Origin of the sequence: Chryseobacterium sp. CH21 (genome assembly GCF_004119445.1) — a bacterium.
GTDB lineage: Bacteria > Bacteroidota > Bacteroidia > Flavobacteriales > Weeksellaceae > Chryseobacterium.
Genome location: NZ_QICI01000073.1, coordinates 1 through 57671 on the forward strand (window position 1 = coordinate 1; position 57671 = coordinate 57671).

The 57671-nt window shown below is 35.3% G+C and carries 51 protein-coding genes and 3 pseudogenes (1 of these 54 running past the window's edge); 11 read left to right on the forward strand and 43 right to left on the reverse strand.

Annotated features, from left to right (window positions below):
• Positions 1-248 precede the first annotated feature (248 nt).
• The 9 genes from BOQ62_RS16160 to BOQ62_RS16200 all read right to left on the reverse strand — a co-directional run bounded on the left by BOQ62_RS16160 (position 249) and on the right by BOQ62_RS16200 (position 10261).
• Positions 249-1631 carry a tetratricopeptide repeat protein gene (locus tag BOQ62_RS16160; protein WP_129041086.1) on the reverse strand — a complete coding sequence of 461 codons (1383 nt, stop codon included), beginning with the start codon at positions 1629-1631 and terminating at the stop codon, positions 249-251.
• A gap of 207 nt (positions 1632-1838) precedes the next feature.
• Positions 1839-2807 (reverse strand): zinc-binding alcohol dehydrogenase family protein, encoded by a 969-nt coding sequence (locus BOQ62_RS16165; RefSeq protein WP_129041088.1) that lies wholly within the window; start codon positions 2805-2807, stop codon positions 1839-1841.
• Between the two features lie 339 nt (positions 2808-3146).
• Positions 3147-3725, reverse strand: a complete 579-nt coding sequence (locus tag BOQ62_RS16170) for a Crp/Fnr family transcriptional regulator (RefSeq protein WP_129041090.1) — start codon at positions 3723-3725, stop codon at positions 3147-3149.
• 47 nt (positions 3726-3772) lie between these two features.
• Positions 3773-5155: a phosphoglucosamine mutase gene (glmM, locus tag BOQ62_RS16175; protein ID WP_129041092.1), complete on the reverse strand. Its 1383-nt coding sequence runs from the start codon at positions 5153-5155 to the stop codon at positions 3773-3775.
• A 64-nt stretch (positions 5156-5219) separates the two neighbouring features.
• The gene (locus BOQ62_RS16180) at positions 5220-6236 is read right to left on the reverse strand and encodes a DUF4421 family protein (RefSeq protein ID WP_129041094.1); all 1017 of its coding nucleotides are present in this window, start codon (positions 6234-6236) and stop codon (positions 5220-5222) included.
• Positions 6237-6454: 218 nt separating this feature from the next.
• Positions 6455-8488: a ferrous iron transport protein B gene (gene feoB, locus BOQ62_RS16185; protein WP_129041096.1), complete on the reverse strand. Its 2034-nt coding sequence runs from the start codon at positions 8486-8488 to the stop codon at positions 6455-6457.
• Positions 8488-8742 carry a ferrous iron transport protein A gene (locus tag BOQ62_RS16190; protein ID WP_123277129.1) on the reverse strand — a complete coding sequence of 85 codons (255 nt, stop codon included), beginning with the start codon at positions 8740-8742 and terminating at the stop codon, positions 8488-8490. Before BOQ62_RS16190 ends, feoB begins: the two co-directional genes overlap by 1 nt.
• A gap of 124 nt (positions 8743-8866) precedes the next feature.
• Positions 8867-9133 (reverse strand): hypothetical protein, encoded by a 267-nt coding sequence (locus BOQ62_RS16195; protein WP_129041098.1) that lies wholly within the window; start codon positions 9131-9133, stop codon positions 8867-8869.
• A gap of 267 nt (positions 9134-9400) precedes the next feature.
• On the reverse strand, positions 9401-10261 hold the full coding sequence (locus BOQ62_RS16200; RefSeq protein WP_228414227.1) for a GLPGLI family protein: 861 nt from the start codon (positions 10259-10261) through the stop codon (positions 9401-9403).
• A gap of 181 nt (positions 10262-10442) precedes the next feature.
• Here BOQ62_RS16200 and BOQ62_RS16205 point away from each other — a divergent pair, with 181 nt between their 5' ends.
• A complete protein-coding gene (locus BOQ62_RS16205) occupies positions 10443-10940 on the forward strand; it encodes a DinB family protein (RefSeq protein WP_129041100.1) in 498 nt (165 codons plus the stop codon).
• Positions 10941-10997: 57 nt separating this feature from the next.
• Here the strand turns inward: BOQ62_RS16205 and BOQ62_RS16210 are convergent, their stop codons facing one another.
• Complete coding sequence (locus BOQ62_RS16210; protein WP_129041102.1) at positions 10998-13775, reverse strand: TonB-dependent receptor; 2778 nt, start codon at positions 13773-13775, stop codon at positions 10998-11000.
• A gap of 448 nt (positions 13776-14223) precedes the next feature.
• Here BOQ62_RS16210 and BOQ62_RS16215 point away from each other — a divergent pair, with 448 nt between their 5' ends.
• Positions 14224-15105, forward strand: coding sequence for a cupin-like domain-containing protein (locus BOQ62_RS16215; protein WP_121486756.1), 882 nt, complete (start codon positions 14224-14226; stop codon positions 15103-15105).
• A gap of 59 nt (positions 15106-15164) precedes the next feature.
• Here BOQ62_RS16215 and BOQ62_RS16220 read toward each other — a convergent pair whose 3' ends face one another.
• From BOQ62_RS16220 to BOQ62_RS16295, 15 genes and pseudogenes are all read right to left on the reverse strand, one after another.
• A complete protein-coding gene (locus tag BOQ62_RS16220) occupies positions 15165-16889 on the reverse strand; it encodes a hypothetical protein (protein ID WP_129041104.1) in 1725 nt (574 codons plus the stop codon).
• Positions 16890-17019: 130 nt separating this feature from the next.
• Complete coding sequence (locus BOQ62_RS16225; protein WP_129041105.1) at positions 17020-17748, reverse strand: metallophosphoesterase family protein; 729 nt, start codon at positions 17746-17748, stop codon at positions 17020-17022.
• 1 nt (position 17749) lies between these two features.
• Positions 17750-18292, reverse strand: coding sequence for an RNA 2'-phosphotransferase (locus tag BOQ62_RS16230; protein WP_129041107.1), 543 nt, complete (start codon positions 18290-18292; stop codon positions 17750-17752).
• A gap of 10 nt (positions 18293-18302) precedes the next feature.
• Positions 18303-19244, reverse strand: coding sequence for an ADP-ribosylglycohydrolase family protein (locus BOQ62_RS16235; protein ID WP_129041109.1), 942 nt, complete (start codon positions 19242-19244; stop codon positions 18303-18305).
• Positions 19244-19930: an SIR2 family NAD-dependent protein deacylase gene (locus BOQ62_RS16240; protein WP_129041111.1), complete on the reverse strand. Its 687-nt coding sequence runs from the start codon at positions 19928-19930 to the stop codon at positions 19244-19246. The genes BOQ62_RS16235 and BOQ62_RS16240 overlap by 1 nt, the downstream gene beginning before the upstream one ends.
• Positions 19931-19934: 4 nt before the next feature.
• Positions 19935-20441 carry an O-acetyl-ADP-ribose deacetylase gene (locus BOQ62_RS16245; protein WP_129041113.1) on the reverse strand — a complete coding sequence of 169 codons (507 nt, stop codon included), beginning with the start codon at positions 20439-20441 and terminating at the stop codon, positions 19935-19937.
• Positions 20438-21073, reverse strand: coding sequence for a DUF4291 domain-containing protein (locus tag BOQ62_RS16250; RefSeq protein WP_129041115.1), 636 nt, complete (start codon positions 21071-21073; stop codon positions 20438-20440). Before BOQ62_RS16250 ends, BOQ62_RS16245 begins: the two co-directional genes overlap by 4 nt.
• Positions 21070-22302 (reverse strand): TIGR02452 family protein, encoded by a 1233-nt coding sequence (locus BOQ62_RS16255; protein WP_228414229.1) that lies wholly within the window; start codon positions 22300-22302, stop codon positions 21070-21072. Before BOQ62_RS16255 ends, BOQ62_RS16250 begins: the two co-directional genes overlap by 4 nt.
• An 11-nt stretch (positions 22303-22313) precedes the next feature.
• Positions 22314-22790, reverse strand: a complete 477-nt coding sequence (locus tag BOQ62_RS16265; protein WP_129041117.1) for a macro domain-containing protein — start codon at positions 22788-22790, stop codon at positions 22314-22316.
• A gap of 93 nt (positions 22791-22883) precedes the next feature.
• The gene (locus tag BOQ62_RS16270) at positions 22884-23954 is read right to left on the reverse strand and encodes an adenylosuccinate synthetase (RefSeq protein ID WP_129041119.1); all 1071 of its coding nucleotides are present in this window, start codon (positions 23952-23954) and stop codon (positions 22884-22886) included.
• A 63-nt stretch (positions 23955-24017) separates the two neighbouring features.
• The gene (locus tag BOQ62_RS16275; protein WP_129041122.1) at positions 24018-24872 is read right to left on the reverse strand and encodes a hypothetical protein; all 855 of its coding nucleotides are present in this window, start codon (positions 24870-24872) and stop codon (positions 24018-24020) included.
• Positions 24873-24874: 2 nt separating this feature from the next.
• On the reverse strand, positions 24875-25210 hold the full coding sequence (locus tag BOQ62_RS16280; protein ID WP_034693999.1) for a hypothetical protein: 336 nt from the start codon (positions 25208-25210) through the stop codon (positions 24875-24877).
• A 77-nt stretch (positions 25211-25287) separates the two neighbouring features.
• Positions 25288-25836: a 2OG-Fe(II) oxygenase gene (locus BOQ62_RS16285; protein WP_129041124.1), complete on the reverse strand. Its 549-nt coding sequence runs from the start codon at positions 25834-25836 to the stop codon at positions 25288-25290.
• Between the two features lie 28 nt (positions 25837-25864).
• Positions 25865-26407 carry an NADAR family protein gene (locus BOQ62_RS16290; protein ID WP_129041126.1) on the reverse strand — a complete coding sequence of 181 codons (543 nt, stop codon included), beginning with the start codon at positions 26405-26407 and terminating at the stop codon, positions 25865-25867.
• Between the two features lie 220 nt (positions 26408-26627).
• Positions 26628-27325 (reverse strand): annotated as a pseudogene (locus BOQ62_RS16295) (NrtR DNA-binding winged helix domain-containing protein).
• 119 nt (positions 27326-27444) lie between these two features.
• Between BOQ62_RS16295 and BOQ62_RS16300 the strand changes: the two are divergent.
• Complete coding sequence (locus tag BOQ62_RS16300; RefSeq protein ID WP_129041127.1) at positions 27445-28089, forward strand: DUF1579 domain-containing protein; 645 nt, start codon at positions 27445-27447, stop codon at positions 28087-28089.
• Positions 28090-28139: 50 nt separating this feature from the next.
• Here the strand turns inward: BOQ62_RS16300 and lepA are convergent, their stop codons facing one another.
• The 5 genes from lepA to BOQ62_RS16325 all read right to left on the reverse strand — a co-directional run bounded on the left by lepA (position 28140) and on the right by BOQ62_RS16325 (position 32828).
• A complete protein-coding gene (gene lepA / locus BOQ62_RS16305; RefSeq protein ID WP_129041129.1) occupies positions 28140-29936 on the reverse strand; it encodes a translation elongation factor 4 in 1797 nt (598 codons plus the stop codon).
• Between the two features lie 125 nt (positions 29937-30061).
• Positions 30062-31117 carry a hypothetical protein gene (locus BOQ62_RS16310; protein WP_129041131.1) on the reverse strand — a complete coding sequence of 352 codons (1056 nt, stop codon included), beginning with the start codon at positions 31115-31117 and terminating at the stop codon, positions 30062-30064.
• Between the two features lie 80 nt (positions 31118-31197).
• Positions 31198-31710: a hypothetical protein gene (locus tag BOQ62_RS16315; RefSeq protein ID WP_129041133.1), complete on the reverse strand. Its 513-nt coding sequence runs from the start codon at positions 31708-31710 to the stop codon at positions 31198-31200.
• A gap of 5 nt (positions 31711-31715) precedes the next feature.
• Positions 31716-32198, reverse strand: a complete 483-nt coding sequence (locus tag BOQ62_RS16320; protein WP_228414231.1) for a hypothetical protein — start codon at positions 32196-32198, stop codon at positions 31716-31718.
• Between the two features lie 78 nt (positions 32199-32276).
• The gene (locus BOQ62_RS16325; RefSeq protein WP_105702317.1) at positions 32277-32828 is read right to left on the reverse strand and encodes an RNA polymerase sigma factor; all 552 of its coding nucleotides are present in this window, start codon (positions 32826-32828) and stop codon (positions 32277-32279) included.
• A gap of 180 nt (positions 32829-33008) precedes the next feature.
• Here BOQ62_RS16325 and BOQ62_RS16330 point away from each other — a divergent pair, with 180 nt between their 5' ends.
• From BOQ62_RS16330 to BOQ62_RS23455, 6 genes and pseudogenes are all read left to right on the forward strand, one after another.
• A complete protein-coding gene (locus BOQ62_RS16330; RefSeq protein WP_129041137.1) occupies positions 33009-33758 on the forward strand; it encodes a Rossmann-like and DUF2520 domain-containing protein in 750 nt (249 codons plus the stop codon).
• Positions 33748-34266 carry a KdsC family phosphatase gene (locus BOQ62_RS16335; RefSeq protein WP_089693341.1) on the forward strand — a complete coding sequence of 173 codons (519 nt, stop codon included), beginning with the start codon at positions 33748-33750 and terminating at the stop codon, positions 34264-34266. Before BOQ62_RS16330 ends, BOQ62_RS16335 begins: the two co-directional genes overlap by 11 nt.
• An 8-nt stretch (positions 34267-34274) precedes the next feature.
• Positions 34275-34838, forward strand: a complete 564-nt coding sequence (locus tag BOQ62_RS16340) for a Maf family protein (RefSeq protein WP_129041139.1) — start codon at positions 34275-34277, stop codon at positions 34836-34838.
• 149 nt (positions 34839-34987) lie between these two features.
• Positions 34988-35923 (forward strand): tetratricopeptide repeat protein, encoded by a 936-nt coding sequence (locus BOQ62_RS23450; protein ID WP_228414233.1) that lies wholly within the window; start codon positions 34988-34990, stop codon positions 35921-35923.
• A gap of 74 nt (positions 35924-35997) precedes the next feature.
• A pseudogene (locus BOQ62_RS24310) lies at positions 35998-36054 on the forward strand (hypothetical protein); the annotation flags it as partial.
• 3 nt (positions 36055-36057) lie between these two features.
• Positions 36058-37575 (forward strand): hypothetical protein, encoded by a 1518-nt coding sequence (locus BOQ62_RS23455; protein ID WP_228414235.1) that lies wholly within the window; start codon positions 36058-36060, stop codon positions 37573-37575.
• A gap of 17 nt (positions 37576-37592) precedes the next feature.
• On the opposite strand, the gene tsaB is transcribed toward BOQ62_RS23455, so the two are convergent.
• The 7 genes from tsaB to rpiB form a co-directional block, all read right to left on the reverse strand.
• Positions 37593-38273: a tRNA (adenosine(37)-N6)-threonylcarbamoyltransferase complex dimerization subunit type 1 TsaB gene (gene tsaB, locus BOQ62_RS16350; protein ID WP_129041141.1), complete on the reverse strand. Its 681-nt coding sequence runs from the start codon at positions 38271-38273 to the stop codon at positions 37593-37595.
• Between the two features lie 82 nt (positions 38274-38355).
• A complete protein-coding gene (locus BOQ62_RS16355; RefSeq protein ID WP_129041143.1) occupies positions 38356-39105 on the reverse strand; it encodes an SDR family NAD(P)-dependent oxidoreductase in 750 nt (249 codons plus the stop codon).
• Between the two features lie 11 nt (positions 39106-39116).
• Positions 39117-39488, reverse strand: a complete 372-nt coding sequence (locus BOQ62_RS16360) for a YraN family protein (protein ID WP_129041145.1) — start codon at positions 39486-39488, stop codon at positions 39117-39119.
• Positions 39489-39531: 43 nt separating this feature from the next.
• Positions 39532-40461 carry an LD-carboxypeptidase gene (locus BOQ62_RS16365; RefSeq protein WP_129041147.1) on the reverse strand — a complete coding sequence of 310 codons (930 nt, stop codon included), beginning with the start codon at positions 40459-40461 and terminating at the stop codon, positions 39532-39534.
• Entirely contained in the window at positions 40458-41144 is a 687-nt protein-coding gene (locus tag BOQ62_RS16370) for a LysE family translocator (RefSeq protein WP_129041149.1), read from the reverse strand. Before BOQ62_RS16370 ends, BOQ62_RS16365 begins: the two co-directional genes overlap by 4 nt.
• A gap of 226 nt (positions 41145-41370) precedes the next feature.
• Entirely contained in the window at positions 41371-43524 is a 2154-nt protein-coding gene (rnr, locus tag BOQ62_RS16375) for a ribonuclease R (RefSeq protein ID WP_129041151.1), read from the reverse strand.
• 337 nt (positions 43525-43861) lie between these two features.
• Positions 43862-44296 carry a ribose 5-phosphate isomerase B gene (rpiB, locus tag BOQ62_RS16380; RefSeq protein WP_129041153.1) on the reverse strand — a complete coding sequence of 145 codons (435 nt, stop codon included), beginning with the start codon at positions 44294-44296 and terminating at the stop codon, positions 43862-43864.
• Positions 44297-44939: 643 nt separating this feature from the next.
• Between rpiB and BOQ62_RS16385 the strand changes: the two genes are divergently transcribed.
• Positions 44940-46130 (forward strand): phosphoglycerate kinase, encoded by a 1191-nt coding sequence (locus tag BOQ62_RS16385; RefSeq protein WP_105704434.1) that lies wholly within the window; start codon positions 44940-44942, stop codon positions 46128-46130.
• A 1509-nt stretch (positions 46131-47639) separates the two neighbouring features.
• On the opposite strand, the pseudogene BOQ62_RS16390 reads toward BOQ62_RS16385, so the two are convergent.
• From BOQ62_RS16390 to BOQ62_RS16415, 6 genes and pseudogenes are all read right to left on the reverse strand, one after another.
• Positions 47640-48460: pseudogene (locus BOQ62_RS16390) on the reverse strand (class I SAM-dependent methyltransferase).
• Between the two features lie 115 nt (positions 48461-48575).
• Entirely contained in the window at positions 48576-50438 is a 1863-nt protein-coding gene (gene mnmG, locus BOQ62_RS16395; RefSeq protein WP_129041155.1) for a tRNA uridine-5-carboxymethylaminomethyl(34) synthesis enzyme MnmG, read from the reverse strand.
• Between the two features lie 146 nt (positions 50439-50584).
• Complete coding sequence (ybeY, locus tag BOQ62_RS16400) at positions 50585-51004, reverse strand: rRNA maturation RNase YbeY (RefSeq protein WP_129041157.1); 420 nt, start codon at positions 51002-51004, stop codon at positions 50585-50587.
• 4 nt (positions 51005-51008) lie between these two features.
• Entirely contained in the window at positions 51009-53168 is a 2160-nt protein-coding gene (locus BOQ62_RS16405; protein WP_129041158.1) for a patatin-like phospholipase family protein, read from the reverse strand.
• A gap of 2 nt (positions 53169-53170) precedes the next feature.
• Positions 53171-55618 (reverse strand): bifunctional UDP-N-acetylmuramoyl-tripeptide:D-alanyl-D-alanine ligase/alanine racemase, encoded by a 2448-nt coding sequence (locus BOQ62_RS16410; protein ID WP_129041161.1) that lies wholly within the window; start codon positions 55616-55618, stop codon positions 53171-53173.
• 184 nt (positions 55619-55802) lie between these two features.
• Complete coding sequence (locus BOQ62_RS16415) at positions 55803-56390, reverse strand: thymidine kinase (RefSeq protein WP_034694049.1); 588 nt, start codon at positions 56388-56390, stop codon at positions 55803-55805.
• Positions 56391-56451: 61 nt separating this feature from the next.
• Between BOQ62_RS16415 and BOQ62_RS16420 the strand changes: the two genes are divergently transcribed.
• On the forward strand, positions 56452-57671 hold the 5' portion of the coding sequence (locus tag BOQ62_RS16420; protein ID WP_129041163.1) for a hypothetical protein. 265 nt of this gene lie beyond the right edge of the window; only the first 1220 of its 1485 coding nucleotides appear in the window; its start codon is at positions 56452-56454; its stop codon lies beyond the right edge, outside the window.

The window sequence follows — 57671 nt, forward strand, 5'->3', positions numbered from 1 at the left end:
CTTAAAAGTGCTTCGGGAATAAATTCTAAAACATCTTTAAGTGATATTTTGTGATCTTTAAAAACTGACATAAACAATTGATTATCAGCAATAAAGATACAAAAAATGAAATAATAAAACAAATTAAATGGCTGATAATCAATTAATTAAAATAATAATATTGAATATCTAAAAACAAAAAGTCGGAAGAAAAAATCTTCCGACCATGACTAGCATTTCAGCAGGTTTTTTTATTATTTAAGATGATTCTAGTTCTTTTTCTTCACTTTACTGGCTTTTACTTTTTTTACCTCATCTTTAATGAAAGGATATTTTTTCTGCATATCCTTAGCTAAAGACGGATCAAGTTCTAATGCCTTCTGAAGTGATTCCATTCCTTTATCCTGATCTTTCAGGTTGTAAAAACAATTGCTCAACTGATAAAAAAGCTCAGCTCTGTGATGTTTTTTCAGGGCACTGTTCAAAACAGTGACCGCATCTTCATACTCTCCTACTAACATTAAAACTTCTGAATAAGCATACCAGTTGTAGAACCTCGAAGGCTCTGCATCCACAAGCTTTTTAAGACAAGAAAGGCTTTCTTCAAACTTCCCTGAATCTATGAATAAAAACGCCAGTCTTTTCTGGTAATCAAGATTGTTTTCATTCAGCTGGGTAGCTTCTTTGGCATAATGCAATGCTTCAGACATTCCGCCCATTTCTTCGTAAAGATAAGACTGCTCCATCATCGCAAGATAAAACTGAGGGTCTTCTCTCAATGATTTCTGGAATGCATTTAAAGCTAAAATAGGCTGTTTCAATGCCTTATTGCATAATCCTATCTTATAAAAAGTAAATGCTTTTGTATATTCCAGCTCCAGCATTTCCTCATAAGTCTCGATCGCCTTCTGGTATTGTCCCAAAGCTTCATAACAAGCCGATTTATTAGCATATACTCCCACAGAGTTTGAGTTGATGGCTAACAGATAATCGTACCCTCTTATGGCTTCATCATAATTTTTTCTGTTGAAATAGAATTGTCCGTATTCAAACCAAGCGGTTTCAGAATAAGGGAATTCGTCTAAATATTCATTAAGAAAGGCAATAGCCTCCTCACTCTTATTCAGGTCACTGAAACACACCATTGCGTTTTCCAGCGAATATTCATCCGTAGGATCTTCTTTCAGTGCTTTTCTGTAATGTTTAAGAGCGTTAAAAGGATCTCCGAGATTCACATATTCATCCGCAATAAAGTTGTGGAGAAAGTTTTCTTCTTCCTCTAATGTCAAAGCTTTTTTGCAGATTTCAATGGATTTTCTGGGATTTCCTAAGTTCGAATAATACTTGGCGTAGCAAACCAAAAAGTCTGTATGCTCCATAGAAGCGCCTTTCAGTTCGTCAATAAGTTCTTTCGCCGTATTATACTCTTCCCATTCCAGAAGGATTTCAAGTCTTTTGATCTTAATATCCAACGAATTGGGATGAAGCTTCAGACCATAATTGACCGCCATATCAGCGTAATTAAAGTCACCCAGCTCCAAATAATAAACGATGATGTCTTCTAACTCTTCGGTATCGAAGTAGAATTCGTCATTGTTTTCCATCATTTCTTCGAACTTTTTTACAAGTTCATTTCCAAAATACTCTTCCAATAGTGTCCTCTTTGTCGGCCCAACGCTTGAATTTACTTACAAACCTCGGCAAACGTTTAGTTAATAATACATCTGAAACTGATATTCAAATATTTATGCAAAGTTGCAACTTTTTTTTGAATTTTCCATTTCATTAATTTCTATTATAAAAATAGTAAAAAAAGAAAACCGATAAAAGGATTGTGGATAAAAAAACGGAAATTGGGGTTAAATTCTTATCACAAGACGTTTTCCGCTTTGTATCTCACCATTCCATGCGGCTTCGATATTTTTTATATCAACATCCTGAGTTTCCATTGTAATTTTTCCTTCAACGGCTGCCTGAAACATTTTGGGAATGATTTCTGAAAATAGAAGGGCAGATTCTTCTTTCGTCCAGCTCCCCAATCCTGATCCTGAAATCTGAATATCCGTACCTCTGAGAATCTGTGAAGACAGCTGAATAGTATCTCCGCTCATTCCTCCTACGTTTACCAGTTTGGTTTTATGAGAAAAGGTTCCGTCACCTTTGAAGGCAGACAAGATCATTTCTACAGAATGTCCCCAGATATAATCCAAAACGATATCTATAGGACTTTCTTTATGAATTTCTTTTATTTTTTGCTTAAAATCATGATCGCCCATCTTTAGAGAAACAGCCTCATCAGCACCCAACTCAAGCAAAGACTGCAGTGACTCTTCGTTTCTTCCTGTAACAATGATCTTTTGAGCTCCATATAATCTGGCAATCTGAACGGCAATTCGACCTGTAATTCCTGTTGCTCCGTTAATCAGAACTGTATTCCCTTTTTGTATTCCTGCTTTAAATTTTAATGCCATTGCAGATCCCATAACGGCATTGGGTAATGCGGCAGCCAGAGAGAAATCCAATTTTTCCGGAATCGGAATGGTCATTTTCTTATCTGCTGCAGCTTTTTCGGATATGGTTCCTTTTTTGCTGAAAAAATAGACTTTATTTCCATTTTCCAGATATCCTGCTCCATCTGTTCCAATAATGGTTGGCTGATGTTCCTGATTTTCTGTAGAGTAATGGTTTCCTCCTGCTCTGGCTCTGTCCAGATTTTTAATAGAGGCTGCTTTTACTGCAACCAAAACTTCATTTTCCTGTACTTCAGGGTCTGGAAAATCCATGTATTGAGGAATACTTCCTTTTTCAAATACTATTGCTGCTTTCATTCTTTTAATTTTTATACAAAATTATGAGGGATGAATGTTGTGAAGCGATAACATTTGTTATCAGTTTTGGAAAGGAAGCCGGAAGAAGGAGGTTGGGAGTTTACAAAGCCAATAATAGAGTTAAAACGCAGAGGTCGCCAGGTGACATGATATTGTGATTATTATTTGTTCGCAAGGGCACTTCGTTCAGCAAAGAACAATCAACATTGCTGAGTGGAACGCCTTTGCGATCGTATTCAACAATATATATTATTTTTTGCGAACGTTGTGTTTAAGATGAGCTAGAATTTAGGCAGTATGTTTTTAAACTTCCTGCTTCTGACTTCCATTTCCAACCTCTTAAAGTCTTTCTTTCAATATTTTGCTTTTGATTCTGCTGAGATGTACTGTTGTAATTCCGAGATAGGAAGCTATATAATGTTGGGGAACTCTTTTGATGATCTCCGGTTTTTGTTTAACCAGATTCAGATATCGCTGCTGAGGGGTATCTTTAATGAATGAAAAGAAGTGTTTCATATAATCGAATACCCTTTCGAAAAGAGTATCCATAAAGAGGTTTCTAAGTTCCTGATTTTCATAGACTTCTTCCAGGAAAGCTTCCACATCAGGTTTGTTGATTTTGTATAAAACGCAAGGTTCTATGGTCTCAAATGACACCATACTTGGCAATCCTTTTTTAAAACTTTCAAGGGAAGAGAACATTGTATTTTCAAGGAAAAACTGAAATGTAACGTCTTTTCCGTCATTATTATACCAGGCTCTGACAATACCCTTTTCAATGTAATAGGCATTATAGGAAACCTCGTCTTCTTTCAAAAGCAGGGTTTTGGCAGGAACTTCCATGCGTTCGAAGCTGGCCAGAAATTTTCTCCACTTTTCTTTGGGGAAAGGAAACCTGTTTTTGATATGTTCAAACATTCCTGATATAAAAAAGAACAGACAATGTGTCCGTTCTTCGTCTATTTTTAGATTAAACTCTTGATTTTAGCTATGATATCATCTCCTAATTGATCTGCTTCTTCCTGAGATTTAGCTTCAGTATAGATTCTGATAATCGGCTCTGTATTAGACTTTCTAAGGTGAACCCAATTGTTTTCAAAGTCTATTTTCACACCGTCTACTGTAGAAACGTCTTCATTCTGATATTCCTTTTCCATTTTGCTTAAGATAGCATCTACATCAATTTCCGGTGTCAGTTCAATTTTCTTTTTACCCATGAAATAGCTTGGATATCCTGCTCTTAATTCGGAAACCGTTTTGTTTTCTTTGGCTAAGTGAGTTAAAAATAAGGCTACTCCTACTAAAGAGTCTCTTCCGTAATGTAATTCAGGGTAGATAATTCCTCCGTTTCCTTCTCCTCCGATCACTGCATTTTTCTCTTTCATCAAAGTAACAACGTTTACTTCTCCTACAGCACTTGCAAAATATTCTGAATCGTGGGCATTTGCTACATCTCTCAATGCGCGGCTTGAAGACAAGTTGGAAATTGCAGCTCCTTTTTTGTGTTTCAACAGATAATCTGCAACGGCTACCAAGGTGTATTCTTCCCCAAACATTTCCCCTTTTTCGTCAATCAGAGCCAGTCTGTCCACATCCGGATCTACTACTACTCCCAGATCGGCGTTTTCTTTTTTTACCAATTCACAAATGTCTCCTAAATGTTCTTTCAATGGTTCAGGATTGTGTGGGAAGTGACCTGTTGGTTCGCAATATAATTTGATGGTTTCACAACCTAATTTATCCAAAAGCATAGGGATAGCAATTCCTCCCGTAGAGTTTACCGCATCAAGAACGACTTTAAAGTTTTTCGCTTTGATAGCTTCTACATCTATCATTGGCAAATCCAGAATCTGCTGAATATGGATATCAAAAGCATCGTCTCTTGTTTCGTATTTTCCAAGATCATCTACTTCTGCATAGTTGAAGTCTTCACTTTCTGCCAAGGCCAGAACTTCTGCACCGTTTTCACCACTGATGAATTCTCCTTTTTCGTTTAATAGTTTAAGGGCATTCCATTGTTTTGGGTTGTGAGAAGCGGTAAGAATAATTCCTCCGTCTGCATTAAGCTCAGGAACCATTACTTCTACTGTAGGTGTTGTAGAAAGTCCTAAGTCTACCACATTGATTCCTAATCCCTGCAAAGTAGCTGTTACCAGGGAAGAAACCATTTGACCAGAAATTCTGGCATCTCTTCCGATAATAAGGGTAAGGTCTTTTTTATTTTTATTATTCTGAAGCCAGGTTCCGAATGCGGATGCGAATTTTACCACATCCAGCGGTGTTAAGTTATCATTTATTTTTCCACCGATAGTTCCGCGAATTCCGGAAATAGATTTTATTAACGACATTATGTTTTTAATTTATAGTTTTTCTAAGTTTTCCATAGCAAAGATACTTAAAAGACCTTTCAACTTATAGAATGGGAATCTTTTTTTGGATTTTATCATAGGTATTTTTCACAACTTTCGGTGGTGCAAAACGATACCCAATGTACAACAGCCCGTAGAGGTTATTATTTTCCACAGTCTGGTTGTCTTTCTGATCGTAGGCATTGGCATTAAAATTAATTTTGCCTCCGAATAAGAACCGGTCTGTATTATAACCTACATGCAACCCGCCTTGCATTCTTATGGTGGCATACTGTGCATTTTCTTTTACTCCTCCATTCTCAAGATCTCTGTAACTGGAGAATTTTCCGCCTACCCCAACAGCCAGATAGGGAGCGATATTTACTTTTGTCCCAATGACCCAATTGTAGAAATATCCGATATTACCTCCGATATTATATTGAGTTTCTTTACTTTTTACTTCATCAATTTTATTTCTGAAAATAGTAAGATCATAATCCACAAAAGGAACCCAGCTTCCACTGCTTTTCTTTTGCCATTCACCTTGAGTATAGATTGTTTTTGCTGAAAAATGTTTATTGAGAACATAGGAAGTAGAACCTCCAAAACTTTGCACTCTAAGATCTGGAAACTGAAGGTAGGGATCTCTTCCTTCCTCCCACTGTGGGAAAAGGTCTTTCATGTTTTCCACATAAAAGCCTCTTACATTTTTATAGTATAGATTTTGGATGATTCTGCCTGGGAAAAATCTGAAGCTGAAATCAGTATACGAACTTTTCCCTTTCATATTGTCATCATTATTTCCATTTAGAAATCTGGGAGCAAATGATAGTGTTGCACTTATGATCCTATAATCGATTGAAAGGGATGTTTTTGTTTTATTGTTGATAGACAGGACGGTCTTGTTGGCATTTTTACCTTCTCCCTCCAAAAAGACATAGCTCTCAATATTGGTATCAAGATTCACACGAATCATTACCTGGTCTGCATAAGACTTGGTATTTGCGGTATCAGACTGTGCTTTTACCTGAAAGACAAATAAAGAAAATAATACAGGTAATCCTGCCTTTAAAAATTTCAAACCGAATAATTTTCGTTAGAAAAATGAATTTACTACATTTTTTTCAATTATTCGTTGAATACAATATTAAGAACAGCCGCAATCTTTGTCGCAGTTGGTTCTCTTGGAGCTGAATTTCTTGGGTGCGAAATTCTTTCTGAGTACTTTAAATAGTGAGTAACAGGCGAATGTTACAATTAATGCAATAAGTACGTACTGAATAATTAATGATGAGTCCATTACTTTAAAATCTGATATACTATCATCGACACAAAATATGCCAAACCTGTCATCATGACTACCTGAAAGCCGGTCCATTTCCAGCTTTTGGTTTCTCTGTAGACTACTGCAAGTGTAGAAACACACTGCATTGCAAATGCATAGAAAAGAAGAACCGAAATTCCGGTTGCAAAACTGAAGACTTTTTCTCCGTTGGGTTTTACATCTCTTCTCATTTTATCAATTACTTTTACTTCCGGAGCATCATCTTCCAGACTGTAAAGGGTAGACATTGTACCTACAAAAACTTCTCTCGCTACAAAACTCGTAAGAATTCCTACGCCCATTTTCCAGTCGTAGCCAAGCGGAGCAATTACAGGTTCTATTCCTTTACCCATTTTAGCAAGGTAAGAATGATCCAGGTGAACGTCTGCAGCTACCAATTCATTTGTTTTCTGGCTTGGCCCGAAATAGCTCAGGAACCAGATGATGATACTTACAATGAAGATTATTTTTCCGGCTCCGGTAATGAAGTCCCAGACTTTTCCTAACACCATTTTCAAGTCATATGCGAAAAGTGGTTTTTTATAGGTAGGAAGGTCCATTACAAGGTATGTTTTTCCTTTGCTTTTAATAAATCTTTGAAGGATTGCTGCTGAGAATAAAGCAACCAGGAAACCAAGGAGATACATTCCCATCAATACCAGTGCTTTATATTTTATTCCTAAAAATGTTCCTTCTGAGATAATCAGTCCGATGATAATACTGTATACCGGAAGCCTCGCAGAACACGTCATAAAGGGGGTTACCAATATGGTTAGCAATCTTTCTTTTACGTTTTCAATATTTCTTGTGGAAATTACCGCAGGGATGGCACAGGCGGTTCCTGAAACCAGTGGAACGATACTTTTCCCGTTAAGTCCGAAAGGACGCAGTAATCTGTCCATCAGAAATACTACTCTCGCCATATATCCTGAATCTTCCAACAGGTAAAGGAAATATAACAGAATCCCGATCTGTGGGGCGAAAACTACAATTCCTCCTATTCCCGGAACAATTCCATTTGAAATCAATGAATTAATAGGTCCTTCCGGAAGGTGTTCATTGGTGAATGCTGCCAACCATGAGAAGGTCTCTTCGATCCAATTCATCGGATATTCTGCAAGAAAGAAAACACTTTGGAAAATCACTAACAAAATGAGTAAAAAGACTATATATCCCCAGAATTTATGAACCAAAACTTTATCCAGTTTTTCGGTTAATAATTCTTTGAACTGGGCTTTTTTAGAAATAACATCAGCCAATATCTTGTCTACATTCTGATATCTTCTAACGGTCTCCTGAACCTGTAATCTTTTCGGAACCAAACTTTTAGAATCAGCTTCATGTAATTGTTCCATCACAGAGCCAATTCTTCCAAGATCTGTTCCCAGGGAAAGGCTCATCCACGCTTTATATTCATTATCGAAACCTTTGTGTGCCGCCAGTTTCTGAATAAAATCTCTATGTTCGTTAGGCGTTTCAAAAGAAAGAGTATTTGTTTTTACAAACTCGTTATTGTAAACCGCTTCTCTTACTTCGTCAATTCCTATATGTTCTTTGGCATTGGTCTGAATAATTTTAATGCCCAATGCTTCAGAAAACTTTTGAATATCTATGGTAATTCCTCTTCTTTCTGCCTGATCAATCTGATTGACAATCAAAATCATTGGAATACCAAGATCCTGAATCTGTTGAAACAAAAGCAATCCTCTTTTTAAACTTAATGCTTCAAGAATGTAAACAACTCCCGCGTAGTTTTTCTGTTCGTCGATAAGATATTTGGAAAAAATAGCCTCATCTTCTGAACTCGGGTATACACTATAAGAGCCTGGAAGGTCAATCACTTCCACTTCTTCATTTTTATACGTATAATTCCCCGAATGGCTTGCAACGGTAACGCCGGCATAGTTTCCGGTTTTCTGCTTTTTGTTGCAAAGCGTATTAAAAACCGTTGACTTTCCTACATTAGGATTTCCGACTAAAAGTATCTGTTTTTTCTTGTTTTCCTGCATTAATTCAATTCTTCAACAATGATGTAATCTCCTTCTTCCTCACGAAGAGCAATCCGGCTTTTTTCTGCTCCAAACTCCACATACATAGGCCCATTGAACGGAGCCTGATACAAAATTCTGAAAACGGTCTCCGGAAGGAGCCCCATTTCAATGATTTTATTGGGCATTTTAAGATGGTCGTTATCATACCCCAATATCTTCCCCATTTTGTTTTTAGGGAATCCACTTAATTTATGTAATCCTTTCTCTTTCAAAGCCTAATTTTTAGTCCTGCAAATATACGCTATTTAAATTTAATCTAAATAACGTCTCTGTGCAAAAAATAAGAGGCTCTTTCACTATTGAAATAGCCTCTTTTAGTCTTATTAATAATTTTATTTATTTAGAATATGTCTCTAAACAATAACCAATCATTGCAGTTCCTGATGGAGGATCAACAGGTGTAATAGTAAATGCAATGGCTAAACATCCTTCTAAGTTCATTGCTTGTTTTAGTTTTTTATTCACTTTTATTTCTGCTTTTTCGTCCTTAAAATTCTTTTTGGCTACTAAATTACTTTCTTCTGTTTTTACTTTTGGTTCTTCTGTTTTTGCAAATGACATTGCTGACGTTGTTAGTAACAACGTGAAAATGATTTTTTTCATTATAATAATATTTTAATTTGTTGTACAACAAACATATAATGAAAAATAGCAAAATCAAATTTTTATTGACTAAATCTTAAAAGCAACTCTCTATTCCAAAATATCAATTCAAAATAGCGTTTTTTTTCAATCATTTACAATCCATAATAGAACATTTTCAATAAAAGAAATCAACCCAAACACATTGCTGTATCTGGGTTGATTCAAAATATAATTTAGTTGATATGAATGCTTATTTTTTCTTTTTATCAGAAGGCTGTTCTTTTTCTATTGGATTATCATTGCGTTGAAAAAATCTTTAGCCATTTTTTCTTGTTTTTTTGCCATTTCTCCAATTGTTATGTCAGATCCTGGCATTTTCATATTCATCATTTCTGGAGTAACTTTTTGACGAAATTCGGCCATAGGATCCTGTTTAAAGCTAGCATAAGCCTTTTCAAACTTATCTTTTGTTGTAGGAGTTACAGTTTGAGGAACCCCATACTTTGCATTGATCTTATCTGAATTGGACATTTCCTCATAGTTTTCAATCTTCTTGTTTCCACTTAATTTCCAAGAGTAGTTTTTCTCTGAATCTTCAATTTTAACAATTAACCCAGGAAGTCCATAAAATTTGTATGGCCCATCTTGAAAAGGAATATCTGTACTAAACCAAGCTGTCCATTTTCTTCCTCCAAATTCTGTAGTTGCTTTTTGCGTATTATATTCTCCTACTTTTTCTTTTTCTGATAAAATGTTCCAATTGAATTTAATATCATCATCATAACCAAATAAATTCATACTCACTCTATCAACATACTTCTCCTTCATTTCAGGGTAAGTCTTAATAATTTTATATGAAAATTTAGGCATTTTAATAAGCTTCGTTATATCCTTCCAGCTTTTTGTTTTTTCCATTTCGTCAACCGCAACTTTAATAATAGAATCTTGAGCTGGAATAGTATAATCCTGATAGATTGATTTTTTGGGAGTAATATCAAGAATGGTGATAATCTTATCCAATTTTGTTGAATCTTTCTTCGGCTTAAAAGTCAGTTCATAAAAGAAACGGTTAGCGGTTTCTTTTGATTCCTGGGCTCCTGCAAATGCAAAAAGAGCAATAAGAAATATAGAGAATAATTTTTTCATTATTTCAAGTTTTATATAATTAGTTATCATAGGTCTTCTTTTGTTACAGTTTTTTTAAAATTTTATTTTTTTGAATAACATTTATCTTCTTCAGATTATGGGATGATAAAAAATTATGATTCTCTTAAAACAGTTTCATTTTTAAAACGCATACCTTTAAGTTTCTAAAAAACAAAATATTATGGATACCTTATCTCAATTAAAATCCGAACTGGAGGGAGAGTTCCAAACCACCAAAAAATTTATTGAACTGTTCCCAGAAGGAAAAAATGACTTCGCTCCTCATGAAAAAAGCATGAAAATGATGCCTCTTGCTACCCATCTTGTAGAAGTTTTTGAATGGCCGAACACCATTTTAAATACTTCCGAACTGGATTTTGGTAAAGGCGACTACAAGCCAACAGTTCTTTCCACCAAAGAAGATCTTATGAAGAAACTGGAAGAAGACTATCAGGCAGGTAAAAAAGCTCTTGAAAGTAGTACAGAAGATGATCTGAATCCCAGCTGGACGATTAAAAATGACGGCCATGAACTGGCAAGCTGGAGCAAATACGGAGCGATCCGTCATGCTTTAAACCAGATCACCCATCACAGAGCTCAACTGGGTGTATATTACAGACTGAACAATATTCCTTTGCCGGGAAGTTATGGGCCTTCAGCAGACCAGCAAAGTTTTTAATTTTAATACATCATTATATCTCAACAAAAAACCAATCCGGATGGATTGGTTTTTATATTATTTAAAGTTGAATTTTACTGTAAACATTACCTGGCTAGGGCGGAGCTGTATCTTGGTGTAAGAAGAACTATTTGTTGTTTGATTAATATTATACGTTTCAAAGAACTTTCTGTTAGCAATATTTAACCATTTCAATTCAAAATCAATTTTCTTTTTAGACCATGAAAACTGGTATGAAATATCATAGAAACCATTTTTGTATTTATTAGTTCCATCACTTGTATTTACCTGATCCCAATTGAATCCTATTGTATGGTTTTCTATTGGATAGAAATAAACTGCCAAATTGTGATTAAAACCTGTATTTACTCCCAATCTACTTTGATTAGAGCTCAGACCAATATTATCCTGTTTGTTTCTTGATAAACTAAGTGTATAATCTATACTTGCCCAGCTGAAATAGGTATTATTGAACTTAAGTCCATAAGTTTGAGTATTGTTTTTGCTTAGATACTGAGTATCATCTAAGAATGCATCAGATTTTGATAATGTATTTCCATAGTTCACAGAAGCATTTGTCTTGAATTTTGGAAAGTACTTACCAACTTCAATACTGAATCTATTACTTTTTAAATGGTTTTCTCTTTCAATGTAGCGAATCAAAGTAGAACCCGTTGCCACATCCAAAATTGGAGAAGAAAGTAGGTTTCTTTTACTATCACTCAATGAATAGGTTATATTGAAGAATAGGTTATTTAATGGGTTTCTATACTCAATTCTTGAGCCTGCACTTTTTGAAGTGGTTTGAGGGATCGGATTGTTTGGATCCATTACATTAAATCCCCTTGGACTTAATAACATATATCCTGCATAGGCATTCTGAATATCTCCAAAGTTGTTGCTAATATTTCCATTCAAACTTGCTTTCCAAAATGAAGCAAATGAATACTGAACAAATGCATTTGGGGTAAATGTTGTCTTATTTAATGATTTTGAAACACCTCTTAAATCATCTTCAGCCTTAATGCTGTTGAAATTTGCCGGAAAGTTAGCAAAAATACTCCAAGCCTCAGATTTATAATTAACACCTACCGAAGCTGATGGTACAATTTCTGTAAATTTCAGATTATTTTCATAAACCCCATCATTGAAGTTTGGTGGAACATCATTCGGAACGGATGGGTTTGGAATTGATTGTCCATCAAAGTTTGTATTAAGTTTATCTGTAGAAAAATCTAATCCTACCTGAGGGGTGAATGTCCATCCTTTTGTAGAAAAACTAATATTTGCTGAATGCGAAGTGTCTAATGTTTTTAGCCTGAACTGTTGTAAAGCTAAAGTTCCTGGTGCAAAATTCACTATTCCATATTTATCTTTTTCATTCGGATCGTTCGGATTTACCTTTGGAAGTTTATATGGTAATTGTAAATAACTTGCCGGATCTACTTGCAATGTCTGCTGATCATCCTGATAATTAATATATGATTTGAAATTCACCATCTTTTCTCCCCAAGGAATAATGGTACTTAATGAGTTTTGGAATGATGATGTAGGAGACTCTACCGACTGATCCCCCGATCTTCCAGCTCTTACCGCAAAAGCTCTATCGGCATTCCAGAACTGACTGAAACTTGTTGTATTCTTAAAGAAGCCTTTTTTAGCATTCTTAGTAAATATCAATTCACCTTTTAATTTATCTGTATAAAAATTATTTCTTGTGCTCATTACCACCGTCGACTGCTGTGGTCTTTCATTGGTTGGGAAATAAGTTGTTTCATTATAATCCTCTCTTGCCACCGCATTGTTGGTGTAATTCGCATTAAGCTTTAACTCCCACTCTTTCTTTTTATCAATATTTGTTAAATAGTTTACAGACAAATAGTGAACATTATTCATCAAATATCTTTTCACCGGCAAATTCGGAGTACCTGCATTTTCAACATTCAGCCAATCGTTTTGTGAAGCATTAATTCTTCTTCCTTCCCATGAACTGCCAAAAGCCAGAATATTCCCTTCATTTTCCACCTGCTCACCCATGTTATTGGTTTTATAATTGACTACCCACTGGCTTTTCTGTCCGAAAAACATGGGTGTCAGTTTTACATTCCAAAGCCATGGATCTCCAAAGCCTGTTCCTACTTCTCCTCTACCAGTCATGGTAACGGAGTTTTTCAGCTTGATATTTATGGCTGCCTGATCTGATGGTACTTTATCCTGAAGTATTTTTACCGGCTGGTGATTTTCGAGAACTTCTACTTTCTGTACGGCGTCTTTTGGAAGGGAATTGTTGATGGTTCCATAACCTCCTTCCATAAGGTCTTTTCCGTTTACATAGAATTTATTGATGGCATTTCCCTGATAAAGAATCGTTCCGTCTGTATTTACTTCAATACCCGGAATCTTTTTCATTACATCTGCCAGGGTTCTGTCGTTTTTGCTGTTGAATGCTTTAAGATCGTAAGAAATAGTATCACCTCTTGCTGTGATCATTTTTGTTTTCAGCTGGACTTCTTTAATTTCTGTAGCTTCAGACTGCATTTTGAAACTTAAGGTCTGATCACTGTTGGTGATTTGTTTTGTAAGAGGTTTCTGATTGAATGCTTTCACTTTAAGATCCACTTTAGCTTCAGCAGAAGTGAAAGTTACTTTGTATTCTCCTTTAGAGTTGGTAATTCCGTAAGCCAGAATAGCATCTTTGCCGGGTTCTTCTATCGTCACACTGGCGCTTGGTATGGCAACCCCGTCATCATCAGTGATCTTTCCTGATACCGTTTTCTGTGCAAAAGTAAACACAGTAAAGAAAAGCATCAGAAATAAAGAAATATTTTTTTTCATACTTATTATTTGCTCAATTAGTTAATCATTCTCGTTTTTTGTTACACTTCCTATAAAGATGAATTTTATAGGTAAAGGTTAAATTTTTATCACTACAAACATAGTTATATTTTTTAAATGATTGAATTTTTATTAAAAAAATGTTTTTTCAATTAATTTTAATTCAGATTGAGATTCTTTACCTAGCTGATCATTTTCCTTTAAAAATTATATTTGGCATATAAAATCTATAAAATTTTTCATCATTAATTTTTTAAAATTCTGTAACATAATCTGGACGAACATTGTCATATTGAGCATAATAACAACAATTTTCAACTAAAGAAAAAATATTAATATTCTTATTTAGACTAGATAGTAAAATCTGATTTGAATCATAGATTAAAAAAAAATTAAACCCTATTACATAAATATATATTTAATAATTTTGTAACATAAAATTTATAAAATGGGAATTATTTTAAAGCCTATAGATGTTGTAGAAGACATTTCGAAAGAAGAATTCTACGAAAAATATCTAAAGCCTAGAAGGCCCGTTGTCATCAGGAATATGGCAAAAAACTGGCCGGCTTACCAAAAATGGACGATGGAATATATGAAGGAGGTTGTAGGAGATGTGGAGGTTCCGCTATATGACAGCTCAAAAGCAGATCCCTCTGCTCCCATCAATGCTGCCGCCGCAAAAATGAAGTTCGGAGATTATATAGATCTTATACAACGTGAGCCTACTGACCTCAGAATATTTCTTTTTGATCCTATAAAATATGCCCCTAAGCTTTTGGATGATTATATTTCTCCCAAAAAATTAATGGGTGGCTTTCTGGACAAGTATCCCAATATGTTCTTTGGTGGAAAGGGATCCGTAACATTCCTTCACTTTGATATTGACATGGCTCATATCTTCCATACTCACTTCAACGGAAGAAAACACATTCTTCTTTTTGATTACAAGTGGAGAGAAAGACTTTATCAGATTCCTTATGCAACGTATGCTCTGGAGGATTATGACATAGAAAATCCGGACTTCACAAAATTCCCGGCACTGGATGGGGTAGAAGGAATTGAGTGCTATCTTGAGCATGGTGATACTTTATTCATGCCTACAGGGTGGTGGCACTGGATGAAATATCTGGACGGAAGTTTTTCTATTTCTTTAAGAGCATGGGACAAATCGTGGGCAGTAAAGGCACATTCTTTATGGAATCTTACGGTACAGCGTAAATTCGACGACATTATGAAATCGAACTTCAAAAAGAGCTACATGGACTGGAAAGAAAAAATGGCCGTTAAAAGAGCAGAAATGGCCTTGAAAAGAGGCTTACCAAGATAATTAAAAAGACGTTTCGCCTGAAACGTCTTTTTTTAGTTTATTTATTAATTATCAATAATTTACAGCACTCTGTAAACAGGATATTGTCTGAATGTTTTTTCTTCAAAATATGGGGAGTGCTTGTATACCCAATCCAATTGTGTGTCTCCGTCTTCAGACAATTTTTTATCTGATGCTTTAGCTGCTTCAAATGCTTCTTTCAGTTTATTGTCTTTTTTCAATAGTTCTGCAGCCGTATCTTCAAAAATATAGGCGGAATAATATTCTTTCTGAGCCAGAATGCCATCAAAGAAGTTCCAGTTGAAAAATGAGTCTAATGCTTCAGGTTCAAGGGTTTCTATAATGTATTTCACACCAGACTGATTGGTAGGAACCAGATAATCTCCAGCTGCAAATGTCATATTTTTATGAGAAGCATCAACCGTAGTTTCAAAATGCAGATAATGTCCTTCGTAAGGGTTTTTAACGGTTTTAAAATCTTTAATTTTATAGGACTCCACCATCATTGCACTGTCTTTCTGTATCGGTTTCATCTGAATTTTATTTCTTTTAAATTCTTCAATCACACGATACTGCGACAGTGGAATCACATAATACTTCGGAATGGTAATATATCCCGTAGGAACAGCAGTGGTAAAGAGTTTTATATTCTTGGTAAATGGCTTGTTTCTGTCATAATACAGCCTTGGTTTCCCTGAAATTTCACTGGGTTTATATTTTCCTTCATACCCCTTAAAATCCATGGTAGAGAACTTTGTAGAATCTATTTTCCAACGGATTCCGTATTGTTTTCCGGCCTGATATTGTTTTAAATTCTCTATACGAAGCTGCTTTATTTTTTGATAATCTTTATCCAAATTCTGCAGGTTGACCAACATATATTTGTAAGTAGCGTCTACTCTTTTGTCATACGGTTTCAGCATATGGGTTTCTGGAACGGTTCCCAAAGAGTTGAAAAGGGAAGTATAGCCTGTAGAGTATCTGGGAGAGTCTTCAAATGAAGCAAATCCTACTTCGGGAACATCTCCGTGAATATTGACGTAGGGAGTACTTTCATAACCAAGTTTCTTCATATCCTCAAGATTTTTAGCCTGATAATCATTGTAGAAATAATTTCCAAGGGTATTTCCCAAACGTTCTTTAAAGGTAGAAATATAGGTAAATGTATATTGATAATCTGCTCCGTTGCTGACATGATTGTCTATGAAAACATCCGGTTGTAACCACTGATAGATTTCCTGGAAACTTCTGGCATTTTTAGAATCGGCTTTGATAAAATCTCTGTTCAGATCATAATTTCTGGCATTTCCTCTGAAACCGTACTGTTCCGGTCCATTTTGATTGGCTCTGGAATAGGAACCTCTGTTCAACATTCCGCTAACATTATAAGCTGAAATAGCCGCAATGATAAAATTCTGTGGAGTTTTGATCTTTTTAGCCGCCAAGTCTCTCATCAGCATCATGGTGGCATCAATTCCGTCCGGTTCTCCCGGGTGAATTCCGTTGTTGACGAACAGAATGGCTTTCTCTTTTCTTAATTTTTCAAGATCTTTTTCAGGAAATGGGTTGTAAACCACCACATAAATGGGTTTTCCGTTGTCGTCTTCTCCTTTTTTAAGATACTGAATGGTACTGAAGTTCTTAGCCAGATCCTGATAGTAGCTGTTCATTTCATCATAGGTAACCGTCTGGTTTCCATTTCCTTTTTCAAAAGGAGTCTGAAATGATTGTTGAGCTAAAAACAAGGTAGAACTCAGGGTGAATAAAAGATATTTCAGTTTCATTGAAGTCATATTTTCAGACTTTAAAAGTAGTTATCTTTTGGGAGAAATGAGAATATGTTGATGGGTAAAATGTTTTTAAAATAGAAACCTAACAGGTTTTAAAAACCTGTTAGGTTTGTTCTTGATAGCATTAATTTCTGCCATTTTCTTTAGGATATAAGGAGGGAACCGGATCGCTCTGCCAGAATTGTTTGCTATCAATATCCATGATGGATAAAGATCCGGTATAAGCAGCTCCGGTATCCAAATTCCAGATGTTGGCTTTATTGGCTGGAATTTTAATCCCAATATCAAGAGTAGGCGTATGCCCGATGAATATTTCTTTGTACAAAAGCAGTCTTTTAGGATATAATTCTGAGTTCTTTTCTAGTTTTTTATCCATGGCTACAGCGGTTTCCCAGAGGGTTCTGTCCCAACGGTAATTGCTGGAATAGACTTCTTTTTCAGGACCATGCATGGAAGAATATCCGGCATGAATAAACAGCCGGTTCTGATCATCAATATGATAATTTTTCATCCTTTGAAAGAATTCGAGATGAATATCCAGATCTTCAAGAGCGTAATCAGCATAACTTTCTACTGTACTTTTTCCTCCATTGAAAAGCCATACATCGGGTTTTTGTCCAAATGCCAACCAGTCTTCGCACCATGCATCATGATTTCCTTTGATGAAAATACATTTTTGTTTTTCTGAAAGTTCCAGTAAGAACTGTATGATTTGTGATGACTCACTCCAGCCGTCTACGTAATCTCCGAGGAAAATCAGTTGATCATTTTCTGTCACGCTTGCTCTTTCAAGAACCTGTTGCAAGGCTTTAAATCCTCCGTGAATATCTCCTATGACTAATGTTCTGCTCATTTTACTTTGAAATATATTTTGCGTCTACAAAATCCGTCAGCCAAACACCGTTTGCAGACTGGTAGAAAGATAATCCTTCCTGATGCATTGTTCCGGTTCTGATGGTGAGAATCACAGGTTTACCGTGTCTCATTCCGACCTTTGTAGCCGTCTCTTTATCAGCACTTAAGTGTACATGCTGACGTGTTCTTTTTTCAATTCCTTTTTCTAAAATGGAAGAAATATTAGCTTCTGCTGTTCCGTGATAGAGAAATTCAGGAGGCTGTTTGGCTTCCAAAGCCAGGTCAATATCAATAGAATGTCCCTGACTTGCTCTGATCATGGTTTTATCTTTGTTAAAAGCAAAACGCTTTTTATTGTTGGTTTCTACTACCTCATCTAATTCTTCGGGAGTAAAATATATTCTTCTTTTGGCTGATTTTGCTCTCAGCTCTTCTACGTCTGCCCAACCGTTTTCATCCAGTGTAAGGCCTATACTTTCCGGCTGATGCCGCAAGATCAGGCTTAAAAATTTACTTATCTTTTTCTTTTCTATTTCGTTCATGGGTTGTGTTTTAATTCATTAATTTTTGGTGTAATTTCTCACATAAAGTTTCAATATCATCCTTCCTTACCAGCTCAGAAATCCATTCCTGTGGAATATTTTCATATCCATAATAAATTCCGGCAATCCCTCCGGTGATGGCTCCCGTAGTATCCGTATCTTCTCCAAGGTTAACAGCTTTTAAAACAGCTTCAGAGTAGTTTTCTGAGTTCAGAAAACACCAAAGAGAAGCTTCAAGGCTATGGAGAACATATCCTCCAGAACCTATTTTTTCTTCTTCAAATTCAAAGATGTTTTTATTTAAAATTCTATCAAATTTATCCATTTCACTTTGTGAACAGACAGGATTATGATCTAAGAAGAGTTTTACCGTTTCTTTTATTTTGTAATAAGCTTCAAATTTTTCTCCTCCATTCAAAATTTCTAATAAAAATTCAAGATAAATAAAGCATGCAATCACAGAGCGAATATGGCCGTGTGTAATGGAGGATGCTTCTTTAATTTTATCAAAACGGTGTTCAACAGGAAGATCTTTAATATAAAATAAAAGTGGCAAAATTCTCATTAAAGAACCGTTTCCATTGTCAAATTCACTTGTCCCACCACACAGATGTGGAGTATATCCTTTGCTTATTTTATATATTGCTTGCCTTGTGGCTATTCCTATATCGAAGACACGACCATGAGGTGTCCATACTTCTGCATTATACCATTGCAAAAATTTCAACGCCATATCTTCGGTATTATACCCGTTACATAAACTATCTGCTAAACACAAAGTCAAGGAACTGTCATCGCTCCATGTACCCGCAGGTTGGTGATGAGTCCCCAAAGCACGCATTTTGGTTACAGGTGAACGTTTAAGTTGCTCCCTGCTTCTGAATTCCACCGGAACTCCAAGTGCATCTCCAATGCAGACACCCATAATTCCGGCTTTTACTTTGTTTTCCATCAGGCTAAATTGACTAGTTTATCAAATAATAATTTCATTCCTTGTGTAGCTGTCTCTTTCATCACAACGGCTCTCTGCCCATATCCGAATCCTGTTTCATGAGGATTGATGACGATTAAAAGGCAGTCGTCTTTGATATCATGAATCAGTCCGGCAGCAGGATAAACCTGCAACGAAGTTCCGATTACCAATAGAATATCTGCTTCTTTTACAATTTCTTTTGCCTTTTGATATAAAGGAACATCTTCTCCAAACCAAACAATAAAAGGTCTTAATTGAGCTCCGTCTTCTGCCTGATCTCCTATTTTAATATCATCTTTTTGTTCATAAATCAGGCTTTTATTATTACTCGAACATGATTTGAACAACTCTCCGTGAATATGAAGGATGTTGGTAGATCCTGCTCTTTCGTGAAGATCATCAATATTCTGGGTAATGATCTGGACATCGAAATGTTTTTCCAGCTCTGCCAGCAATTGATGCGCTTCATTGGGCTGTACTTCATGAAGCTGACGTCTTCTCTGATTGTAAAATTCCAGGACTAAAGCTCTGTCTTTTCTCCATCCTTCTGGACTTGCCACATCCGTTACATTATGATTTTCCCAAAGACCGTCTCCGTCTCTGAAGGTTTTTATTCCGCTTTCGGCACTGATTCCTGCACCGCTTAATATGGTTAGTTTTTTCATTGGTTTAATCTAATAATTTGTTGTAGATCATTTCATTTTCATCATCAAAGCACACAAAAATAACTTTCTCAATAATATCTGAATGAAATTTTCTGACCTCATCTACCGCAATTTTCCCTGCCAGTTCTTTTGGAAACCTATAAATTCCTGTGCTAATGTTAGGAAAAGTAATAGTTTTCACACCAAGACTTTCTGCTAATTTCAAAGAATTACGATAACAGTTTGCCAGAAGAATTGATTCCTTTTCTTCATGACCATTCCAAACCGGACCTACTGTATGAATAGTATATTTTGCAGGAAGATTTCCTGCATTTGTTACTACCGCTTCTCCCGTTTTGCATTTTCCTTGTCTATTTCTGATCGCAATACATTCTTCCAATATCCGTGATCCACCCACTCTGTGAATGGCTCCATCTACACCGCCTCCACCAAGTAAGGATGAATTGGCAGCGTTAACAATTGCATCAACTTGGATTTTTGTGATGTCTCCTTTTATTAGTTCAATTTTCATCTTAAATTGAGTTTTTTATTTAAACCCTCATCATCAAATAATAATGGCTTTTCTTCCGGAATGATCAGATTATTCAAATCATCATTCAGTACAAACTGATATTGTTCTGTTACAAAATCTGAAATATTTTCGATCAAAAGAATATCATCCTTAGCAAAAGACTTAATAAATTCATTCCTCAAGCCAATCTGTATGGCTCTCCGTTCCAGTTTATTTCCAAAAGGATCATGATCCGGATCCCACTGCAATCTCACTGAAGATTCTTTTATCTGCTTCTGCCATTCATCTCTGGCAATCCCAAAACCTGTATTGTAAGAAGAATATACAGAATTTTTCAGATATTTTATAAAAGCTTCTTTCTTCAAATGAATTGCCAAAACACTTTCCTGACCTTCTTTTCTACCCCATCCATTTCTGTACATCATCCAAAGAAAATTTGGCTTTATCCAAGTCATTCTTTCGAGGCTGAAACCTCCGCCGAAGAATTGATTTTTAACTGCAAATTCTCCAATTTCCTTTCTATAAGACTGATACACTATAATTTTTTCATCATCATATTGAGCCATGATGTGATATCCTTGTTCAGGCCAATCCTGCAGTTGTTCTTTATATTTTTTTAATTCAATTTTCATTGTATTTCTTCAAATGGTTTCAGCATTTCTTCTTTCTTGGTAAGCACTGCGAAAACCACTCTTTTAAATTTATTTTTATATTTTCCCTGAAGATATTTCCTGAATAATCCTGCAATTTCTTTTGGATCATTCTTGAAAACACCGCATCCCCAGGCTCCTAAAATTAAGACTTCATTTCCCTGATGTAAGGCCAGTGAGAACATTTTATCCATTCTAAGATCCATTGCATCGAGAATTTCATGTGCTCTTTCCGGTTCCTGACGTTTTACCACCCCTGCATTGACTGCCGGAGACGTAATGAAATTACACAGAACAGGTTTAGGAAGCAGTTCTCCCTTATCTTTCCTGAAAACCGGAACTTTGGAACTGTAAATCATTGTATCTGTATAAAAACAGGATTCCATCGCACGATGAATTGTGTAATAATCCCATGCCTGAAGTAAGCTTTCATATAAACCTGAAGTTCTTGCCAGACTTTCTTCCTGTGCTTCTGCTCCGTTGATAAATCCTCCGCCCGGATTTTTTGCTGATGCAAAGTTCAGACACATGATCTTTTCCTGATTTTCTTCTTCGGCTAATTGTAAAATTGCTTTTAAAGAACTGCATTTCCAGGTTTCAATTTTTGTTTCAAAACTGATTTCCGGCAACGGAGATTCTTTCATTTCAGAAAGTTGTTCCGGAGTGAAAAGAAGGGTTTCTTTTTTACTGATTTCCAGTTCGTTTTCTATATTTATTTTTTCGTTATGTTCGTTTATATAATATTTTTTGGCCAGGATATCTAAGGTATCTTTTGCCATTCCTTTATTTGTCATGGTTAATTTTTTAATATTAGACATCAGTTCTCCCAACTCAGTATTTCCTGCTTTTTCAAAATCATCTCCTATAAATACTTGGGTTACTTTGATGTTTCCTACAATGGCTTTATTAAAACTATCCAGTTCTTCTGATGGAACCCATAGCTCGTTGTGGTTTCTTGCTCCTACATTCTGAGCAGGATATTGAGCTGCCGCTTCTTCCAGTACATCAAACTGGGTTACAAAACCAAGATAGTTTCCGGCTTCGTCTCGGGTGTTCCATTTTTCTGCGATTTCTGAAGCATACTCTTCATTGAGAACAGGATAAAAAATGGGCTGCCATTCCAGTCTTGGAGGAAATTCTTTAAATCCGCTTTCTATAATCAGGATCATTTCTTTTTCTCCTACTGGTCTATATAATGTTGTTGTTTTCATGGTTATTATTTTTATTCAAAATCATATACATATACTTGCACCTCTTTTGCAAGCAATGTTCTTTCAATAATAGGTTCTATTTCTTTCCATTTTCCTCCTGCCAGCCCACATCCAATTCTCGGCATGTGAACGCTTGCATTCAACAGCAATGCTTCATTGGAAAGTTTTTCGAGAGCTTTTTCAATAGCATCATATCGAACAGGAACTCCATGACTTCCTGTTTTGATTCCTTTTTGTCCGATTATATTGGCTACATATATGTATTTTTCAACCTGGACCAACTGAATTTTTCCTAATGCAAAATCATTTTTACTTCTGAAGCGATGCCAGTCTCTGTATTTCTTTTCAGGTTCTTCCCATCTTTTGGAAACAGCCAGTACAAATCCTTTTCCCCACCCTCCGATGTCATTACAGATATGGGCGATGATTTTTGTCCCTTTGGCTTGTGGGGCTGTTGCATCCCCTTTCAAATATTGTATCGCTTTCATGGTTCTTAATTTTCAATCATTTATCATTCTTCTATTCTATCATTAAATATAAAATTAATGCTTTTATCTTATCCTTTCTTCTTCTTTTTGAAATTAAAAAATTGGTTTAAAATCTTTAGAATAAGGAGAATAGGATCCGTAAACGGTATTCAATTCAACATCCAGATTTTCTAATTTAAATTGCTCATCAACCTGATCTAAGCAGGTAATAACAAGATTCTTTTTAACCGGAAATACATAAGCTCCATCTAATTTTAAAGCATAATTAAGCAGTTTGTAATCTATTTCTCCAACCCTTAATTCTTGCTGATATTCATTAAATGTACAGGTTTCTTCTTCATTATTTTTCAGATTCATTTCTTTTTCATTGCTCATCCAGCCGTTTCCATGACGGGTGAGGTAGCTTCTGGTCACATAATACATTTCAATATCTTCAATTTTTAAAAGTTTACAGATTTCGCAGGCATTTTTTGAAGTTGTATGTGCATAGGTCACATTAGGAAAAACGCCATGATCCATATCAAGTAAAATACCCTGACTTCCTTCAAAAATAAGGAGGTCAAACGAAGTCAGGTAGCTATAATCATTTATTTTCCAATCAATCGCTTCAATAGCATTTAAGAAAGGCTGCAAAAGTTCTGTAATCTCATTTTCATCTACAAAACCATAGTAATAAGCTATTCCTTTCAGTTTTTCCATCAACATTTCTTTGGGCGCTATGAGGTCTATGGCAAATAACTTATAAGGACTTTCGTTTCTTTTCATCGTGGTTCCTACTCCTTTTCCACAGGTTCCGTGTTCCAGATTACGTGCATTTGTTCTGTTCTGCCATACATCAAAAGGAGTGGTAACTTTTGCCAAAGGATGAATATGCAGCTCAATGTTTCCGTTCTTTGCTTTTAATTCTTCCATCTCATTGAGTAGAAAAACCGGATGAATCGTACAATGCTCTGTAAAGTAAGAAGGCAGACCGCGAAGTGCACCACTTGCAAAACTGGAATGTACATGCTTTCTTTCATCCATCATTACGGTATGGGCAGCCTGCTGTCCTCCTGAAAATCTGATCACAACAGCATCCGGATTCTGAGAAGCCAGAAAATCTGTGGTAATCCCTTTTCCTTCATCACCAAAACCAAGTCCTATTACTATTTGCGCCTTTTTCATGTCTTTTAATTTTTGAGGTTTCTAGTATTGCCATTCATATTTTATGATGACATTGACAGATTTCTAAAGCATCTGAAACTGATCCAATCCTCCTGTTCCTGTTGTTCCGAAGCTTTGATTTTTAAACTTATCACAGATAATCCCTTTAATAACATTAGGAATTTCCCTGTGATCTGCTATGGAAATACAGTTTTGTCCTAATAATTCTTTCCAGCCTCTGTCTGCTCTCAATGCCTGATCGGAATGCAAAACACTGATGTGGTATACTTCATATTTTTTCTTTGCTTCTTCCAGCAGTTCAAAATGGGTATAAGTTTGCTGTCCTTTTCCCATAATTTCTCTGATGGCAGATGCAGAAAGTGTTTTCAAACAAGGTTCATCACCTACGGTAAACAGTAATCCTTTTTGTCCTCTTTTTTCAAAAGCATCTGTTCTGGTGTGAAATGCTGCAAAATACCATGCTAAAAGATAACTTTCACCTGCGTTTCCTCCTCCTCCGGATTCAATGTAAGTTCTTGTAAGCCACATATCCAGTTCTTCATCACCTGATTCGAACTGTCCCACCTGAAGCGGATACCCATCACATTCATGATCCCCGATTCCAAGAAATAATAAGGCAGGATCAGGAACACCTCCCTGAATAATTCCTCCCATGAGTTTCGGTAATCCTTCTCTGATCAACTCATGAGGTATATGTCCCATACTTCCGGTAACATCCAAACCTAAAATGATAGGAACCGAATGAGGGTGAACTTCTGAATCTCTGGATTCTCTGAAAGAAATTCCGTGTGGATTCATAGATTCATGAGCCATTCTTTTGGCATTCTGAGTGAAAATTTCTCCCGCAGATTTTGTTCCGTAACCTGCTTTGCTTGCTCTGTCATAACGAGCGTCTAAATCGTATCTTGTGCTTCCCATGACTATAATGTTTTTCCAAATAAATATTCAAATCTCTTTTGGGTTACCTCAAGCTGAATATTCAGATTTCTGATTGTTAATGATAATTCCATGTCTTTCTGAACGAATGCTTCGGGATTAAAATCCGCAAAAGTCAGACTGTTTCTGTCTAAAGGACTGATGTCAATAAGTCCTTCCTGTTCGCGCTCGAGTCTTTTAATTTTTAATTCGATATCTTCCACTCTGCGTCTGTAGATCAATTCGGAATCTGCTCCAATGATTCTAGCACGGTCTTCTCTGATCTGATCATTATTTCTTTGTAATGATTCGATAAATCTGGGTTTTAATTCATCTTCCATGATCAAATATTTTTATTTGTGTTAATATTACACTAATTAAACAAGACATAGTAATGCCTTCCTTTTTTATGGATGATTTATACTTTTGAATACATTACATCTGTTCTCAAAACATATTTCAATCCATTGATCAACGTTTTTCCTTCATGTCTTAAAGGATGATGAAAAATAAGGGCTGTTCCTTTCTTTGGAGCGATTGTAAACAGGTTTTCAAATTCTGTTTCTCCTCCTTCAAAATCATCATTCAGGTAAATCATAAAAGTGTAGAAGCTTTTCTCTCTCTCATTTCTGATATAACTTCCGTCTCTGTGCATTTTGAACTGTTGCCCGGGAGCATATTTGTAAACTCTGAGCATTTCATTAAAGTTAAGAATCTGATATCCATCATGTTCCTGAGGTAAAAATTCTACAGCTTTGTTAAAAAGTTCTTCAGCGATTGATGTATCAAAAATCATCAGCCGGTCATTATTTCTGATTCCTTTATTCATCTGCTGACGTCCAAATACATTGATTTTTGCTTCTTCAAAAACTTTTTCCTGAGAAAGACTGATGTAATGATCACATTCCGTTTCAGTCAGAAAATCTTCAATCAGAAATATTTGTGGGTACAATTCTGTTTTTTCCATAATAATATTCTGTGTTTGGTTTGTGTTTTTACCTTCTTAATTCATCTCTTACTTCCATCAAAGCAAATCCTAAAAGGTTTTCTCCATTCCATAATAAAGGATTTTCTGCTCTGTTATCTGTTTCCAGCATCCCGATTCCCCAGATTTTATCATAAGGACTTGCCTCTACTAGAATTTTATCTCCGGTTGACAAAAGAAAATCTTTAAATTTCTGATTTTGAGAGAACTTCAGTAAATTTCCTTGGGTAACAATTTGATATTTATGCTCATCCCAACGCTTCGGATCAAAGTTTTTTACTTTTCTGCCCAAAGCTTTTGCCTGATTAGGAGTATTGGCCTTTAAGATTTCCTCTTCTGTTTCAGAATCATTAAATAATCTGGCTTTTCCTGCCATCATATAATGTTCTGCTGTTTTGTAAGTAACTCTGTTTTCTTCAAAACTTCCCGGAAACCATTGGCTGAAGCATGATTTGGTAACCATATCTTTTGCTGTGTGTCCCCAGAAAAAGAGAAACTTTATTCTTTCCTTCTTCTGAAAGCGTTCTGTAATATTTTGTATGGTGTATTTCATGATTGCGTTATTTTGACACAAATTTAAAAGAATATGATTCTATCATCCAAATTTATTTGTGTTAATTTTACACTAATTAATTTAATTGATTGATTTTCAGCTATAAAAATTTAATTTCAGTAAACACGAATAACACAAATTTTGATCACAAATGGCACAAATTTGATGCGTTTAGAATAAAGCTAATTGAATTAAATGGTAAAAAAATGTGTTTAACAAACTATTTAATCTCAAAATAAAAGCCCTGCTCTTCCAGTTCTTTATATTTTTCTTTATTGAAAGTAAAAAGTTTTCCGGGTCTGCCGCTTCCTTCTTTCTTAACATTGTTGGTTTCGTTGAGCAATCCATAACTCATGATTTTCTTGCGGAAATTTCTTCTGTCAATTTCCTGTCCGACAATTGTTTTATAAAGGTTTTCAAGATCTGAAAAAGGGAATTCTTCATTGAGAAGATTGAACCCGATCGGCTGGTACTGAATTTTCGTGCGAAGTCTTTTTAAAGCAGTTTCAATGATTGTTTTGTGATCAAAAGCTACTGAAGGAAGTTTATTAACACTGAACCATTGCGCATCTTCTGCATCTGAATCAGCAAACAGTTCATGGTAAGAAGGGTTTACAAGCCCCAGATAAGCCACAGAAACCACTCTGTTCCTTGGGTCCCGGCCAAGATTACCAAATGTATACAATTGTTCCAAAAATCGGGCTTTATGCCTGCCTCTTCATAGAGTTCTCTTTTTACCGCATCATCTACACTTTCATCATCCAGAACAAGACCACCTGGTAGGGCCCAGCCTCCTTTAAAAGGTTCAATATTTCTTTTAATCAGAAGGATCTGAAGATCTTTTTTATCAAAATATCCGAAAATAACGGCATCTACCGCCACTTTTATATCCTGTAATTTTTTGGAGACTCCATAAATTGATTTGCGTTACGAATACACAAAGCTACGATTTATGCCTGTATTAAAAAATAATTTCAATTATAATAAAAGTTCTTATCTTTAAGTTATCATTATAACATTCTTAAAACTAAACAATTATGAAAAATTTATTAACAATTCTTTCTGCAGCTTTCTTATTAATAGCTTGTGAGAAAGGAAAAACAACAACTGCTGCTGGTTCGGATAAGACAGATTCTACGGCTTCAAATTCTGAATGGAAACCTGTAGATTCCGCAACAGCCATGAAAGACTGGATGGTTTACTCAACTCCGGGAGAAATGCAAAAAATGCTGGCAAAATCTGATGGAACCTGGAACGGAGAAACTTCCATGTGGATGGAAAACGGAGCAAAACCTATGATCAGTAAATCCGAGGCTACCAATAAAATGATGTTTGGCGGACGTTATCAGATTACGAATCACAAAGGGGATTTTATGGGAATGCCTTTTGAAGGAATGAGTATTGTAGGATATGACAACTCAAAAAAGAAATTTGTAAGCACATGGATCGACAATATGGGAACTGGAATCATGCATAGTGAAGGAGACTGGAATCCTTCTACAAAATCTGTCGAATTCAAAGGAAAAATGACAGATCCTTCAAGACCAGGAAAAGACTGTGATTTCAGAGAAGTATTCACTTTTGTGGATGATAATACTCAGAAGCTTGAAATGTACGGACCTGATTCCAAAACAGGAAAAGAGTATAAAACAATGGAAATAAAATATACCCGTAAAAAATAAATCCATAAAAAAACCGCTTCGTCAGAAGCGGTTTTTGTGTTTATAATGAATTAATCATTTAATTTTAATACAGCCATGAATGCTGATTGTGGTACTTCTACTCTACCAATCTGCTTCATTTTCTTTTTACCTTCTTTCTGCTTTTCCAATAGTTTACGTTTTCTGGAAATATCTCCTCCATAACATTTTGCAGTAACGTCTTTTCTCAAGGCTTTAATAGTTTCTCTTGCGATTACTTTCGTTCCTAATGCAGCCTGAACAGCAATATCAAACTGTTGTCTTGGGATCAGCTCACGAAGCTTCTCACACATTCTCTTACCAATGTAATAAGCATTAGAATCATGAATCAATGAAGATAAAGCATCTACCATATCACCATTGATCAGGATATCCATTTTTACAAGCTTAGAGGCTCTGAATCCGATTGGGTGATAATCGAATGAAGCATATCCTTTAGAGATTGATTTCAGTCTGTCATAGAAATCGAATACAACCTCAGCAAGCGGCATATTGAAAATTAACTCTACTCTTTCTGACGTCAGATAACTTTGATTAACAATTTCTCCTCTTTTTTCGATACATAAAGTCATTACTGCTCCTACGAAATCAGATTTTGTAATGATTGAAGCCTTAATGAAAGGTTCTTCTACTCTGTCCATCGTTGAAGGATCCATCATCTCAGATGGGTTGTTGATCAAAATAGGAACTTCAGGTTCTTTTTTAGTATAACCAAAATAAGAAACGTTCGGTACTGTGGTGATCACGTTCATATTGAACTCTCTGTCAAGACGTTCCTGAACAATTTCCATGTGAAGCATTCCTAAGAATCCGCAACGGAAACCAAATCCAAGTGCTGCAGAACTTTCCGGCTCGAAAACCAGAGAAGCATCATTCAGTCTTAATTTTTCAAGAGAGAATCTTAATTCCTCAAAATCCTCAGAATCAATTGGGTAAATCCCGGCAAATACCATTGGCTTTACTTCTTCGAATCCATCAATTGGTCCATCTGCAGGGTTTTCAAATGACGTGATGGTATCTCCTACCTTTACTTCACGGGCATCTTTAATACCGGAAACCAGATATCCTACATCCCCACACTGGATAGTTTTCTTTGGAACCTGCTTCAGTTTCAGAGTACCTACTTCATCAGCCCCATATTCTTTTCCTGTAGCAAAGAATTTGATCTTTTCATTTTTTGTGATACTTCCGTTCACAACTTTGAAATACGCTTCAATTCCTCTGAAAGGGTTGTAAACAGAGTCAAAGATCAAAGCCTGAAGCGGACCATCAGGATTTCCTACCGGCGCAGGAATTCTTTCAACAATCTGCTCAAGAAGGTTGTGAACACCTTCTCCTGTTTTTCCTGAAACTCTTAGAACATCTTCATACTCGCACCCAATCAGATTCATGATTTCATCGGTTACTTCTTCAGGGTTTGCAGAAGGAAGGTCAATTTTATTCAAAATCGGAATGATTGTCAAATCATTTTCCAATGCCAGATACAGATTACTGATGGTTTGTGCCTGAATACTCTGTGCAGCATCTACAATAAGAAGAGCACCTTCACAGGCAGCAATAGAACGGGAAACTTCATAAGAGAAGTCAACGTGTCCCGGTGTATCAATAAGGTTTAAAATATATTTTTCTCCTTTATACTCATAATCCATCTGGATAGCGTGTGACTTGATGGTAATCCCACGTTCTTTCTCCAAATCCATATCATCAAGCGTCTGAGACTGTAATTCTCTTTGGGTAACGGTATTCGTGTACTCCAATAGACGGTCTGCCAGGGTACTTTTACCATGGTCGATATGAGCGATTATGCAAAAATTTCGTATGTTTTTCATTTAAGAATCTTGTAATTTGCAAAGATAAAAAAAAGAGAGAGATTATTGTCTTTCATTATCTTATTGTATCAATTTATTTAATTTCCCGACAGAAATATTTTATTTTAAAGCCAGTAAGTATCATTTTATTTTTCAAAAACATACCCTCCCGTTAGAGAATCAATATAAATATTAGATTCCATGGTAGATCTGAATCCTACAGCCTGAACAGCCCCTGCGTTAGCATCGGACGAAGAATCAATTGCAGCACCAATTAATGCTCCTACTAAACCTCCGGCTACTGCTCCTACAAATAATCCTCCGGTTTGAGATGCTGCGAAAAGATTAGTTCTGGAAGAATAAATATAAAAGCCTTTAGAGTCCTTCTGCATTTCTTCAAATCCTACTGGTGTAATTTTATATGCCTTTCCATTCTCTACATAACAGTACATTTTATAAAGAGAAGTTTCAAGGTCATTATACATTAGCTGTATCACTTTTCCTTTTCTGTTCTTTTTGACAGAGTAATCCAGATCAGGCTCCTGGTTATGAAATTTCTGAAAGCTGGTATACACTCCGTCTTTTAGAACATCATTATTAAATGCTTTATACCCTTTATTTAAATATTCTTCATATCTATTGATTTCACTTTCAGGGATAAAGTATCCTTGGGCAATATTTGGATAATAAGAAGCTTTTACAAATTGAGTGAATATCTCAGAAATCTCCCCTGCGAGAAAGATGGAAGGATGTGTGGTTACATTTGGATTGGAAACAATCACATTATTGTATCTCCCGATAAAATAATACTTATCATTTCTTTTAATAAAGCTTGAAAGTTTAATTCTGGCTTTCACATAGGGAAATGTCCTGTTATTATCCTGTTCTTCATAAATCTTAAGATCTTCAAGCATAAGAACAATATCGTTATTTCCTGATGCCTTATTATTATCTCCTTTAAACCAGCCTTCAACAAGCCCTTTAAGATCGCCACTGGCAAATCTAAACTCAACACTATTTTTTTTATCCTGAACAGTTCCTATGTTTTTATCCGGTCTGTTATCAATAAAAGAAAGAGATCTTGTAAGCCCTTTTCTATCTTTGATATTATTCTTAAGTTCTATTATTTCTGTCTTTTGAGCTGACCATAAAGCTGAAAGCAAAAAGAAGAAAAATATTTTTTCATTTCTTAATTTTGGCAAAAATAGAAATTTAGAATAAAAATTAAACGGCTCTCACAGAAAGATCTGTAAGAGCCGTCCAACATTAAAAAAATAAACTATTATGGGTTCTGTTTAGGTCCCGAAGCATTATTATCTTTTCCGTGAGGTTTTCTTTCGTCCATTTTATCCTTCATCATTTTTTCGGATTGAAACAGCTTCAGAACTTTTTGGCAGGGTATTACCTGCTGCATTTTTTCTGCGTATTTCTTTCTGTTATCCAGAAGCTTTTGTCCTACTTCAAAGCTTTGCTGTAATTTAGCTTTTGCTTCATCATCCGTTAATGTTTCCGGATCAAAGCTTGAGTTAAACTGGCTTTTTATCTGCTTCTGGCTTTCCAGATATTCGTTATATAATTGGGTAAATTCTGCTTTATCACCAGGATCTACGTTCAGGCTTTCCATGATCATATTGTTCCTGAATTTCTTTAGGAGATCTTTTCTCTCTTCCGGAGAAAGATTATTGATGACTTCTTTCCTCTGCTTAGGATCCATTTTCTTCCAATCATAATCTGTCCTCTGGGCATTTAAGCCAAAGCCGTAAATAATCAAAAACGCAAATAATATCTTTTTCATCTTTTTTAGTTATATATATCCAAATAAACATCCTGAGTGGAATTACTTGCTAACTCTGCAATTTCAGAATTAGAAAAAGAATCCAGGTAATCATTCATTTGTATTTCTTCTTTTTTTGTTACTGCTTTTACCGGTTTTGGTGTCGCTGATATTTTTTCAGTTACCTCCCCTCCTTTAGAAGCATAAACATTTTTATCATTTTGATTTTCAACTGTTTGATTATTATTTTCAACAGAAGTTAAATCAGATTTTAAAGTTTCATAAGCCTTCTCGCTCTCTGTCTTTGGTTCTTCGTTATTGGCAGCATATTCCGTTTTAGCATTCAGTGTTTGCTCTGCAGAATCATTATCTGAATTGAGAACATAGGTTGCTCCAAAGATCAAAGCAAGTGATGCCGCTGCAGCATACATCCAATTCAGCTTAAAGACAGGTGCTTTTTTACTTGTCTTTATATCATTCATAACGTTCTCCTGAATATTTTCAAACATATTATCAGGAACTGTGTAAATGTTTTTACGCTCTAATTTTTCTATGTCGAACTCTTTCATCTTTGTTGGGTCAAAAAATTATCTTTCGTAATTTTCTTTAATATATTCTTCTATTTTCTGTTTAGCATAATGATAATTTGTTTTCAAAGTTCCTACAGACATATCTACAATTTTTGATATTTCTTCATAGGGCAAATCATCATAATACCTCATCATAAATACCAGTTTCTGCTTTTCGGGCAGACTCTGTATAGCGTTCTGCAGTAAAATCTGTATTTCCTCAGCATCACCTTCTGTGTTATCGGCAACAAGATTTTGCATGTGATACTCCGGATCCTCATCTGTTTTCTGCATTTTCTTCATTTTGTTGACCTGCTGTAGTGCTTCGTTGGTAGCGATTCTGTACAACCAGGTATACAACTGGCTATCATTTTTGAACTGATGGAAATTCTGATATGCTTTAATAAAAGTCTCCTGCAAAGTATCTTGTGCGAGGTCTCCATCCACAATAATTCTTCTTATGTGCCAATACAATCTGCTTTGATAGGCATCCATCAAGGCACGGACTCCCTTATCCTGGGTCCGTGGATTCTGCATCAACGAAATAATCTCCGCGTCCTTAATCTTCATAAGATGCTTTCACTGTTTTGGATTACAAAAATAACTGAAAGTTAAATTAAAAATTCAATTTTCAGATTAAAAATTAAAATAATATGAGACAGTTACGCAATAAACGTGCCTGTATTGAAGTATTCTATTTCAGAAATCTTCTTCCTTTTCCCTCTCAGCTTAAAATCTTATATTTGTTATATGCAAATTGTAATAATCGGTTCCGGAAATGTTGCCTATCATATGGCAAAAGCTTTCACTTTGAAAAGCATTCCCCTGGCCCAGATTTTTGGCAGGAACGAAAAAGAATTAAGTAAAATTTCTGAAGAATTAAAGATTCCTTATTCCACAGAGCATCTGGAAGAGGCAGATCTTTATATCATCTGTGTGAGTGACAATTCTGTAGAAGAAGTTTCGAAAATCATTACCAAAAAAGATATTTTGGTAGCCCATACATCAGGATCTCTTCCAAAAGAAGTGCTTGCCGGCGAATACAGAAAATCCAGCTTTTACCCTTTACAGACTTTTTCAAAATCAAAGGAGCTGGAGTATGAAAAAATTCCGTTTTTTGTAGAAGCCGAGAATGAAGAAGATCAGAAAATATTATTTGACCTTGCTTCGCAGATTTCAGAAAAGGTAATGGAAAGCAGTCATGAAAAAAGAAAATATATTCATTTGACAGCAGTTTTCGCCTGTAATTTTGTGAATCACCTTTTTTCAAGAGCTAAAGAAATTTCAGATTCTCAGGAAATTCCGTTTGATTATTTTTTACCGCTGATTGATGAAACGGTGCAAAAAATTTATGAAATTGAACCTAAGCAGGCACAAACCGGACCTGCAGTGAGAAACGATGTAAGGATTTTACAACTGCATGAACAGTTATTAAAAGACGAAAGTCTTGAAATTTATAAAACAATGAATCATTCTATTCAGAAAATGTATGAGTTATAAAGAGAAATTAAAAGATATTAAGGCATTTGTATTTGATGTAGACGGAGTTTTCACAGACGGAAGTGTTTATCTTCTTCCGGGAGGAAATATGTGCAGGGTAATGAATGTTCTGGACGGTTATGCCGTAGTAAAAGCATTAAAAAATAATTATCTGATTGGGGTTATCACGGGAGGAAATGATGAAATGGTAAAACACAGAATCAATTATCTAGGTATTCAGGATTACTACCCGAAGTCCCACAACAAAATTGAAGATTTTGAGGATTTTAAGAAGAAATATAATCTTAAGAATGAAGAGATTCTGACTATGGGTGATGATCTTCCGGATATTCATATTATGGAAAGTTCAGCTATTGCAGCCTGTCCTGAAAATGCAGTTCCAGAGGTAAAAGGGATCTCCGATTATATTTCCCCGAAAAAAGGAGGAACAGGTGCTGTGCGTGATGTGATTGAACAGGTGATGAAAGTTCAGGGGAACTGGCATGACGATAATACTCAATCTGTATAATGAACGGTATGAAATTACTTTTAGCATCACAATCGCCAAGAAGAAAAGAACTACTTTCCAGCCTGGGTTTTGAATTTGAAGTGGTAAAAATAGACTGTGAGGAAATCATTCCGGACAATATTAAAATAGAGGAAGCCGCCGCTTATCTTTCTGATTTAAAAGCAGCTGCTTTTAGAAATCTGGAGGGTGATGAAGTTCTTTTAACCGCTGATACTGTAGTAGCTGTTGACGATCTCATCCTTGGAAAGCCTAAAGATGAAGTTGATGCATTCAACATGCTCAGAAGCCTTTCGGGAAGAACGCATCAGGTTTATACAGGGATAACAATTAAAACTGCAAATAAAATTTTTACAGAAACAGATGTAGCCGATGTCACCCTTGATGAGCTTTCAGATGCGGAAATAAGCTATTACATTCAAAATTATAAACCTTTCGATAAAGCGGGCAGCTATGGTATTCAGGAATGGTTGGGAATGGCAAAAATCACTAATATGACAGGAAGTTTTTATACCATTATGGGACTTCCTACACATCTTGTTTACAAAATATTGAAAGAAATCTCTCTGATTTAATCGATTCTTGAAGTTTGGAATGTCTGTTAAAGTAAAAATAAAATATTTCCACAAGAAATATAAATATTATTCATTATAAAATTTTATTATTTTTACAAAATCATCAAACAGCTGATAATAAATAGAAGATTAGCGAGTTATATTGAATAATGAAAAAGAATATATTATTCCTTTTAGTGATATGCCTTGTTGCTTCCTGTGCTACTAAAACAAAAAAGCCGGAGCAGCGATCAAAACTGTTGAAAGGATTTTCCACATACTACAACACCCTTTTTAATGCAAAAGATGCATTGAACAGTGAGTTTACAACCAGAGATAAAGGGCATAAAGACAATTTTTATGCACCTTATATTCCCATTCTCACCTATGAAGACCAGCCTTTAGGTAGTGATCTTGGACAGTCTGAGGCTTTTGCCGAAAACTCTATGAGAATGGCTGAAGTAGCCAATAGACCTTCAGGAAGAGGCGATTCCGAAGCACCTAACAGGCCTGGAGGATCTTCAGGAAATGGACCTGCCAGACCTGATGGAGAACAGGGCAAAGGAGCCACTACCCTTGAAATTGCGGAAGCAAAAGCTTTAAAAGCCATCAATAAATATTCTGTAACCAGAAATGGAGAAGAAAAAAACAAGACCATTTTTGATGCTTACATGATCCTTGCCCAAGCCAGAATTTATCGTGGTAAATCGCTGGAAGCCCTGGATGCTCTTAACTATGTTTTCACTCATATGAAAGATGATAAGAGGATTCCATTGGCAAGAATTTATCAGGGCCTTGCCTATGACAAGATCAAAGATTATCACAGAGCACATGAAACTTTTGCTAAACTGAAAGGAGAAGACATCAATAAAAGCTATGCAAAACTGCTAAGCATTTATTATGCTGAATCTTTGCTAGATGCCGGTAAAAAGGAAGAAGCAGCCAAAGAATTGGATGATGCTTTCGAACTGAACAGCAACAGAAAGCTTAAGAGCAGAATTGCTTACTTAAGAGGACAGGTTTTCGAAACCTTGGACAGAATGATAAAGCGAGAGAAAGCTATACAGCAGCTTATAAATATGCTAACGATTTCGAATTTGAAGTAAAGTCCCAGATTGCTATTGCCAAAACTTTTAATGGTAAAGGTGATTATGCGGGAGCAAAAAACTATCTGGAAGGCATCAGTAAAAAAGGAACTTACGGATCCAGAAAGAATGAATTTTACTATGCTTTAGGCTTAATGGCCAATAAGGCAGGGAAAAAAGATGAAGCACAACAGTTCTTCAGAAAATCCCTGTTTGAAAAAGTTTCTGACCCTCAGATTCGTGGATTGGCTTATTATGAAATCGGAAAAAGCTATCTGGAAAAAAATGATTACATCGGTGCAGGAAGTTATTATGATTCTGCACTTGCCGTAATGACTTATGAGCCTTCAAAAATCTTATTAAAAGACCAGTCAGAATACATCAAAAAGATATCCAAAAACTATTATCTTATCAAAAAGAATGATAGTATCCTTTCTTTGGCTAAGATGGATAATACACAGAAAACAGACTATTTTACGAAATATATTGCCAAATTAAAGATTAAAGAAGAGAAGGAAGAACAGGAAAGAAGACGTGCTGAAAGAAGCAAAGGATTTGATACCGGGGATTATAGTGCCAATTCTATTTTTGCCAATGGATCTGCTAATGCTTTTGAGGATTTTGGAGTAACTACAAAATCATTTTACTTCAGCAACACCGGGACAGTAAGTAAAGGGACTTCCACATTTAAGCAGGTATGGGGAGATCGTGCACTTGCCGACAACTGGCGATTTTCAAAGAAAATGTCTTCTATTGAGGATATGAAGAATGAAGCATTGGGAGTAACTTCTGCACCTAATCCAAGACGTTTTGAGCCTGCCTATTACATTGAACAGATCCCAACAGATCAGGGTAAATTATCCCAGTTAAAAAAGGACAGAGACACTGCTTCTTTAGGTTTGGGAATTATGTATCAGAACTATTTTACCAACACTCCCCTAGCTACGAAAACGCTATATGACCTTGTAGACGTAAAACCGGAAGAAAAGGTAATGCTTCAGGCATTGTATGAGATTTTTGCTATGAATTATGAGAAAAATCCTCAAGCTTCTGAAAGAGCAAAACAAATTCTACTAACAGATTATCCATATACTTCCTATGCTGAATTTGCAAGAAATCCTAAAAACAAAACTTTCGTAAAATCAACTGAAGAAGTTGAAAATGAATATAAAAAGGCCTATGCCCTGTTTGAATCCGAAAAATTTGCAGAAAGTAAAGATATCATAGATCAGACTATTCAGAAGTTTCCTAAAGATGCACTGGTTCCTAAATTATATTTATTAAATGCTTTTAACGCAGGAAAATCCAGTGGAAAAGAAGTTATGATTCTGCAGCTTGAACAGATTGCCCTGAATTATTCTAAAACGGCTGAAGGTGCAAGAGCTAAGGAAATGCTGAATTATCTTAAAAGTGATCTAAGCTTTCAGGCTACAGATACTAAAGGAAATCCTATGCCGCAACAGCCTGATGGCAGACCCACTCAGCCTAATAGCCCTAATGGAACAGGTATTCCACAAATGAATAACGGAAAAGTACAGAAACTGGAAAATGTAGATCTGCAGCAACAGACAGGTACTACTCCACCACAAACGAATCCTTCTCTACAAATGCAAAAGGATAAAAAAACAAACGAAAACAAACCACCGTCTGGCCCGCCGCCAAGACCTCAATAAAATAAAAAAGCGAAGATTTATTCTTCGCTTTTCTTTTTCTTTACGCCGTGGAAATCTTTGAGATAAAAAGGCTCAAAATAAGCCATATCTTCAAATTCCTTATTTTCTATTTTTTTCAGGGTCTTCCTGATAAGGTATTGGGAAGTTGGATAAACATTCTCATTAAAAACGGCATCAGGAAGGTTCAGTATCTCTTTTGCTTTCTTAGCCCCATCGCCTACAAACAATATTTTTTTATCTCTGAATTCTTCAAAAGAAGTTTCATCTAAAATCTTAGCCTCTGTCTGTGACAATTCTTTTCCCGTATGACCGTCGTAAACGGCCGTATACACCTCCATTCTCCTCGCATCAACCAAAGGCACTACAAAGTCATAGTTATTGCCTAAAAAGGGCTCTATCATGCTTTCAAGAGAATTTACTGCAACTAAAGGAACTTTGAGTCCGTAGCAAAATCCTTTTGCGGAGGCTGCACCAATTCTTAAACCCGTATAAGATCCGGGGCCTTTTCCTAAAGAAACGGCTTCGATATCTTTAAGTGAGATTCCAGCTCCTTCCAAAGCCCATTCTACATAGGTATGAAGGCTTTCAGACTGTTTATAGTTTTCAGAAACTTCTTCACATAAGCACAATAGTTTTTCATTGTCTGATACGGCTACCGAACAGTTTTTAGAAGAGGTTTCCAGATATAGAATTTTCATTTTTTTGTTTTAAGCTAAACTGCAATATTGCAAAAAACAATCTTGCTTTTAATATTCTGCAAATTTAATCCATTATTTTGGACTATTTTCTATAAATCGTTCTTGGATCTGCCTGTGCACTGGGATAGATGGTCATATCTGAAATCGTAACGTGTTTCGGGGCATTTACGCAATAAGCAATGGCATCTGCAATATCTTCTGCTTTTAAAGGTTCATAACCTGCATATACCGTTGAAGCCCTCTCACTGTCACCTTTGAATCTTATCAATGAGAAATCTGTTTCTACAGCTCCCGGCTGAATATTGGTTACTTTGATACCAAACTCAGTAAGTTCCAGTCTCATCCCTTCCGAAATAACGTCTACTGCTTTTTTCGTTGCACAGTACACTACTCCATTGGTGTAAGTTTGCCTGGCTGCTACAGAACTGATATTTACAATATGACCTAAATTTTTAGTTTTCATAATGGGGATTATCATTTTGGAAACATAAAGTAAGCCCTTTACATTTCCGTCAATCATGGAATCCCAGTCATCCGTCTTACCAGCTGAAAGTGGATCTAATCCGTGAGCATTCCCGGCATTATTGATCAGAACATCAATCTCTTTCCAGTTTTCAGGAAGCGAATTGATGGCGGTTTCCACTTCTTCAAGATTGCTAACATCAAACTTCAAACTAAATATTTCGGTATATTGAGATAGCTCAGATTTTACAGCTTCCAGCACCTCGCTCCTTCTTCCGCAGATAATGATTCTGTTTCCTTGTTTTGCAAGAAGCTCTGCAGTAGATTTACCTATTCCGGAAGTAGCTCCGGTAATTAATATTGTCTTCATAATATGATTTATTAATTGGCATCAAAGGCCTGAAAAGCATCTTTGATATGGTCAATAATTAAGTTTTTATTTTCATCGGGAAGAACGGAAATGATATCAAATCTGACTTCGTTATCTTTATTACATTCTTCCAGATAATGATTGGCTGCAGAAACAATAGATTTTATTTTAGTTTTGGTTACCGCTTCCTGTGGCAGCATAAACGCATCAGTAGATCTCGCCTTCACTTCGAGAACAATAATCAGATTGTCTTTTTCAGCAATGATATCAATCTCAGCTTTCTGAAAACGGAAGTTTCTGACCAGGATTTTATAGCCATTTTTCTGAAGATATTCAGTGGCTATATTTTCTGCTATTTTTCCAAAATCGTTATGGTGAGCCATATTGTTATGTTTAAGAGTTTGGAGATAGGAGAGTGATGCTATTTTAAAAATCGATCTTTACTTTAGCACCTACCTTCATTGTAACGTCTGCACCGATTAAAAGGGGTCTGTTGTCTTTAATATGTCCATTCGGAAAGGCGAATGCGACAGGGAATTCATATTTTGAAATTCTGTCTGAGATCAGTTTGTAGGCAAATTTATCAAAGCTTTCTTCGTAACTTTTATTTTCCTTTTCATCTCCCATATTGGTCATTCCACCCACGATCAATCCTTTAATTTTATTGAATACCCCTGCCAGTTCCAGACTCATGATCATACGGTCCAGTGCATAGAAGTTTTCTCCGATATCTTCGATAAACAAAATTTTATCTTTAAAGTCGAAAGAATATTTGGTTCCTAAAAGGGCATAAATAAGGGCTAAATTACCTCCAACCAATTCTCCTTCAATATTCCCTTCTTTATTGAATTGGTGAGATTCCAGAGTATATTTTGGTTTTTTACCTTTCAGAATATCAAAAATCAGATCATAGCTATCATCTGTAACCCCAAAACTGGATGTTTTGATCGTCTGTCCATGAATGGAAATAAATCCTTTCTTCAACAGGTAAGTTTGGATGACTGTATTATCGGAATAGCCAATGTACCATTTCGGGTTTTCTGTAAAGTTTTTCAATTTCAGATGCTGAATCAGGTGCTGGCATCCGTAACCTCCTCTGGAAGCCCATACAGCCCTGATATCTTTATCATTTAAAGCCCAGTTGATATCTTTTATTCTTTCCTTTTCTGTTCCGGCGTAGTTATATCCGTTTGAAAATTTGGTATAAAGGTGCTCTCCGAGAATGGGTTCAAAACCTTTATTTTTAATCATTTCTATTCCCTTTTCCAGTTGAGAGGCATCTACCGCTCCTGCAGGGGAAATAACAGCTATTTTGTCTCCTTTTTTAAGAGACTTCGGAAAGATCATTTTTTTCATTTTGTTTTTTGATATTTTACTTCTTTTTTCTCTGCTTCTTCCAGTTGTTTTTCAAATTGATTGAACTTTTTGAAACTCTGCAGGAAGATGAAGAAACTGAAGACAATAAGAATACAGCCAACAACTCTTCTGATCTGGTTGGCTAGTTTTTGTGTTAATTTATCGTGAAACTGCTTGGCAAGAAATATCTTGGCAAGATCTATTGAAAGGTAAGTGGCTAGTACTATGCCTATGTATAAAATAAAGCTGCTGGTGTCCGGATATTGATTCCTTACGGAAATTACCGTTACCAGCCAGAAAAGGATGACTCCTACATTCAAAAGGTTAAAGAAAAAGCCATTGAAAAATGTTTTGATATAATTCTGGCCAATAATTCTTTCTTCGCCAGGCAAATGCATCTTTGTTTTGGTAACCAGCATTACAATTCCGTAGATAAAAATAAGTATAGAAGTGATTCTATAAAACCCGGGATGTTTATCTATTAAACTTACAATATCTGTACTGGCATAATAGGCTGCCACAATACATAATAAATCTGCAGTAATCACTCCAAGATCTAATGAAAGCGCATGCTTCGGGCCTCTGGAAAAGCTGGTTTCAATTAAAAGGAAAAATATAGGTCCTATAAAAACCAGGCTCAGCATAAATCCTAATATGATGGCAGATAGTACAAGTTCTAGCATTAAGTGGGGTTTAAAAATGAATAAAATTCATTTCGTTTTATACAAAGTTATACTTTATGATTTAATTATTCAATAAAGTTGTGATATATCAAGTGGATTTTAAGGAGAGTTTAATGTAAAATTTTTAAAGAAAATAGGATAGGAGAGTGTATTCAAAAGTTTTTGCATTAAAAAACAAAAGGCCGAATGTTATTAAACAATCAGCCTTTCTATAATTTTGTCTTATTTATTCTACAATCTTGAAATCAAGCTGTTTCTGAATAAGATTTGCTTTTACCACTTTGATCTGAACTTCATCTCCCAACTGGTATTTGTTTCCGTGTCTTATTCCGTATACGGCGTGACTTTTTGCATCATACATATATGAATCGTCTACGAGATCTCTAAGCTTGATCAGACCTTCAGCTCCGTTTTCAGGGATTTCTACCCAGAAACCAAATTCTGCAACTCCGGAAATCACACCTTTGAAAGTTTCCCCTAGGTGTTTTTCCATGAATTTCACCTGCATAAATTTGATGGAGTCTCTTTCCGCATCTGCTGCCAGTCTTTCCATGGCGCTGCAGTGTTTTGCTTTGTCCTCAAGTTCTCCTCTGTTTGGAGATTTTCCTCCGTCCAGATAATGCTGAAGAAGACGATGCGCCAATAAATCCGGATAACGACGGATAGGAGAGGTAAAGTGGCTGTAATATTCGAAACCAAGACCGTAGTGGCCAATCGGTTCTGTAGAATATACGGCTTTACTCATACTTCGCATCGCAAGGGTTTCAATCATATTTTCTTCGCCTTTTCCTTTTACATCGTGAAGAAGTTTATTCAAAGATTCAGCCACCTTTTTGGTATTGGCAAGATTCATTTTATATCCGAAAGTAGCCACAAAATCTCTCAAAGATTCCAATTTTGCAGGATCCGGATCATCGTGAACCCTGTAAATAAATGTATTGTTGGTGATCTCATCTTTTCTTGAAAGGGATACAAATTCTGATACTTTTTTATTGGCTAAAAGCATGAATTCTTCGATCAGGTGATTGGAGTCTTTGCTTATTTTAAAGTAAACACCAATCGGCTCATTATTTTCATCCAGGTTGAATCTTACTTCACTTCTGTCAAAAGTAATCGCACCTTTTCTGATACGTTCATGACGTAAAATTTTAGCTAACTTATCAAGTGTATTGATTTCTTCCGCAAGATCTCCCTGCCCGGATTCAATACGTTCCTGAGCTTCCTCATAGGTAAATCTTCTGTCTGAATGGATAACCGTTCTTCCAAACCACTGCTTCTGAATTTCTGCATTATCATTCAGTTCAAAAACAGCAGAAAAAGTATATTTATCTTCATTCGGACGAAGAGAACAAACATCATTACTCAAAACTTCAGGAAGCATCGGTACCACCCTGTCTACAAGATATACCGAAGTAGCTCTCTTATATGCTTCATCATCCAAGATTGTTCCCGGAACTACATAATGAGATACATCTGCAATATGAACCCCGATTTCCCAGTTTCCATTTTCCAGTTTTCTTATGGATAAAGCATCATCGAAATCTTTTGCATCCTTCGGGTCAATCGTAAATGTACAGATGTTACGCATATCCCAACGCTTTGTAACCTCTTCATCCGTAATACTTCTGTCTATTTTATCTGCATCAGCTTCTACTTCTGATGGAAATTCATAAGGCAGACCATATTCCGCAAGGATAGAGTGGATTTCCGTTTCATGTTCTCCTGGTGCACCCAATACCTGAATGATTTCTCCTTCCGGATTTTTATCTCCCGGTTTCCATTCTGTCATTTTTACAATGACCTTATCTCCATCTTCCGCTGTACTGAATTTTCCTTTCGGAATAAAGATATCTGTGTTGATTGATTTTTTATCACAAACCACAAACCCAAATTCCTTATGAGTAACCTTCTGAAAGGTTCCTACAAATTCAGTTCTGCTACGTTCTAAAACCTCCAGAACAGAGCCTTCTAATTTCTTTCCTTTATAATGATAAGTTATAATAAGAACCTTATCTCCTTGCAGGGCATCCTTCACATTTTTGGCGTGAACGAAGACATCATCTTCCAATCCTTCCACTTTAACGTAAGCATTTCCGCTTTGGTTGAAATCAATAATTCCGGTAAGCGTTCCTGCAATTTTCAGGTTCACGATATATTTTCCTTTTTCTACTTCTTTGATCTTTTCAGATCCCTGAAGTTTGTGCAATGCCTGGATCACAAGTTCCCTTTGTCTTGGATTTTTGTAATCTATTCCGTCAGCGATCTGCTTATAATTATAAATTTTAGATGAATTTGCATTCATAAAACGGAGGATCAATCTTCCGATCTCCATCATTTTTAAATCATTTTTATGACTTATATATTTTCTTTTTTTTGGCATGTTAATTTTCTTTTTAATTAATTTGGTCTTATTTCAAATAAAACCTTTTTCTAAATCTTTCCCCATTCATTCCTTTATATAGGTTATTCAATTTCATCATTAGATTCTTTCCGTACATCATCAGAAATTATCTTTCAGTTTACTTAGAACGGGAGCTTTAGTTTTGTATAAATTTAATACAATTCTCGAGAAGAAAAGAGAAAAACCTTCTATTAAATATATTTCAAATATAAGAAAGGCTTTAGAGAATAATAGAGTGTAATTTCTATTGGACACTGCAAATGTACGAATAAAAAATAAATAAGGCTTGTAATATGATTTACAAGCCTTATTATATTTAGCAAACTACAATTTTATCAACCCTGTTCTGGTGTCTTCCACCTTCAAAGTCTGTTGAAAGAAATTTATCTACAATTTCAATCGCCAGTTCTTTTGATATAAATCTTGCCGGCATTGAAATCATATTGGCATCATTATGCTGTCTTGCCAGGGTTGCAATCTCCGGCATCCAGCATAAAGCACATCTTATTTTCTGGTGTTTGTTCGCAGTGATCTGAACCCCGTTTCCGCTTCCGCAGATCAGAATTCCCAGCTCATTTTCTCCGTTTTCCACAGAGGTTGCAGCAGGGTGTACAAAGTCCGGATAATCCACACTGTTTGTGGAAAACGTGCCAAAATCCTGAACTTCAAAACGTTCTGAAAGGTAGTTCTTAACAATCTCCTTATATTCATAGCCTGCATGGTCCGCTGCGATAGCAATTTTTCTTTTCATAATACTCTTATTAAGCTTTATTAGATTCTATTTCCTTACAAAGGTAAGAATAATAACAATTCGTGTTAGTAAACCCTGAGTTAATTGTGAAAAGGTATGTTAATAAGTGTGGAAAACTTTTATCAACTTTCTATTTTTAAAGATCAATTTATTTCGTAATAGAAATTCTTTCCGCAATTTTTTACCACAACTTTCCAGATGTTTTCATCAGCTATCCCCAGCTTTTTCCATAATAAAATTACTAATAATGGTTTCCTTTTAAACTTACCAACATTTGTTAATAAGTATGTGAAATAGCGGGTTTACAATGATTTATATTGTGAATTAAATATGAGTTTAGTAAAAGTTGAATGTTATCAATTATTAGCTTAAAACTTATCCCCGAAACTAACAACACTCAACAACAACTACATTATTCTTTTTTTTAAAAGAGAAAAAATTGTTAATTAGTGGGTGATTGGGTTCGGGGAAAGTTTTTGAAAACTTTTATTTTAATCAAACTGTTGAAAAAGTTTAAAACCTTACATTTGTGAAACGAAAATTCAATGAGTTTCATGAATTTGTCTCTGCTGGATTTGCGGAAATGCAAACTGAGCTCTGGCAAAAAAGACTTCATGAAACTTTGAAAAAAATAAATCTACGTATGAAAACAATCAATGATTTCAATTTTAAAGACAAAAAAGCTCTGGTAAGGGTGGACTTCAATGTTCCTCAGGACGATCAGCTGAAGGTGACAGACAATACAAGAATTGTTGCTGTGAAACCAACAGTGGAAAAGATCCTTAATGATGGTGGTTCTGTCATCTTAATTACGCACCTTGGAAGGCCTAAGGGAGAAGTGAAAGATGAATTTTCTCTTCAACATATTCTTGGTGAAGTTTCTTCTGTTTTAGGACGTGAAGTGAAGTTTGTGGATGAGTGTATTGGTGAGAAAGCTGAACAGGCAGCTGCTGATCTGAAACCAGGAGAAATCTTATTATTGGAAAATGTACGTTTTCATAATGAAGAAGAAAAAGGAGATGCTGCATTCGCTGAGAAACTTTCCAAGCTTGGAGATGCTTATGTAAACGATGCATTTGGAACTGCACACAGAGCTCATGCTTCCACAGCAGTCATTGCTCAATATTTTCCATCAACTAAATATTTCGGTTTACTGATGGCTAAAGAGCTTCAGGCGATTGATAAAGTATTAAAGAGTGGTGAAAGACCTGTTACAGCTATTCTGGGAGGGTCTAAAGTTTCAACTAAAATTACCATTATAGAAAATATTCTTCCTGCAGTAGATAATCTGATCATTGGAGGAGGTATGGCATTTACCTTTATTAAAGCTCTTGGAGGGAAAATTGGTAATTCTTTAGTAGAAGAAGACAAGATTCCTTTAGCTCTTGAGATTTTAGGAAAAGCAAAAGAACATAAAGTAAAAGTATATCTTCCATCTGATGCAATCATCGCTGAAAGCTTTAGTAATGATGTAGAGAGAAAAGAAGTTGATATCTATGCAATCCCTGAAGGATGGATGGGACTTGATGCAGGTCACAAATCAAGAGATCAGTTCAATGATGTATTGTTAAACTCAAGAACAATTCTTTGGAATGGGCCAATTGGAGTTTTTGAAATGTCAAACTTTGCTGGTGGAACTATTGCATTGGGCGAGAGTATTGCTGAAGCGACAAGATTAGGTGCTTTCTCTTTAGTAGGAGGAGGAGATAGTGTTGCTTTTGTTAAGCAATTCGGATATGCTGATCAGGTAAGTTATGTGTCTACCGGTGGCGGAGCAATGCTTGAAAGTCTTGAAGGACTTGAGTTACCAGGAGTAGCTGCAATCAACAATTAATAAAGAATAAAAATAAATATTATAAAGCTTGCTAATTATATTAGCAAGCTTTTTTTCTTTTTTAAATTGTAAGAAAACCCTGTACTGATCAGCATCTTCAAAGAAATTTAGATATAACTTATAGTTATGTGTGTTTTGGTAATTTCTCTTTCAGATACTTAGGTTTTCCAATAGATCGTATCTTACATTCTATCCTTAAATTCCTATATTTTTTAAGATTTTATTTTCGGTTTTAATCGATAATTCTTAATAAAATTGACTCTATTTTTAGCCATTAAATTTTGAAATTCTCATGAGTTCTCATGATCTTTTTCCAAATGATTTTAGGGTATGTTTTATAGAAAATCACTGTTTTTATTTGAACTGATTCAGGCAAAATATTCTATATGAATTAAAGTGTTTTTCTCTGATCCTATTTTTTATCTATTCACATTTTCAATATTTTTTCAAGGCACAATCTTTAGACTTAAGTTTTGTATTTTATTTTTTGAAGGAGAGATTTGATAACTATTTTCCTATTTAAAGAATGGCCTGTAATATTTATTTTATTTCACAAATTTGTGAAGTCTCTGTATTTTATTGAATATCAGTAATTAAACTATTAATTTATTTTTTGTTTTTGTTAGGTTTACTCATTAAATTGCATAGAATGAATAAGTTATGAATTTTTGAAGTAAATTTTGTTTTTTTGTATATTTTCCGCTCAAACTTTAGAATTGATTGATGCTTATAATTATTTGGGGTTTTTCTAATTTCTCCAATTTGAATTTTTAAATGACATACTAATTTTTAGATCAGCATTTGAATTTTTTCTTTTCACAAATTTTCATTTGTTGTCAAATTCTCTGGTATTTAAAAAATCGATCAAATTATTTTGAAAATTATATTTTAAAGGTATTTCAAGTTTTTTATAAAAATGAGAAGATGGAGTAGGAGAGTCTTACTTTTTTCATTCACTTAGTTCCACTCAAATTATTTTCAAGTAGACTGACAATTTAAATTTTTTGATATGAAGGGATGCATGATTCCTGATCAACTAAATTTTATCTTTTTCTATAAAAGTGCTAAAAACAGACCTTCATAAATAGCTTAAAAATCGACTTTCTGTATTTTTCCAAGTATTTATATCTCTCTTTATTTTGAATTGAAATTATACTTATTTGTGAAAGAATTTGCTTTCTGAAATCAATTTTTAATGTTTTTTTTATTCATACTGGTTGAGGAGATATAGAAACTGATATTTTTAAGTTTAAGTAGAACTTTAAGAGAAGAGTTTTGAAAATATTCAATTTGTTCAGTTTGTAAAATGGAGTAGGGGAGATGTTTCTTAAATTTAAGATGGAAAATATTTAAACGAAAATATTTTCTCCGGAATTTATAAATATTATATGAGGTACAAAAATTAGGTTTGATATAAAAAAGAAAACTCAGGATTTCTTCTGAGTTTTTTATAATTTAAGCTAAAAACGTTGAAAATTGACCTTCATAAATAGCTTAAAAATCGACTTTCTATCTTTTTTCGATAATATATATCAAACTTGAAAATTCATTAGAAAATAACGCCTTTACGTTAGAAATTGTTCCGTAGATGACTGCTTTTGCCCAAAATAGCGGTGATTTTTTGTATTTTTCGCTCAGCATGGAGATGTAATATGAGTCAAGCACCAAAGGCTTGATCTTTCTCATTTTCCAATCTGTATTTTTAGAAATTAGATTTTCCATTCCATTTTTAGAGAAATGGTAGATGTGTCTTGGTACATCATAGGCTGCCCAATATTCTTTATAATGTTTGGCATCATAAGAAGTAGGATTAGGAACTGCGATTACAAGAATTCCTTTTTCCTTTAATTTCCCGTGAAAAATATTAAGCATCTCATCCTGATTTTCGATATGTTCAAAAACATGCCATAGAGTAATAGCGTCCAAACTATTTTTCTCAATTTTATTGATATTGTCTAAAATGGAAGCTTTTGTTATTTTGCTCTGTGCTGCTTTTCTTGCGTCTGAATCTGGTTCAAAACCGAATGTTTCAAAATCATTTTCTATATATTTTACAAACTCTCCGGCACCACATCCGTAATCAAGAACTTTTGATCCTTTTTTTATTCTGTCTACCAGTATATTTTTTTGTACTGCAGATTAAAAGACTGAAGAAATTTATATAGTTTTTCTTTCAGACTTCCGGAATCCTGGTGATGAGAAATGTAATCTTCACTTTCATAATATCTGGAAATATTGGATGGGATAGGGGAGGTCTTAAAGACTCCTTTTGTATCTGTTTCTTTAATCTCAAATATTTCTTGTGAAAGAAAATGATCTTTTATTTTCATTGAAATCGCTATCTTTTTATCTTGTAAAAAAATTAAGATATTCAGAGGTTGATTGAGCCTCATAAATACCTTAATTTAGTTTTATTATTTTAATGTTTCACGTGAAACATTTTTTTTAACGTCCTAAATAAACCAGTAAAACGTTAATATCAGCTGGAGAAACCCCGCTTATTCTTCCTGCTTGTGCAATGGTCTTCGGACGTACGTTAGACATCTTCTGCTTTGCTTCTGCAGAAAGGCTGCTTAGCTTCGTATAATCAAAGTCTTCCGGAATTTTGATGTTTTCCAGACGGTTCAGCTTCGCTACGTTTTCTTTTTCTTTCTCAATATATCCTCTATATTTTATATTGATTTCTGCCTGTTCTCTTACCTCGTCACTATATTGAGAAGAAACTTCTTTAATAGAATCAATTTCATCAAGCTTTTCTAACGTTATATTGGGTCTGGTAAGAAACTGAGCTGCTCTGTATGCCTGATCTACAGGGTTGCTCTCAATAGATTCAAGAATAGGATTAATAACGCCTGGTTTTAAAGAAGTTTCGCGAAGAAACTCTTCAAGTGATTGACTTTCAGATATTTTGGTTTCAACTCGTCTTAATCTGTCTTCTTTTGCTAATCCTAACTGGAATGCTTTTTCGGTAAGTCTGATATCTGCATTATCCTGTCTTAAAAGAAGTCTGTATTCTGCACGTGAAGTAAACATTCTGTAAGGTTCTTCAGTTCCTTTTGTGATCAGGTCATCAATCAATACTCCAATATAAGCTTCATCTCTGTTTAAGATAAAATCTCCTTTATCGTGAACTTTGTTATGTGCATTGATACCGGCAATTAATCCTTGTCCTGCTGCTTCTTCATATCCGGTTGTTCCATTGATCTGGCCTGCAAAATATAAATTGTCAATTAATTTGGTTTCCAGAGTATGTTTCAGTTGGGTAGGAGGGAAGTAGTCATATTCAATAGCATAACCCGGACGGAAAACTTTTACATTTTCAAATCCCGGAATATGTTTCATTGCTTTAATCTGTACATCCTCGGGAAGTGAAGAACTGAATCCGTTGACATATATTTCTACAGTTTTCCATCCTTCCGGTTCTACGAAAAGCTGGTGTCTGTTTCTTTCTGCAAAACGATTAATTTTATCTTCAATACTTGGGCAGTATCTTGGACCTAAGCTTTGAATTGTTCCATTGAACATTGGACTTCTGTCAAAACCTTCTCTTAAAATATCGTGTACCGTTTCGTTGGTATACACAATATGGCAGCTTAATTGTTTTGTTAGTTTTGGGGTATCAAGATAGCTGAACTTTTGAGGATTTTCATCTCCTTTCTGTTCTTCCATTTTTGAATAATCCAAACTTCTTCCGTCTACTCTTGGTGGAGTGCCTGTTTTCATTCTTCCTGCTTCGAAACCTAAAGTGACCAATTGTTCTGTAATTCCAAATGCTCTTGGTTCACCCATTCTTCCTCCACCTAATTGTTTGTCTCCAACGTGAATTAATCCGTTAAGAAAAGTACCATTAGTAAGAACTACAGATTTTGCTTTAATTTCAATTCCTAAAGAAGTAACAACTCCTGCTACTTTATTGTTTTCAATAATCAGTTGTTTCACCATATCCTGAAAGAAATCAAGATTGGGAGTATTTTCTAATGCTAAGCGCCATTCTTCGGCAAAAAGCATTCTATCATTTTGGGTTCTCGGAGACCACATCGCAGGACCTTTTGAAAGATTTAGCATTTTGAATTGGATTGCAGATTTGTCTGCCACAATTCCGGAATATCCTCCCATTGCATCAATCTCTCTTACGATCTGTCCTTTTGCGATTCCGCCCATTGCGGGGTTGCAACTCATCTGTCCGATGGTCTGCATATTCATTGTAACAAGTAGGGTTTTTGAACCTAGGTTGGCGGCTGCGGCTGCGGCTTCACAACCTGCGTGTCCTGCACCTACTACTATTACATCATATATTTCTGAAATCATTTTTATCTCGCTTGTTTTAAGCTTTAAACCTTATCTTTATAACCAATGTTTCACGTGAAACATTTTTGAAGAATGCACTCTAGATAAACTTATATTGTTACTAGAATAGAGTACTTTAGGTATAGGACTTTAAGTGATTGTTCAATTTAAAATTTAAAATTCCTGTATTTGTCTAAGTACAAATCTTCCATTCTCCGCATCTCTTTTTCTTCCTCTTCCGTCTTGTCTTTATAGCCTGCAAGGTGCAAAATACCATGGGCTAAAACCCTTCTTAATTCTTCTTCATAATCTCGGGAAAGGGTAGAGGCGTTATCAGAAATGCGCTGCAAAGATACAAAAATCTCAGCGCTTATTGTCTTGCCTTTTACATAATCAAAAGTGATAATATCTGTATAATAATCATGCTGCAAATAATCCTGATTGATTTTAAGAAGATATTCATCATCACAGAAAATGTAATTGATTTCTCCTAGTTTTTTTCCTTCTGAAAGAATAAGATCTTCCAGCCATTTTTTGTAATCTGTACTTACCGATTCTGGTAAGCTTTCGTAAAAGAACTGTATCATTTTTTTAAAACCAGTGTCCCAAAATAACACTGAATATACCTTTTTGGTTATTTTTAAGTGAGTGGCTGAAGTTTACTTTTATCTGCCCGAAAGGAGATTTGTAACCTGCCGTTATTCCCAATGAGCTATAATTTACTTTAACTGCATCTTCAAACTTAATATCGTTTGATAAGTTAGCAAAGCTGAAATTTCCACTGATAAAATAGTTTTTGTTAAATTTAAACTGGATATCGTTAGATGCCAATATCACATTATTTGTATAAAGCTGGGCAAAATAAAATCCTCCGAAGCTTTTGAAATTAATCAGATTTTGTTCAAAAATTCCACCTAATCTGAATTGGTAATAGGCTGGAAGGTTTTCGCCAATGGTAAGCCCTCCAAATAAATTCAAGCGATAACTGAATTGTTTGCCAAGAGGAATATTAAGTCTAAGATCTGCTTTGATCTGAATGATTCTTTTGTCTACTTCAGACTTTAAAAGATCCACTACTTTTCCTTCTGCAGCAAAATAAACCCCTTTTGTAGGGAATTCCTTATCATCCTGTGTATCGGTTTTAATAAAGATATAAGGGTTTAAAAAACGACTGTAGTGTCTGTTGTCACCATTGCTGTTTTCTGCTTTAAAATAGTCATGGCTGATACCACCGCCAATGGCAAATTTATCTTTCCAAACAGACTGTATGTAGGCTTCATTTCTGAGCCATTCCCAGCGGTCTACTGCATAATTATCTACATTCTTTATATCAAAGCTCATTCCTGATGAATAGAGGCCAAATCCGGGGATATATCCGTTGTCTATAAAATAGTTCAGATAATATCTCAGGCGGTCTCCCACAACAACATCCAGGGAAAGGTTTGAATTTTTAAATAAAAGTCTCTTTGCGGAGTAATTTAAAAGAAGCCCTGTTTTGAAAACTTCATCATAATGCAAACCGAATTTTAAAAAATGACGGGTATCATCTTCTGTAACGTAAAGCTTCAGATAGTTGGCATCATTCTCCTGAACGATATCATAATTAATAAATTTATAGTTATTGGTTGCAACCAATTTATCAATCATTTTATTGATGCTTCCGTAAGTCTGTAAAGAGGGTAGGCGTAGCCCCATTTTTCCCAGGGTATAGTTTTTTCCGAAGATTTTACTTCCTTCAATAGAAATACTGTCTATTTTATATACATTAGAATAAATAGGATTTACACGCTGTCTTAGGCGGTCAAACGGACGTTTTGGGAGCTGATCTAATACCTGGGTATATTTTAATCCTTCCACATAACCACTGTCAAGAATTTTCTTTTTATCATCGTAGCTTGTAGCAGACATTCCTTTGAGATTAGGTTTTATATTGATGTCTGTATATTTATACTGCTTTCTGGTATCTTTCTTTATTCCAAAATCAATGACCTGATTCAGGATGGATATAATATTGTTTAAATCTTCTCTTTTTGATAGATCCTGATTAAGATCCACACCGATAACGATATCAATTCCTTTGTCCTTTAAAGGCTTTGAAGGATAGTTTACCGTCATGGCTCCATCAATATAAATACTGTCTCCAATTTTTACTGGATCCATTAAAGAAGGAAATGCGGAACTCGCCATGATAGACTGTACCAGATCTCCTTTTTCAAAAATTTGCATATTCCCGCTTTCGAGATTGGTAGCAACACATAGGAAGGGGATTGGCATTTTGGAAAAGTCCTCAATATTGGAAACGTTTTTGAAAAGTTCTTTCAGAAGATAAACATTTCTCTGTCCAGTACTGATAGAGGAGGGAAGTGTGATCTTTCCATTTTTAAGAGGAATGGATAAAAGGTATTTGTCTACGGATTTATTGAAGAAGCTGGCTTCCTGCCTTGACTTTGGATCCATAATCAGAGAATAGAAATCCGTATCCATGACTATTTTCTCAATCTCTTTCCCGGAATATCCGGCGGCATATAATCCGCCCACGATAGCTCCCATACTTGTTCCGGAGATATAGTCCACTTTCACTCCCAATGAATCCAAAACTTTAAGAACTCCGACATGTGAAAACCCCTTGGCTCCACCACCAGCAAGTGACAGTCCTATCTTTGGGTTTTTGGGAATCACCAAATCTTTTTTTACCTGAGAATGGATCAATAATAGTGGGAATATGAAAAGCAGAATCAGGAGTTTTCTCATAATTAATCTTTTATATAAATCCGTTTCACCCGGGGCGAAATGGAGGTTAATACTTCATAGGTTATCGTTTTGCAGTATCCTGCGAATTCTTTTAAGCTTGGTTGGGCATTGAAAACATTTACCGTATCGCCTTCTTTTACATTCGGGATATGGTCTACATTGATCATCATCATATCCATACAGATATTTCCTACGATAGGTGCCAGTGTTTTATTTACTCCAACATTTCCTACCTGATTTCCGATCAGTCTTGGAATTCCGTCTGCATATCCCACAGGAATTGTTGCAATTCTTGTAGGATGATCAGCTTTATATCTTCTGCTGTAGCCTACTGATTCACCATTTTCAACGGTTGATATCTGTGAAATTACGGTTTTAAAGCTTACAACAGATCTTAATTGCTTCTGAATTTCAGGATCTGCCGATTCTCCCAGCATACCGATACCAATTCTTACCATATCATGCTGATAATCTTTATAGCTAGTTATTCCTGCAGAATTCAGAATATGCCGGATAGGAGTATAGCCTAATTTTTCAATAAGGTAACTGGAATTTCTGTCGAAGACCTCCAGTTGTTTCAGGGTGAATTCTTTTTCTTCAGGCATGTCGGAAGAAGATAAATGACTGAAGAGACTTTGCACCTTCACATTTTTCTGGCTTAAAGTTTCGCTTAACTGGTCCAGCTCAAAATCCTTGAAACCAAGACGGTGCATTCCTGTTTCCAGTTTGATGTGAATAGGATATTTTTTGTCATATCCTGATCTCTGAACAGCTTCATAGAATAATTCCAGGACTCTGAAACTGTAAATTTCAGGCTCAAGGTTGTATTCTATAATGGTCTGATAGCTGTGCTGTTCAGGATTCATCACGATAATAGGTGTTGTAATTCCTTTTTTTCTTAGCTCAACTCCTTCATCTACATAAGCTACGCCCAGATAATCTATATGATGATGCTGTAGAAACTCGGATACTTCATAACTTCCCAGGCCATAAGCATTAGCTTTTACCATAGCCATCATTTTAGTTCCAGGTTTCAGAAGAGATTTATGATAATTGATATTATGAAGTATTGCATTAAGATTTACTTCTAATACCGTATCATGCTTTCTTAATTCAAGAATATCTTTAAGTCTTTCGATCTCAAATTTTCTGGCTCCTTTCAGCAGTATAATCTGATTTTCTAATTCAGTAAGATACTTACTTTCAATTAACTCTTTCGTGTCAATAAAAGTATAAGTTTTAGCTTTAAATAATTCACTGAAATTTGAAATTTCATCACCGATTAAGAAGACAGAATCAAAATGCTGTTCATTCACCAGTTCAGAAACTTCTTCGTACAATTCTTTGGCATTAGAATTCACTCCTACAATATCTGTTAAGACCAAAGATTTTTTAGATTTATTATATTCATTCAAAAACTGAAGTGCAGTCTTCAAAGAATCGAGGTCAAGATTAAAAGAATCATTGATGATAATATTGCCTTTAATTCCTTCAATTGCTTCAAGCCTCATTTCAACGGCCTTTAAAAGGTTGATTTTTTCAATGATCTTTTTATTTTCGATATTCAGCTCCTTAAGGACAGAGATAAGCGCCATAGCATTGGTTAATGTCGCTTCGTCTCTCTGATGAACCGGAAAACTGATTTCTTCGCCAAAATATTCAACAGTGATGTTCTCATCTTTGGAAATATTGTTTTTGATGAAAACATGGTTCTCTTTTTTAAAGCCGTAAGAAATTAATTTTTTATCAGAAAAAGATTTTTTTATTTTTTGGTCCACCAAAGAATGGTCACCATTATAAATGATCACTTCAGAATTTTTAAAAAGTATGATTTTCTCATCAATCAGTTCTTCTTCGGAAGAAAAGTTGGCAGCATGCGCTGTTCCGATATGAGTCAATAATCCGATCTGAGGATGGAAAATATTTTCAAGCTTTTCCATTTCATGCGGTTTTGAAATTCCCACTTCAAAAATGCCCAGCTGATATGAGCTGTTGATCTGAAGAAGAGAGAGCGGAAGACCGATCTGAGAATTAAAACTTTTAGGACTTTTTACCGTAGGAAATTCATTCCATAAACATTGATACAACCATTCTTTTAAAATAGTTTTGCCATTACTTCCCGTAATTCCGATAGATTGTAAGTGAGAATTTTCGAAATGATACTTGGCTAATTTTTGAAGAAACTCTACGGAATTTTCAACGATGATCCAGGTTATATTTTCAAAATCCGGATAATGATGTTCAGAAATAATGATATGGATACCTCTGTCTATTGCAGATTCTATAAATTTTTCACCGGAATTTTTCTGAGTATTGATCGCTATAAAGGCAGTATTCTTGGTAGAATAAATAATCCTGCTGTCATAAGCTATATTTTTGATCAATAAATTTCCGTCTCCAATAATCTGTGCATTGGTGATCTCTGCAATGTGTTGTACTGTATAGTTCATTGGTACCCTTTCTGCTTTATTTTGTGCGAAAACTGCAAAAAGTAAAAAATCATTTATTTTAAACTGATTCTTTTTTCAGATTTTACAATAGAGCGCTTTCGCTTTTCATTTTCTATTAAGTGAATATATCCTATGGAGTTTGGATAACAGTTTTTTAGAATTTTCCTGTTTTCCATTTACCCTTTTATTTTCTTTTTGAAAGAACTTCGTCAATAAAAACACGGCGGCTTACTGCTTCATAACTTTCAGTTTCTCCCAATTCTACCAGATTATCTCCCTGTGAAGTTCTCATAGAATAGTTGGCAAGATTACCTGTTCTTTTGCAAATAGCATGCACTTTTGTCACATACTCTGCCGTAGCCATCAGATTAGGCATTGGCCCGAACGGACGCCCCAAAAAGTCCATATCCAGCCCGGCAATGACCACCCGGATACCACTATTGGCAAGCTGGTTGGCAACATCCACAATACTTTCGTCGAAAAACTGAGCTTCATCAATGGCTACTACATCACAATTGGAAGCCAACAGAAGAATTTCATTAGGATTTTCCACTGCTGTACTACGGATTTTATTCTGATTATGAGACACTACATCCTCTTCAGAATATCGTATATCCATTTTTGGTTTAAAAATTTCCACATTCTGTCCTGCCATTTCCGCTCTTCGCAATCTGCGGATCAGTTCCTCGGTTTTTCCCGAAAACATAGAGCCACAAATTACTTCCATCCAACCACTTTGTTTGGAATGATTAATTGTATTTTCTAAAAACATTTGTTAAATTAGCCGTATATTTTTAACATCAAAAGTAAGCAATTTTAATAAGAATCTTATTATGCAGAATATCCAAGATTTAAAGGAAAAGATTTTTTTTGAATCCAAGAATATCATTGATAATCTGGACAAAATAAGCAATATAGACGAATTACTTTCCAAGCAAGATCTTGTAGATGAGCTTGCTAACAGGATTTCTTTTTTGAAACTGCTGGAAAAAAATATTGAATATTTCGTTGCAGATGATTCGGGACAAAATCAGGATCATCAGCACCTCTCTTTTGTCTCTGGAGAAACAGATCATCATGATAAAGGAAATGAAGTGACAGAAGAGGAAGCTATTTTTAATAATGAGCTGAACGAAATTGATGAAAATGAATTTTTCACGGACGGATCTGAAGAAGAAACTGTTTTCAACAACCAGTTGAATGATATTGTAGAAAACGAATTTCATGAAAGTATTGTAAGTTTTGTAGAAGAAAACCAAGAAGAGAATATCCAGGAACAGACTCCAGATGATGAAATTCTTGAAGAAGAAGCTGTTTTCAATAATCAGCTGAACGAAATTGACGAAAATGAAATTTCGGAAGAACAGAGGGCAGTTCTGAGTTTTGTAGATGAGGATAAAATTCTAGCAGATTCTACACCGGATTCGGATGAAGATCTCAATGAAGACCTGTTTCATAATGAAGTAACAGAGGAAGAGGTCATTTTCAATAACCAGCTGAATGAGATCGAAGAAGAGGAAGAGGAAAGCCTTGAGCAGGAATCCAAAAAAGATACCGATTTTGCTGTTGTAAATGATGCTAAAGTTCCCGTAACAGAAACTATTCCAAGTATTTTTGATGCAGAAACTCTTGATGATGAAATATTGATTGAAGAAAACGAAGAACAGTTTGTAGCTTCCAATATCTCCATAGAACAAGGAGAAATGGCGACAGAAACTTCTAATGTAGAAAATATTCTGAGTGAGATAAAAAATGACCATTCCGAAGAAGAAGAAGAAGAAGAAACAGTGGAAGAAAGCATTCTTGCTGAAGTCTATGACAGAAGAAAAATTGTTGAAATTGACAGACCTGTTCCCGAAGAAACAGATAAACATCCTTCTGATGAGAGCTTTGAAAATTTAGAAGAATACCATCAGGAGAAAAAAATAAAATTAGCCAACATCAAAGGATTGAAAGCCGTTCAGTCACTTTTTGATGACGATCATCTGGAAACAGAATTTCCTAAAGAAAAAGAACCGGCGGTAGTGAAAGAAGATACAGGAAGTATTCTGAA

Excerpts from the sequence above, each read along its gene's own strand:
- BOQ62_RS16165 (WP_129041088.1), bottom strand. The coding sequence starts at position 2,807 with ATGAAAGCAGCAATAGTATTTGAAAAAGGAAGTATTCCTCAATACATG.
- BOQ62_RS16170 (WP_129041090.1), bottom strand. The coding sequence starts at position 3,725 with ATGTTTGAACATATCAAAAACAGGTTTCCTTTCCCCAAAGAAAAGTGG.
- glmM (WP_129041092.1), bottom strand. The coding sequence starts at position 5,155 with ATGTCGTTAATAAAATCTATTTCCGGAATTCGCGGAACTATCGGTGGA.
- feoB (WP_129041096.1), bottom strand. The coding sequence starts at position 8,488 with ATGCAGGAAAACAAGAAAAAACAGATACTTTTAGTCGGAAATCCTAAT.
- BOQ62_RS16195 (WP_129041098.1), bottom strand. The coding sequence starts at position 9,133 with ATGAAAAAAATCATTTTCACGTTGTTACTAACAACGTCAGCAATGTCA.
- BOQ62_RS16200 (WP_228414227.1), bottom strand. The coding sequence starts at position 10,261 with ATGAAAAAATTATTCTCTATATTTCTTATTGCTCTTTTTGCATTTGCA.
- BOQ62_RS16205 (WP_129041100.1), top strand. The coding sequence starts at position 10,443 with ATGGATACCTTATCTCAATTAAAATCCGAACTGGAGGGAGAGTTCCAA.
- BOQ62_RS16210 (WP_129041102.1), bottom strand. The coding sequence starts at position 13,775 with ATGAAAAAAAATATTTCTTTATTTCTGATGCTTTTCTTTACTGTGTTT.
- BOQ62_RS16215 (WP_121486756.1), top strand. The coding sequence starts at position 14,224 with ATGGGAATTATTTTAAAGCCTATAGATGTTGTAGAAGACATTTCGAAA.
- BOQ62_RS16220 (WP_129041104.1), bottom strand. The coding sequence starts at position 16,889 with ATGAAACTGAAATATCTTTTATTCACCCTGAGTTCTACCTTGTTTTTA.
- BOQ62_RS16225 (WP_129041105.1), bottom strand. The coding sequence starts at position 17,748 with ATGAGCAGAACATTAGTCATAGGAGATATTCACGGAGGATTTAAAGCC.
- BOQ62_RS16230 (WP_129041107.1), bottom strand. The coding sequence starts at position 18,292 with ATGAACGAAATAGAAAAGAAAAAGATAAGTAAATTTTTAAGCCTGATC.
- BOQ62_RS16235 (WP_129041109.1), bottom strand. The coding sequence starts at position 19,244 with ATGGAAAACAAAGTAAAAGCCGGAATTATGGGTGTCTGCATTGGAGAT.
- BOQ62_RS16240 (WP_129041111.1), bottom strand. The coding sequence starts at position 19,930 with ATGAAAAAACTAACCATATTAAGCGGTGCAGGAATCAGTGCCGAAAGC.
- BOQ62_RS16245 (WP_129041113.1), bottom strand. The coding sequence starts at position 20,441 with ATGAAAATTGAACTAATAAAAGGAGACATCACAAAAATCCAAGTTGAT.
- BOQ62_RS16250 (WP_129041115.1), bottom strand. The coding sequence starts at position 21,073 with ATGAAAATTGAATTAAAAAAATATAAAGAACAACTGCAGGATTGGCCT.
- BOQ62_RS16255 (WP_228414229.1), bottom strand. The coding sequence starts at position 22,302 with ATGAAAACAACAACATTATATAGACCAGTAGGAGAAAAAGAAATGATC.
- BOQ62_RS16265 (WP_129041117.1), bottom strand. The coding sequence starts at position 22,790 with ATGAAAGCGATACAATATTTGAAAGGGGATGCAACAGCCCCACAAGCC.
- BOQ62_RS16270 (WP_129041119.1), bottom strand. The coding sequence starts at position 23,954 with ATGAAAAAGGCGCAAATAGTAATAGGACTTGGTTTTGGTGATGAAGGA.
- BOQ62_RS16275 (WP_129041122.1), bottom strand. The coding sequence starts at position 24,872 with ATGGGAAGCACAAGATACGATTTAGACGCTCGTTATGACAGAGCAAGC.
- BOQ62_RS16280 (WP_034693999.1), bottom strand. The coding sequence starts at position 25,210 with ATGGAAGATGAATTAAAACCCAGATTTATCGAATCATTACAAAGAAAT.
- BOQ62_RS16285 (WP_129041124.1), bottom strand. The coding sequence starts at position 25,836 with ATGGAAAAAACAGAATTGTACCCACAAATATTTCTGATTGAAGATTTT.
- BOQ62_RS16290 (WP_129041126.1), bottom strand. The coding sequence starts at position 26,407 with ATGAAATACACCATACAAAATATTACAGAACGCTTTCAGAAGAAGGAA.
- BOQ62_RS16300 (WP_129041127.1), top strand. The coding sequence starts at position 27,445 with ATGAAAAATTTATTAACAATTCTTTCTGCAGCTTTCTTATTAATAGCT.
- lepA (WP_129041129.1), bottom strand. The coding sequence starts at position 29,936 with ATGAAAAACATACGAAATTTTTGCATAATCGCTCATATCGACCATGGT.
- BOQ62_RS16315 (WP_129041133.1), bottom strand. The coding sequence starts at position 31,710 with ATGAAAAAGATATTATTTGCGTTTTTGATTATTTACGGCTTTGGCTTA.
- BOQ62_RS16320 (WP_228414231.1), bottom strand. The coding sequence starts at position 32,198 with ATGTTTGAAAATATTCAGGAGAACGTTATGAATGATATAAAGACAAGT.
- BOQ62_RS16325 (WP_105702317.1), bottom strand. The coding sequence starts at position 32,828 with ATGAAGATTAAGGACGCGGAGATTATTTCGTTGATGCAGAATCCACGG.
- BOQ62_RS16330 (WP_129041137.1), top strand. The coding sequence starts at position 33,009 with ATGCAAATTGTAATAATCGGTTCCGGAAATGTTGCCTATCATATGGCA.
- BOQ62_RS16335 (WP_089693341.1), top strand. The coding sequence starts at position 33,748 with ATGAGTTATAAAGAGAAATTAAAAGATATTAAGGCATTTGTATTTGAT.
- BOQ62_RS16340 (WP_129041139.1), top strand. The coding sequence starts at position 34,275 with ATGAAATTACTTTTAGCATCACAATCGCCAAGAAGAAAAGAACTACTT.
- BOQ62_RS23450 (WP_228414233.1), top strand. The coding sequence starts at position 34,988 with ATGAAAAAGAATATATTATTCCTTTTAGTGATATGCCTTGTTGCTTCC.
- BOQ62_RS23455 (WP_228414235.1), top strand. The coding sequence starts at position 36,058 with ATGGCCAATAAGGCAGGGAAAAAAGATGAAGCACAACAGTTCTTCAGA.
- tsaB (WP_129041141.1), bottom strand. The coding sequence starts at position 38,273 with ATGAAAATTCTATATCTGGAAACCTCTTCTAAAAACTGTTCGGTAGCC.
- BOQ62_RS16355 (WP_129041143.1), bottom strand. The coding sequence starts at position 39,105 with ATGAAGACAATATTAATTACCGGAGCTACTTCCGGAATAGGTAAATCT.
- BOQ62_RS16360 (WP_129041145.1), bottom strand. The coding sequence starts at position 39,488 with ATGGCTCACCATAACGATTTTGGAAAAATAGCAGAAAATATAGCCACT.
- BOQ62_RS16365 (WP_129041147.1), bottom strand. The coding sequence starts at position 40,461 with ATGAAAAAAATGATCTTTCCGAAGTCTCTTAAAAAAGGAGACAAAATA.
- BOQ62_RS16370 (WP_129041149.1), bottom strand. The coding sequence starts at position 41,144 with ATGCTAGAACTTGTACTATCTGCCATCATATTAGGATTTATGCTGAGC.
- rnr (WP_129041151.1), bottom strand. The coding sequence starts at position 43,524 with ATGCCAAAAAAAAGAAAATATATAAGTCATAAAAATGATTTAAAAATG.
- rpiB (WP_129041153.1), bottom strand. The coding sequence starts at position 44,296 with ATGAAAAGAAAAATTGCTATCGCAGCGGACCATGCAGGCTATGAATAT.
- BOQ62_RS16385 (WP_105704434.1), top strand. The coding sequence starts at position 44,940 with ATGAAAACAATCAATGATTTCAATTTTAAAGACAAAAAAGCTCTGGTA.
- mnmG (WP_129041155.1), bottom strand. The coding sequence starts at position 50,438 with ATGATTTCAGAAATATATGATGTAATAGTAGTAGGTGCAGGACACGCA.
- ybeY (WP_129041157.1), bottom strand. The coding sequence starts at position 51,004 with ATGATACAGTTCTTTTACGAAAGCTTACCAGAATCGGTAAGTACAGAT.
- BOQ62_RS16405 (WP_129041158.1), bottom strand. The coding sequence starts at position 53,168 with ATGAGAAAACTCCTGATTCTGCTTTTCATATTCCCACTATTATTGATC.
- BOQ62_RS16410 (WP_129041161.1), bottom strand. The coding sequence starts at position 55,618 with ATGAACTATACAGTACAACACATTGCAGAGATCACCAATGCACAGATT.
- BOQ62_RS16415 (WP_034694049.1), bottom strand. The coding sequence starts at position 56,390 with ATGTTTTTAGAAAATACAATTAATCATTCCAAACAAAGTGGTTGGATG.